The organism is Streptomyces sp. NPDC002138 (genome assembly GCF_040296485.1).
In the GTDB taxonomy this organism is placed as follows: domain Bacteria; phylum Actinomycetota; class Actinomycetes; order Streptomycetales; family Streptomycetaceae; genus Streptomyces.
Genome location: NZ_JBEOXE010000017.1, coordinates 1 through 55,663, shown reverse-complemented (window position 1 = coordinate 55,663; position 55,663 = coordinate 1). Strand labels below are relative to the sequence as shown.

52 protein-coding genes and 2 pseudogenes (1 of these 54 cut by a window edge) are annotated in these 55,663 nt (G+C 71.3%); 29 read left to right on the top strand and 25 right to left on the bottom strand.

Going from position 1 to position 55,663, the window contains the following annotated elements; translation table 11 throughout:
* On the top strand, window positions 1-583 hold the 3' portion of the coding sequence (locus ABT084_RS13910; RefSeq protein WP_502968930.1) for a phosphatase. 218 nt of this gene lie to the left of the window's left edge; the window shows 583 of its 801 coding nt (coding positions 219-801); its start codon lies beyond the left edge, outside the window; it ends in the stop codon at window positions 581-583.
* 27 nt (window positions 584-610) lie between these two features.
* Here ABT084_RS13910 and ABT084_RS13905 read toward each other — a convergent pair whose 3' ends face one another.
* Complete coding sequence (locus tag ABT084_RS13905; protein ID WP_351042356.1) at window positions 611-1,456, bottom strand: SDR family NAD(P)-dependent oxidoreductase; 846 nt, start codon at window positions 1,454-1,456, stop codon at window positions 611-613.
* A 93-nt stretch (window positions 1,457-1,549) separates the two neighbouring features.
* Between ABT084_RS13905 and ABT084_RS13900 the strand changes: the two genes are divergently transcribed.
* On the top strand, window positions 1,550-2,011 hold the full coding sequence (locus ABT084_RS13900) for a MarR family winged helix-turn-helix transcriptional regulator (protein ID WP_351042353.1): 462 nt from the start codon (window positions 1,550-1,552) through the stop codon (window positions 2,009-2,011).
* Between the two features lie 395 nt (window positions 2,012-2,406).
* Here the strand turns inward: ABT084_RS13900 and ABT084_RS13895 are convergent, their stop codons facing one another.
* The 5 genes from ABT084_RS13895 to ABT084_RS13875 form a co-directional block, all read right to left on the bottom strand.
* On the bottom strand, window positions 2,407-3,342 hold the full coding sequence (locus ABT084_RS13895) for a cation diffusion facilitator family transporter (protein ID WP_351042350.1): 936 nt from the start codon (window positions 3,340-3,342) through the stop codon (window positions 2,407-2,409).
* A gap of 27 nt (window positions 3,343-3,369) precedes the next feature.
* Window positions 3,370-4,248: an acyl-CoA thioesterase gene (locus ABT084_RS13890; RefSeq protein ID WP_351042347.1), complete on the bottom strand. Its 879-nt coding sequence runs from the start codon at window positions 4,246-4,248 to the stop codon at window positions 3,370-3,372.
* A 35-nt stretch (window positions 4,249-4,283) separates the two neighbouring features.
* On the bottom strand, window positions 4,284-5,441 hold the full coding sequence (locus ABT084_RS13885) for an acyl-CoA dehydrogenase family protein (RefSeq protein ID WP_351042344.1): 1,158 nt from the start codon (window positions 5,439-5,441) through the stop codon (window positions 4,284-4,286).
* Between the two features lie 136 nt (window positions 5,442-5,577).
* Window positions 5,578-6,066: a hypothetical protein gene (locus ABT084_RS13880; RefSeq protein WP_351042341.1), complete on the bottom strand. Its 489-nt coding sequence runs from the start codon at window positions 6,064-6,066 to the stop codon at window positions 5,578-5,580.
* A 62-nt stretch (window positions 6,067-6,128) separates the two neighbouring features.
* Complete coding sequence (locus ABT084_RS13875; RefSeq protein WP_351042339.1) at window positions 6,129-7,547, bottom strand: PucR family transcriptional regulator ligand-binding domain-containing protein; 1,419 nt, start codon at window positions 7,545-7,547, stop codon at window positions 6,129-6,131.
* A gap of 145 nt (window positions 7,548-7,692) precedes the next feature.
* On the opposite strand from ABT084_RS13875, the gene speB reads away from it, so the two are divergent.
* The 5 genes from speB (at window position 7,693) to ABT084_RS13850 (ending at window position 17,009) form a co-directional block, all read left to right on the top strand.
* Window positions 7,693-8,661 carry an agmatinase gene (gene speB, locus ABT084_RS13870; RefSeq protein ID WP_351042336.1) on the top strand — a complete coding sequence of 323 codons (969 nt, stop codon included), beginning with the start codon at window positions 7,693-7,695 and terminating at the stop codon, window positions 8,659-8,661.
* Window positions 8,662-8,707: 46 nt separating this feature from the next.
* The gene (locus tag ABT084_RS13865) at window positions 8,708-10,396 is read left to right on the top strand and encodes a thiamine pyrophosphate-binding protein (protein ID WP_351042333.1); all 1,689 of its coding nucleotides are present in this window, start codon (window positions 8,708-8,710) and stop codon (window positions 10,394-10,396) included.
* Window positions 10,397-11,081: 685 nt separating this feature from the next.
* Window positions 11,082-14,942, top strand: coding sequence for an ABC transporter ATP-binding protein (locus ABT084_RS13860; protein ID WP_351042330.1), 3,861 nt, complete (start codon window positions 11,082-11,084; stop codon window positions 14,940-14,942).
* A 109-nt stretch (window positions 14,943-15,051) separates the two neighbouring features.
* Window positions 15,052-15,489, top strand: a complete 438-nt coding sequence (locus ABT084_RS13855; RefSeq protein WP_351042327.1) for a hypothetical protein — start codon at window positions 15,052-15,054, stop codon at window positions 15,487-15,489.
* Window positions 15,490-15,575: 86 nt separating this feature from the next.
* A complete protein-coding gene (locus ABT084_RS13850) occupies window positions 15,576-17,009 on the top strand; it encodes a serine protease (protein WP_351042519.1) in 1,434 nt (477 codons plus the stop codon).
* A 72-nt stretch (window positions 17,010-17,081) separates the two neighbouring features.
* Here the strand turns inward: ABT084_RS13850 and ABT084_RS13845 are convergent, their stop codons facing one another.
* Together ABT084_RS13845 and ABT084_RS13840 are read right to left on the bottom strand one after the other, a co-directional pair.
* Window positions 17,082-18,887: a glycoside hydrolase family 3 protein gene (locus ABT084_RS13845; RefSeq protein WP_351042324.1), complete on the bottom strand. Its 1,806-nt coding sequence runs from the start codon at window positions 18,885-18,887 to the stop codon at window positions 17,082-17,084.
* A 34-nt stretch (window positions 18,888-18,921) separates the two neighbouring features.
* Window positions 18,922-19,845 (bottom strand): LysR family transcriptional regulator, encoded by a 924-nt coding sequence (locus ABT084_RS13840; RefSeq protein ID WP_351042321.1) that lies wholly within the window; start codon window positions 19,843-19,845, stop codon window positions 18,922-18,924.
* A gap of 110 nt (window positions 19,846-19,955) precedes the next feature.
* Between ABT084_RS13840 and ABT084_RS13835 the strand changes: the two genes are divergently transcribed.
* The gene (locus ABT084_RS13835; protein ID WP_351042318.1) at window positions 19,956-20,882 is read left to right on the top strand and encodes an EamA family transporter; all 927 of its coding nucleotides are present in this window, start codon (window positions 19,956-19,958) and stop codon (window positions 20,880-20,882) included.
* Here the strand turns inward: ABT084_RS13835 and ABT084_RS13830 are convergent.
* Both ABT084_RS13830 and ABT084_RS13825 read right to left on the bottom strand, forming a co-directional pair.
* Window positions 20,827-21,321: pseudogene (locus ABT084_RS13830) on the bottom strand (GNAT family N-acetyltransferase); the annotation flags it as partial. The gene ABT084_RS13835 and the pseudogene ABT084_RS13830 overlap by 56 nt on opposite strands.
* Before the next feature lie 203 nt (window positions 21,322-21,524).
* Window positions 21,525-22,031 carry a DUF937 domain-containing protein gene (locus ABT084_RS13825; RefSeq protein WP_351042315.1) on the bottom strand — a complete coding sequence of 169 codons (507 nt, stop codon included), beginning with the start codon at window positions 22,029-22,031 and terminating at the stop codon, window positions 21,525-21,527.
* A 261-nt stretch (window positions 22,032-22,292) separates the two neighbouring features.
* Between ABT084_RS13825 and recD2 the strand changes: the two genes are divergently transcribed.
* Both recD2 and ABT084_RS13815 read left to right on the top strand, forming a co-directional pair.
* Window positions 22,293-24,536 (top strand): SF1B family DNA helicase RecD2, encoded by a 2,244-nt coding sequence (recD2, locus tag ABT084_RS13820; protein ID WP_351042313.1) that lies wholly within the window; start codon window positions 22,293-22,295, stop codon window positions 24,534-24,536.
* 182 nt (window positions 24,537-24,718) lie between these two features.
* The gene (locus ABT084_RS13815) at window positions 24,719-26,008 is read left to right on the top strand and encodes a citrate synthase (protein WP_351042310.1); all 1,290 of its coding nucleotides are present in this window, start codon (window positions 24,719-24,721) and stop codon (window positions 26,006-26,008) included.
* Window positions 26,009-26,442: 434 nt separating this feature from the next.
* Here the strand turns inward: ABT084_RS13815 and ABT084_RS13810 are convergent, their stop codons facing one another.
* Both ABT084_RS13810 and ABT084_RS13805 read right to left on the bottom strand, forming a co-directional pair.
* The gene (locus ABT084_RS13810) at window positions 26,443-28,713 is read right to left on the bottom strand and encodes a heavy metal translocating P-type ATPase (RefSeq protein ID WP_351042308.1); all 2,271 of its coding nucleotides are present in this window, start codon (window positions 28,711-28,713) and stop codon (window positions 26,443-26,445) included.
* Window positions 28,714-28,869: 156 nt separating this feature from the next.
* Window positions 28,870-29,103 (bottom strand): heavy-metal-associated domain-containing protein, encoded by a 234-nt coding sequence (locus ABT084_RS13805; protein WP_351042306.1) that lies wholly within the window; start codon window positions 29,101-29,103, stop codon window positions 28,870-28,872.
* A 163-nt stretch (window positions 29,104-29,266) separates the two neighbouring features.
* Between ABT084_RS13805 and ABT084_RS13800 the strand changes: the two genes are divergently transcribed.
* The gene (locus ABT084_RS13800) at window positions 29,267-30,484 is read left to right on the top strand and encodes a cation:proton antiporter (protein ID WP_351042304.1); all 1,218 of its coding nucleotides are present in this window, start codon (window positions 29,267-29,269) and stop codon (window positions 30,482-30,484) included.
* On the opposite strand, the gene ABT084_RS13795 is transcribed toward ABT084_RS13800, so the two are convergent.
* Window positions 30,462-31,106, bottom strand: coding sequence for a TetR/AcrR family transcriptional regulator (locus tag ABT084_RS13795; RefSeq protein WP_351042302.1), 645 nt, complete (start codon window positions 31,104-31,106; stop codon window positions 30,462-30,464). The genes ABT084_RS13800 and ABT084_RS13795 overlap by 23 nt on opposite strands.
* 10 nt (window positions 31,107-31,116) lie before the next feature.
* Here ABT084_RS13795 and ABT084_RS13790 point away from each other — a divergent pair, with 10 nt between their 5' ends.
* Together ABT084_RS13790 and ABT084_RS13785 are read left to right on the top strand one after the other, a co-directional pair.
* Window positions 31,117-31,254: a hypothetical protein gene (locus ABT084_RS13790; protein ID WP_351042299.1), complete on the top strand. Its 138-nt coding sequence runs from the start codon at window positions 31,117-31,119 to the stop codon at window positions 31,252-31,254.
* A gap of 99 nt (window positions 31,255-31,353) precedes the next feature.
* Window positions 31,354-33,741, top strand: coding sequence for an MMPL family transporter (locus ABT084_RS13785; protein ID WP_351042296.1), 2,388 nt, complete (start codon window positions 31,354-31,356; stop codon window positions 33,739-33,741).
* 109 nt (window positions 33,742-33,850) lie between these two features.
* On the opposite strand, the gene ABT084_RS13780 is transcribed toward ABT084_RS13785, so the two are convergent.
* From ABT084_RS13780 to ABT084_RS13770, 3 genes are all read right to left on the bottom strand, one after another.
* Window positions 33,851-34,051 carry a helix-turn-helix transcriptional regulator gene (locus ABT084_RS13780; RefSeq protein WP_283449034.1) on the bottom strand — a complete coding sequence of 67 codons (201 nt, stop codon included), beginning with the start codon at window positions 34,049-34,051 and terminating at the stop codon, window positions 33,851-33,853.
* A gap of 254 nt (window positions 34,052-34,305) precedes the next feature.
* Complete coding sequence (locus tag ABT084_RS13775; protein ID WP_351042293.1) at window positions 34,306-35,316, bottom strand: Gfo/Idh/MocA family protein; 1,011 nt, start codon at window positions 35,314-35,316, stop codon at window positions 34,306-34,308.
* 138 nt (window positions 35,317-35,454) lie between these two features.
* Entirely contained in the window at window positions 35,455-36,369 is a 915-nt protein-coding gene (locus ABT084_RS13770; RefSeq protein ID WP_351042290.1) for a sugar phosphate isomerase/epimerase family protein, read from the bottom strand.
* A 101-nt stretch (window positions 36,370-36,470) separates the two neighbouring features.
* Between ABT084_RS13770 and iolC the strand changes: the two genes are divergently transcribed.
* From iolC to ABT084_RS13700, 14 genes are all read left to right on the top strand, one after another.
* Entirely contained in the window at window positions 36,471-37,388 is a 918-nt protein-coding gene (iolC, locus tag ABT084_RS13765; protein WP_351042516.1) for a 5-dehydro-2-deoxygluconokinase, read from the top strand.
* A complete protein-coding gene (gene iolB / locus ABT084_RS13760; RefSeq protein ID WP_351042287.1) occupies window positions 37,379-38,233 on the top strand; it encodes a 5-deoxy-glucuronate isomerase in 855 nt (284 codons plus the stop codon). Before iolC ends, iolB begins: the two co-directional genes overlap by 10 nt.
* A complete protein-coding gene (gene iolD, locus ABT084_RS13755) occupies window positions 38,119-40,110 on the top strand; it encodes a 3D-(3,5/4)-trihydroxycyclohexane-1,2-dione acylhydrolase (decyclizing) (protein ID WP_502968929.1) in 1,992 nt (663 codons plus the stop codon). Before iolB ends, iolD begins: the two co-directional genes overlap by 115 nt.
* An 11-nt stretch (window positions 40,111-40,121) precedes the next feature.
* Window positions 40,122-41,621 (top strand): CoA-acylating methylmalonate-semialdehyde dehydrogenase, encoded by a 1,500-nt coding sequence (locus ABT084_RS13750; protein WP_351042281.1) that lies wholly within the window; start codon window positions 40,122-40,124, stop codon window positions 41,619-41,621.
* Between the two features lie 214 nt (window positions 41,622-41,835).
* Window positions 41,836-42,003, top strand: coding sequence for a hypothetical protein (locus tag ABT084_RS13745; protein ID WP_351042278.1), 168 nt, complete (start codon window positions 41,836-41,838; stop codon window positions 42,001-42,003).
* Window positions 41,984-42,508, top strand: a complete 525-nt coding sequence (locus ABT084_RS13740) for a DUF6879 family protein (protein ID WP_351042275.1) — start codon at window positions 41,984-41,986, stop codon at window positions 42,506-42,508. The genes ABT084_RS13745 and ABT084_RS13740 overlap by 20 nt, the downstream gene beginning before the upstream one ends.
* A gap of 19 nt (window positions 42,509-42,527) precedes the next feature.
* Window positions 42,528-43,376, top strand: coding sequence for a helix-turn-helix domain-containing protein (locus ABT084_RS13735; RefSeq protein WP_351042271.1), 849 nt, complete (start codon window positions 42,528-42,530; stop codon window positions 43,374-43,376).
* A gap of 91 nt (window positions 43,377-43,467) precedes the next feature.
* The gene (locus ABT084_RS13730; protein WP_351042269.1) at window positions 43,468-43,668 is read left to right on the top strand and encodes a hypothetical protein; all 201 of its coding nucleotides are present in this window, start codon (window positions 43,468-43,470) and stop codon (window positions 43,666-43,668) included.
* Window positions 43,665-43,847, top strand: coding sequence for a hypothetical protein (locus tag ABT084_RS13725; protein ID WP_351042266.1), 183 nt, complete (start codon window positions 43,665-43,667; stop codon window positions 43,845-43,847). The genes ABT084_RS13730 and ABT084_RS13725 overlap by 4 nt, the downstream gene beginning before the upstream one ends.
* Window positions 43,847-44,077: a DUF7848 domain-containing protein gene (locus ABT084_RS13720; protein ID WP_502968928.1), complete on the top strand. Its 231-nt coding sequence runs from the start codon at window positions 43,847-43,849 to the stop codon at window positions 44,075-44,077. The genes ABT084_RS13725 and ABT084_RS13720 overlap by 1 nt, the downstream gene beginning before the upstream one ends.
* Window positions 44,078-44,263: 186 nt before the next feature.
* On the top strand, window positions 44,264-44,431 hold the full coding sequence (locus ABT084_RS13715; protein WP_351042261.1) for a hypothetical protein: 168 nt from the start codon (window positions 44,264-44,266) through the stop codon (window positions 44,429-44,431).
* Window positions 44,432-44,437: 6 nt separating this feature from the next.
* Window positions 44,438-45,598: a methyltransferase domain-containing protein gene (locus tag ABT084_RS13710; protein ID WP_351042258.1), complete on the top strand. Its 1,161-nt coding sequence runs from the start codon at window positions 44,438-44,440 to the stop codon at window positions 45,596-45,598.
* 434 nt (window positions 45,599-46,032) lie between these two features.
* Window positions 46,033-46,251, top strand: coding sequence for a hypothetical protein (locus ABT084_RS13705; RefSeq protein ID WP_351042255.1), 219 nt, complete (start codon window positions 46,033-46,035; stop codon window positions 46,249-46,251).
* A gap of 103 nt (window positions 46,252-46,354) precedes the next feature.
* Window positions 46,355-46,552, top strand: coding sequence for a hypothetical protein (locus ABT084_RS13700; protein WP_351042252.1), 198 nt, complete (start codon window positions 46,355-46,357; stop codon window positions 46,550-46,552).
* 541 nt (window positions 46,553-47,093) lie between these two features.
* Here ABT084_RS13700 and ABT084_RS13695 read toward each other — a convergent pair.
* The 7 genes from ABT084_RS13695 to ABT084_RS13665 all read right to left on the bottom strand — a co-directional run bounded on the left by ABT084_RS13695 (window position 47,094) and on the right by ABT084_RS13665 (window position 50,944).
* Complete coding sequence (locus ABT084_RS13695; protein WP_351042249.1) at window positions 47,094-47,366, bottom strand: hypothetical protein; 273 nt, start codon at window positions 47,364-47,366, stop codon at window positions 47,094-47,096.
* 140 nt (window positions 47,367-47,506) lie between these two features.
* Window positions 47,507-48,523: a hypothetical protein gene (locus ABT084_RS13690; RefSeq protein WP_351042247.1), complete on the bottom strand. Its 1,017-nt coding sequence runs from the start codon at window positions 48,521-48,523 to the stop codon at window positions 47,507-47,509.
* Window positions 48,524-48,525: 2 nt separating this feature from the next.
* On the bottom strand, window positions 48,526-48,984 hold the full coding sequence (locus ABT084_RS13685; RefSeq protein ID WP_351042244.1) for a hypothetical protein: 459 nt from the start codon (window positions 48,982-48,984) through the stop codon (window positions 48,526-48,528).
* 169 nt (window positions 48,985-49,153) lie between these two features.
* Complete coding sequence (locus ABT084_RS13680) at window positions 49,154-49,438, bottom strand: HNH endonuclease (RefSeq protein ID WP_351042241.1); 285 nt, start codon at window positions 49,436-49,438, stop codon at window positions 49,154-49,156.
* Complete coding sequence (locus ABT084_RS13675; RefSeq protein ID WP_351042238.1) at window positions 49,438-49,689, bottom strand: hypothetical protein; 252 nt, start codon at window positions 49,687-49,689, stop codon at window positions 49,438-49,440. Before ABT084_RS13675 ends, ABT084_RS13680 begins: the two co-directional genes overlap by 1 nt.
* Before the next feature lie 785 nt (window positions 49,690-50,474).
* Window positions 50,475-50,786: a hypothetical protein gene (locus ABT084_RS13670; protein ID WP_351042235.1), complete on the bottom strand. Its 312-nt coding sequence runs from the start codon at window positions 50,784-50,786 to the stop codon at window positions 50,475-50,477.
* The gene (locus ABT084_RS13665; protein ID WP_351042232.1) at window positions 50,783-50,944 is read right to left on the bottom strand and encodes a hypothetical protein; all 162 of its coding nucleotides are present in this window, start codon (window positions 50,942-50,944) and stop codon (window positions 50,783-50,785) included. Before ABT084_RS13665 ends, ABT084_RS13670 begins: the two co-directional genes overlap by 4 nt.
* Before the next feature lie 110 nt (window positions 50,945-51,054).
* Between ABT084_RS13665 and ABT084_RS13660 the strand changes: the two genes are divergently transcribed.
* Window positions 51,055-51,609 carry a hypothetical protein gene (locus tag ABT084_RS13660; protein ID WP_351042231.1) on the top strand — a complete coding sequence of 185 codons (555 nt, stop codon included), beginning with the start codon at window positions 51,055-51,057 and terminating at the stop codon, window positions 51,607-51,609.
* 97 nt (window positions 51,610-51,706) lie between these two features.
* Here the strand turns inward: ABT084_RS13660 and ABT084_RS13655 are convergent, their stop codons facing one another.
* A complete protein-coding gene (locus ABT084_RS13655; protein ID WP_351042228.1) occupies window positions 51,707-53,410 on the bottom strand; it encodes a recombinase family protein in 1,704 nt (567 codons plus the stop codon).
* Between the two features lie 359 nt (window positions 53,411-53,769).
* On the opposite strand from ABT084_RS13655, the pseudogene ABT084_RS13650 reads away from it, so the two are divergent.
* A pseudogene (locus tag ABT084_RS13650) lies at window positions 53,770-54,279 on the top strand (DUF5753 domain-containing protein); the annotation flags it as partial.
* 153 nt (window positions 54,280-54,432) lie between these two features.
* Here ABT084_RS13650 and ABT084_RS13645 read toward each other — a convergent pair.
* Window positions 54,433-55,485 carry a WxL protein peptidoglycan domain-containing protein gene (locus tag ABT084_RS13645; protein ID WP_351042225.1) on the bottom strand — a complete coding sequence of 351 codons (1,053 nt, stop codon included), beginning with the start codon at window positions 55,483-55,485 and terminating at the stop codon, window positions 54,433-54,435.
* Window positions 55,486-55,663: the final 178 nt, after the last annotated feature.

The window sequence follows — 55,663 nt, the reverse complement described above, 5'->3', positions numbered from 1 at the left end:
CTGCGGGGTCGACGACGACCCGGCGCTGCTCCACGGCCAGGACACCATCGACCCCGAGCTGACCCTGGACGCGCTCGACCGGATGGCGGCGCGGCTGCGCAAGGCCGCCCTCGACCAGCAGCGGGTGCTGTTCGCGACCGGGCACCCGGGCGGGCTGCTCGACGTGCACCGCGCCACGGCGGCGGCCCTGCGGGCGGCCGGCTGCGAGATCGTGGTGATCCCGGCCGGGCTGACCGCCGACGAGGGCTCGGTGTGGCAGTTCGCGGACGTGGCGGTGCTGGAGCGGGGGGCGACCCTGTGGCACACCCATTCGCCGAACCCGATGGCCGCGATCCTGGACGGGCTGGCCGCCGAGGGGCGCGCCCTGCCGGACCTGGTCGTCGCGGACCACGGATGGGCGGGGTGCGCGGCCCAGCGGGGCCTGGACGCGGTGGGGTACGCCGACTGCAACGACCCCGCGCTCTTCCTCGGCGAGGCCGAGGGGACCCTCCAGGTGGCGGTGCCGCTGGACGACCACGTGCGGGACCCGCGGTACTACGACCCGCTGGTGGCGTACCTGCTGGACGCGGCGGGGCTGGCCTGACGCGTCGGCGTCCGGCCATCCGGTGGGTCAGGCGAGCCAGGCCGAGGTGAGGCCCTGGACCGCGGAGCCGTCGAGGTCGGCCAGCTTCGTGGCGACGAAATCGCGGGCCCAGTCGGAGGTCTGGATGCGGAACGGCATCGTCTCGGCGGTCAGCGCCTCGACGATCGGGGCCGCGGCCTCGGCCGAGGTCTGGGCGCTGCCGAAGGACTGCGTCGTGCGCGTGATGTAGGCCTGGAGCGCGGGGGCGTAGGGCCCGGCGGCGGCGAGCAGGGCCGGTACGTCGAGCTGGATGCTGGCGACGAACTCGCTGGCCACCGCGCCCGGTTCGACGACGGAGACCTGGACCCCGGTCGTCGCGGCGACGGGTGCGAGCGACTCCATGAACCCCTCGACGGCGAACTTGGCCGCGCAGTACGCCTCGTTGAACGGCTGGCCGACCACGCCGCCGACGCTGGTCACGGTGATGACCCGGCCGCGGGAGGCGCGCAGGTGGGGGAGCGCGGCCTTGGTGAGCTCGACGACGCCGAAGTAGTTGACCTCCATCGCGGTGCGCACCGGCTCCATGCCGTGCTGCTCGATGGTGCCGACGTACCCGGCGCCCGCGTTGTTGACGACGGCGTCCAGCCCGCCGTGCTCGGCGACGACCTCCGCGACGCAGTCGGCGACTGACCGGGGGTCGGTCACGTCCAGCCGCTTGACCTGGACCAGATCGGCGACGCCCGCCTCGGCGGCGGCCTTGAGCAGGGCGTCGGCCTTGGCGGTGTTCCGCATGGTGGCGACCGTGTGCCAGCCCGCGCGGGCCGTGGCGACGGCGGCGGCGAGGCCGATGCCGGTGGAGGTGCCGGTGATGAGGACGGTCCTGGTGCGGGTCATGGGGGTCTCCGGGGGTAGCTGCGGGGCGTATCGGTGCGTGCACACACACATTATCGATGTGTGTGCGTGCACGCAACCCGGTACCCTGCCCCCATGGCGCACAACGAACTCAGCATGGGCGGGCTCACCCCCCGCGACCACGCCTTCTACGGCCTGGTCTGGGCCGGGACCACCCTCACCGCCCGGGTGGACCAGGCCCTCGTGCGCCGCCACGACCTGCCGTTGTCGTGGTTCGAGGTGATGCTGTGGCTGAACGCCCAGCGGGAGCCGGTCGCGCCGTCCGAGCTGGGTGCCCGCACGCTGCTCAGCCGGAGCCAGGTCTCGCGGGTCGCCGATTCCCTCCAGGCCCGCGGCCTGGTCGAGCGGGTCCCGTCCCCGACGGACGCGCGCTCGGTGCGGATCGCGCTGACCGGGGCGGGGAGGCGGGCCTTCGCGGAAGCCGATGCGACGCGGCGTGAGGCCTTGGCCGAAGCCTTCGATGACCGTCTGGACGACGCGGACATAGCCGCCCTGCAGTCGATCTGGTCCAAACTGAAATCCCCGGGCGGGTCGTAACCCCCTCCCTCGCCCCCGGCGGGCGCCTCAAACGCCGGCGGGGCTGGTGGTGCGGCGCGTGCACGCTACGCCCCTTGCCTCCGGCGGCGCCTCAAACGCCGGCGAGGCTGGAATCAGCTCCGGCGGCGACGGCCCGCCGACCGGGCCGCACCTCAGCCCCGAGCCGGGCGCCGGGCGCGGCCCAACCCGGCTCGGCACTGGCGGCCGGGTGCGGCGCAAGTCAGCCTCGCCGGCGTTTGAGGCGCCGCCGGAGGCGGGAAGCGTCGCCGCACCGGCGGACCGGGCGTGGCCCCATCCGGCCGGGTGCGGCGCAAGTCAGCCTCGCCGGCGTTTGAGGCGCCGCCGGAGGCACGCACAGGGGCGAAGTGTCGCCGCGCCGGCGTGGCGGGGGCCCGTCAGGGGGGTTCCGGTGGCGGCGACGGGGTCGGGTCCAGGTAGACCCGCCGCACCGCGGGCCACCGCTCCCGCAGCTGCGCCTCCGCGTCCTCGCACGCCGCCTCCACCTGCCGCGCCGACGCCAGATCGTGGAAGTCGACCTTCGCCGCGATCAGCACCTCGTCCGGCCCCTGCACCAGCGTGGTGAGCTCCAGAACCGCCTCGATGTGCGGCACCGACAGCAACTCCTCCCGCACCTCCGCCCGAAGGGCCGTCGGCAGCGGCCGCCCGACCAGGTACCGCGCGTTCGAGCGCCCCAGCTCCCACGCCACCCCCACCAGCAGCACCCCGATCAGCAGCGACGCGATCCCGTCGTACGCCCCGGACCCGGTCAGCTGCCCGCCCAGCAGGCCCCCGGCCGCCAGGACGAGCCCGATCAGCGCGGCGATGTTCTCCAGCAGGACCGCCTTCACCGCCGTGTCCGGGGTGTGCTTCACGTACAGCCCCAGCGGCGCCCGCATCCGCGCCGCCTCGCCCTTCATCTGCCGCCAGGCGACCAGCAGCGAGTACCCCTCCAGGACGAAGGCGACCGCGAGGATGACGTACGACAGGGCCGGATTCCCCAGGTCCTCCCCGTGCACCAGCGTGTGGATCCCGTCGTACACCGCGAACACCGCGCCGCCGACGAAGGTCGCGATGGAGGCCAGCAGCGCCCAGATGTACCGCTCCGGCCCGTACCCCAGCGGATGCGCCTCGTCCGCGGGCTTCGCGCTGCGCTTGAGCGAGGCCAGCAGCAGGACCTCGGTCACCGTATCGGCCACCGAGTGCGCGGCCTCCGACAGCATCGCGCTGGATCCGCTGACGATCCCGCCGACCGCTTTCGCCGCCGCGATCCCCAGATTGGTGACCACCGCCACGACGACCGTACCGACGCTCTCGTCACCACTGCTCGACATGAGCCGACCGTACGACGGCCGCCCCGGCTACGCGCGCGGGACGCGCACCACGCCCTCCTGGATGACGGTGACGGCGAGCCGCCCGTCCTGGGTCCAGATCCTGGCCTGGCCGAGGCCCCGCCCGGCGGCGGCCGAGGGGGACTCCTGGTCGTACAGCAGCCACTCGTCCGCGCGGAACGGCCGGTGGAACCACATCGCGTGGTCCAGCGAGGCGCCCACCACGTCGCCCACGGCCCAGCCGCCCCGCCCGTGGGCGAGCAGCACCGAGTCGAGCAGCGTCATGTCCGAGACGTAGGTGGCCAGGCAGGTGTGCAGCAGCGGGTCGTCGCTCTCCAGCTTGCCCGCGGTGCGGAACCACACCTGCGAGCGCGGCTCGACCGGCTCGCCGACGCTGCCCCACGGCGGGACCGTCGCGTACCGCAGGTCCACCGCGCCCCGCGCGTCGATCAGCCGCTCGACCGTGCCCGGGTCGCGGAAGACGTCGCGGTACAGGGGGAGGGACTCGGCGGCCGTCGGCAGGGTCTCCGGATCGGGTGCGTCCGGCATCGCGGCCTGGTGGTCGAGGCCGTCCTCGTACACCTGGAAGGACGCGGAGAGGTGGAAGATCGGCTGTCCGTGCTGGACGGCGACGACGCGGCGCGTGGTGAAGGAGCGCCCGTCGCGGATCCGGTCGACGGAGTACACGATCGGCGCGCCGGGGTCACCGGCGCGCAGGAAGTACGAGTGCAGCGAATGCGCGGTGCGGTCATCGGGCACGGTACGGCCGGCCGCGACCAGGGCCTGGGCCGCGACCTGACCGCCGAAGACCCGCGGTACCAGCGCCGAACGGCTGGTACCGCGGAAGATGTTCTCCTCGATCTGCTCCAGGTCGAGCAGATCGAGGAGCGTCGTCAGTGCCTCGTTCATGAGGGGAAGGGTAAGTCCCTCGTCCCGACGGACCCTTACAGGCCCATCGACTTGGCGATGATCGACTTCATGACCTCGCTGGTGCCGCCGTAGATGCGGTTCACGCGGTTGTCGGCGTACAGGCGGGCGATCGGGTACTCGTTCATGTAGCCGTAACCGCCGTGCAGCTGGAGGCACTTGTCGATCACGCGGTGCGCGACCTCGGTGCAGAACAGCTTCGCGGACGCGGCCTCGGCGGCGGTCAGCTCACCGGCGTCCAGGGCCTCCAGCGCGCGGTCGGCGACGGCCTCGGCGGCGTCCACCTCGGCCTGGCAGGAGGCCAGTTCGAACTTGGTGTTCTGGAAGTGCGCGACCGGCTTGCCGAAGACGGTGCGGTCCGTCACGTACTGCTGGGCGAACCGGACGGCGGCCTTGGCCTGGGCGTACGCGCCGAAGGCGATGCCCCAGCGCTCGGACGGCAGGTTGGCGCCGAGGTAGTAGAAGCCCTTGTTCTCCTCGCCCATGAGGTCCTCGACCGGGACCTTCACGTCGACGAACGCCAGCTCGGCGGTGTCGGAGGTGCGCAGGCCCAGCTTGTCGAGCTTGCGGCCGATCGAGTAGCCCTCGGACTTGGTGTCCACGGCGAAGAGGGAGATGCCGAAGCGGCGGTCGTCCTCGCGCGGGGAGGAGGTGCGGGCGCAGACGATCACGCGGTCGGCGTGGACGCCACCGGTGATGAAGGTCTTGGAGCCGTTGAGGACGTAGTGCGTGCCGTCCTCGGAGAGCTTGGCGGTGGTCTTCATGCCCGCGACGTCGGAGCCGGTGCCCGGCTCGGTCATCGCGAGGGCCCACATCTCCTCGCCGGTGACGAACTTCGGCAGGTAGCGCTTCTTCTGCTCGTCCGTGGAGAGCATCTTGATGTAGGGCAGGGCGAGCAGCACGTGCACGCCGGAGCCGCCGAAGTTCACGCCCGCGCGGGAGGTCTCCTCGTAGAGGACGGCCTCGAACTTGTGGGTGTCCAGGCCCGCGCCGCCGAACTCCTCGGGCACGTTGATGCCGAAGACGCCCAGCTCGCCGAGCTTGTAGTAGAAGTCGCGCGGCGCCTGACCGGCCGCGAACCACTCGTCGTAGACCGGGACGACCTCGGCCTCGATGAAGGCGCGGATCGTCTCGCGGAACGCCTCGTGGTCCTCGTCAAAAACGGTACGGCGCACGGGCCGGCTCCCTTCGGTCGCGGCGGTCCGCCGCCTATGGCTAAGCGCTTGCTCAGATTAAGTTACCGGTGAGTTGTCCCCGCTGTCCAGAGTGGTGCCGGGTGATGCCGGGCACGCTCCGCGGTGCGGTTCTTCCTCAGAATCCGCTGCACACCGCCGAGGCGAAGGGGCCCACGGCGCTCGCCGTGACGGGCGGACCGTCGTCCACCGTCACCGAGCAGGCGGCGGCGCCGCCCTGCGCGCCCAGCGTGACGATGAGCGAGCCGCCCTTGACGTAGCCCTTCGTGGTGATCTCCTTCGTCCACGGCAGGGTCCGGCCGTTGACCTGGCTCGTGGACACGTTCCCGTTGTGCCAGCTCGAATAGGAGATGGTCACGCCGGAGGCCCTGCCCGTCGCCGCGTACGCGATCCGGGCGGGCCGCCCGGCCTCCTGGGACACCTCGTGGACGAAGACGCCGAAGAGGGCCGCGCAGCCGCCGAGCAGCAGCAGGAGGACCCCGAGCAGCACCCACGGCCAGCGGCGGCGCTTGCGGGGGAGGGGCGGGGCCCCGCCCTGCGACGGGTCACCCTGGGGCTGGCGCTGTTCCCACCCCGGCGGCTGCGGGGCGCTGTCCGGTCGGTTCATGTGCCCAGCCTCGCCCGCGGCGCGCCGCTTGTCGCCCCCACGTGCCCCGCGGCTCCGCCGCCTCAGCCGTCCGCCCCCGCGTGCCGGAGCGCGAACCACAGCTCCATCCGGGTGTCCGGGTCGTCCAGATCGGCCGCGAGGAGGACCCCGCAGCGGGCGACGCGCTGGCGGACGGTGTTGCGGTGGACCCCGAGGGCGGCCGCGCTGCGGTCCCAGCTGCCGTGGTGGGCCAGCCAGGCGCGCAGGGTGTCCGCGTGCGCCGGGTTCAGCGGGGCGAGCAGGGCCTCGGCGTGCGCGCGGGCCTCCGCCGGGTCGAGCAGGCCGCCGATGCCGCCCGGGGTGTGCCGGGCCAGCGGGACGCGGGCCGCCTCGGCGCGCTCCAGCGCCCGCCGGGCCTGGGCTCCGGCGGTCCGCAGCCCCGTCGGCCCGGCGGGCGCCCCGACCCCGAGCCGCCAGCCGGGCTGCGGGGCCGGGTCCCGGTCGGTGAGCAGACGTACGCCGTCCTCGCGCGGGTCCAGCAGGACCGTGCCCAGGGCCGCCGCGAGCCCCTGCGGATCCCCGGCCCCGCGGGCGTGGACGGCGTACCAGGGCCCCGGCGCCAGCGCCCCGCCCGGATCCCCGTCGAGCAGCAGCCGGGTCAGGGCGGCCGCCTCCGGGCCCGGCGGCCGGTGCGCGGTCAGCAGTGTCAGCAGTACGGCCGCCACCGAGGCGATGGTGTGGTCCCCGGCGGCCCGGCCGGGCGCGGCCAGCGCGAGGACCGGTACGAGCGCGGACCCGGGCGCCGACCCCGGGCGGCCCAGGGCGTGCACCGCGAGGTGCAGCCCCTCGTGAGTGTCGGTCGCGGTGGCGGCGGCGGGCCCGGGGGCCCCGGGGCCGCTCCCCGCGACGCGGGCGGCCAGCGCGGTCAGGGCCGCGAGCACCCCCGGCGGCGCGGGGCGGCCCGCCGCCTCGCGGACCCCCTCGGCGGTCACCAGGACGGCGTGTCCGTCCAGGACGCCGGCCAGCCGGGACAGTACGGCCGCGACCGGATCGGGCCGGGCCGCGGCGGCGGCCAGCGCCTGCTGGGCCTCGGTGATCCGGCTCAGCTCGCGGGTACGGGCCCGCGCCATCAGCCGCCACACGGCGCGGGCGACCGCCGTGAACGGGGTCCCGGCGGGCACCTCCAGCAGCGGCAGCCCGTGCGCGGCGCAGGCCTCGACCAGCGCGGGCGGCACCTCCGCGTGCACCGGGGTCACGCCGAAGCCGAGGGCCGCCGTGCCGGCGCGGGCGAGCCGGGCGACGTACGCGTCGGGGTCCTCCAGCGCGGCGCCCGCGGTGAGCAGCAGCTCGCCGCCCAGCAGGTACGGGGAGGGGTCGGCCATCTCGGAGGCGTGCACCCCGTGCACCTCGGCCGCGGCGGGCCCGGCGAGGTGGCGCAGCCGCAGCTCCCGCTCCGGCAGCAGCGCGCCGAGCGGGACCGGCGGAGTGGGCGGCGCTTCCATGGATACTCCGTACACATCAGGGATGCTTGATGGATAGAACGTACACTTCGCGCGCCCCGGGTGTCCGTTTACGCTCGAAGCACCGCACTCGCACGACCCGGGACCCAGGACCCAGGACCCAGGACCTTCAGGAAGGGCACCCCCCATGAGCACGCAGCCGCGCGGCCCCGTCGACTCCTCCCGCATCCCGCGCTACGCGGGCCCCGCGACCTTCGCCCGGCTGCCCCGCCTCGACGAGGTCGGCGGCAAGGCGGACGTCGCCGTCGTCGGCGTGCCCTTCGACTCCGGTGTCTCCTACCGCCCCGGCGCCCGCTTCGGCGGCAACGCCATCCGCGAGGCCTCCCGCCTGCTGCGCCCGTACAACCCGGCGCAGGACGCCTCCCCCTTCGCCCTCGCGCAGGTCGCCGACGCCGGTGACATCGCCGCCAACCCCTTCAACATCAACGAGGCCGTCGACACGATCGAGGCCGCGGCCGACGAGCTGATCGGCAACGGCTCCCGACTGATGACCCTCGGCGGCGACCACACCATCGCGCTGCCGCTGCTGCGCTCGGTGGCGAAGAAGCACGGCCCGGTCGCCCTGCTCCACTTCGACGCGCACCTGGACACCTGGGACACGTACTTCGGCGCCGAGTACACGCACGGCACGCCGTTCCGCCGGGCCGTCGAGGAGGGCATCCTCGACACCGAGGCGCTCTCCCACGTCGGCACCCGCGGCCCGCTCTACGGCAAGCAGGACCTGGACGACGACGCCAAGATGGGCTTCGGCATCGTCACCTCGGCGGACGTCTACCGCCGCGGCGCCGACGAGGTGGCCGACCAGCTGCGCCAGCGCATCGGCGACCGCCCGCTGTACATCTCCATCGACATCGACGTCCTGGACCCGGCGCACGCGCCCGGCACCGGCACCCCCGAGGCGGGTGGCATGACCTCCCGCGAGCTGCTGGAGATCATCCGCGGCCTGTCGTCCTGCAACCTGGTTTCGGCCGACGTGGTCGAGGTGGCCCCGGCGTACGATCACGCGGAGATCACCTCGGTCGCGGCCTCGCACACCGCGTACGAGCTGACCACGATCATGAGCCGTCAGATCTCCGCCGCCAGGCAGGGTCGATAAGCACCGCGCGGCGGCGAAAACGAACCCGAAGGGTGAGTAAGCGCACGTGACGCACGACCACGACCTGGTACTCCGTCCCACCGCGGCCCAGACGGCGGCCGCCCTGGCCCCGCCGCCCGGGCGCACGGGCGGGGACCTGGTCGTGGAAACGCTGCGTTCGCTCGGCGCGACCACCGTCTTCGGGCTGCCCGGCCAGCACGCGCTCGGGATCTTCGACGCCGTCGGGCGCTCCGACCTGCGGCTGATCGGGCTCCGGGTCGAGAACAACGCCGGGTTCGCGGCGGACGCGTACGGCCGCCTCACGGGCGAGGCGGTGCCGCTGCTGCTCTCCACCGGGCCGGGAGCGCTGACCGCCCTGCCCGCCCTGGCGGAGGCGGCCGCCGCCTCCGCACCGGTCCTCGCGATCGCCTCGCAGGTGCCGAGCGCGGGCCTGGGCGGCGGGCGGCGCGGGCACCTGCACGAGCTGCGGGACCAGGCGGCCTCGTTCCGGGACGTGGTCAAGTCCGTGCACGTCGCCCGTACGCCGTCCCAGATCCCCTCCGTGATCGCGGAAGCCTGGGAGTCGGCGCTGAGCGCCCCGCACGGCCCGGTCTGGGTGGAGATCCCCGAGGACGTTCTGCGCGCGGAGACCTTTATCCCGCAGGTCACGGGCGTGGACGCGACCCCGCACGAACTCGCCCCGCGCCCTGAGCTGACGGCGCTCGCCGCCCACTGGCTGGAGCGCGCCGAGCGGCCGGTGATCATCGCGGGCGGCGGGGTGGTCCGCTCCGACGCCTCGAAGAAGCTGCGCGAGCTGGCCGAACGCCTGAACGCCCCGGTCGTCACCACCTTCGGCGGCAAGGGCGCCTTCCCCTGGACGCACCCGCTCTCGCTCCAGTCCTGGCTGGAGGACCGTCACATGACGGACTTCCTGGAGGACGCGGACGTCCTGCTGGTGGTGGGTTCGGGCCTGGGGGAACTCTCCTCGAACTACCACACGTTCTTCCCGGAGGGACGGGTCGTACAGATCGAGGCCGACCTCGGGAAGCTGGAGTCCAACCACGCGGGCCTCGGCATCCACGCGGATGCGCGCCTCGCCCTCCAGGCCCTGCTGGAGACGGTCGCCGCGCGCCCCGACCCGTCGGCGCCCGAGCGCGTCCGCTCGGTGCTGGCCGCCGTCGCGGACCGGCTGTCCACCCAGGACGTGGCCCTGGAGCGGTCCCTGCTGACCTCCATCAGGTCGGCCCTGCCGCCGCGCTCGCCGTCCTTCTGGGACATGACGATCCTGGCGTACTGGGCCTGGTCCGCCTTCGACCCGAAGCACCCGAACACCATGCACTCGGCCCAGGGCGCGGGCGGCCTCGGCTACGCGTTCCCGGCGGCCCTCGGCGCCTGCGTGGCCGAGCCGGACACCCCGGTCCTGGCCGTCTCGGGCGACGGCGGGGCGATGTACTCCCTGGCGGAGCTGGCCACGGCCCGCCAGTACGACCTGGACGTGACCTGGCTGATCGTGGACGACGGCGGCTACGGGATCCTGCGCGCGTACATGACGGACGCCTTCGACGGCCGCGCCACGGGCACCGACCTCACCCGCCCCGACTTCGTCGCCCTGGCCGAGTCCTTCGGCGTCCCGGCGGCCACGACCACCCCGGCCACCCTGCGCGAGGACCTGAAGAAGTCCCTGTCCACCCCGGGCCCCTCGGTCCTGGTCCTCCCGGCCACGTTGAAGATGTTCACCCCGACGCACCTGGCCTGACGGCGGCCACCTCGGCCCGGACGGCGAGCGCGGCGACGATGGCGAGCCCCCGGCCGCGCTCCTCGTGTACCCCGGCCGCCCGCGCGGCCAGGACGGGGGCGGGACCGGCGTCCGGACACCACCACCCGCACGAGGCCGTCGCAGCGGGCGAGCCGGACCCGCTCGGTCTGGCGGCCGGGACGCCGGTGGTCCTGATCTGCCGGAGCGGGAACGTGTCCGTGGTCCTTGCCTCCGGCGGCGCCTCAAACGCCGGCGAGGCTGCTTGTGCCGGGCTGGTCTGCCGGTGGGGGAACGTGTCCGTGGTCCTTGCCTCTGGCGGCGCCTCAAACGCCGGCGAGGCTGCTTGTGCCGGGCTGGTCTGCCGGTGGGGGAACGTGTCCGTGGTTCTTGCCTCCGGGGGCGCCTCGAACGCCGGCGAGTGCCGCCCCTGCGACGAGGGCAGCGACCACGCCGCCGCACGGGCGGACCAGCCGAGGCAGATCCAGCCTCGCCGGCGTTTGAGGCGCCGCCGGAGGCAAGGGCCCGCAGGGGCCATCGGCCACCCGCTGCCCCGGGCCCCCGGAACGGCCCAGCCGGCAGGCGCCCCGGCCCGGAAGCCGGTTCGATTGTTGCGGCGGGATGAAATCCGCCGGTCGGGGCGTTGGGGCTTGCGGCAGGGCAGGCAGGACGGACGGGGAGGCATCACGTGGCGGCGGCAGCGGAGAAACAGGGCGGCTGGGGCAGGCGGCTGACCGGATACACCTGGCGCTACAAGGCCAACGTGCTGCTCGCCCTCGGGTCCTCGCTGGGCGGGATGGCCGTCATGGCCCTCGTGCCGCTGGTCACCAAGGTGATCATCGACGACGTCATCGGGAACAAGAGCAAGCCCATGGGCCCCTGGGCCGGGATGCTCATAGGCGCCGCGGTCCTCGTGTACGCGCTGACCTACATACGCAGGTACTACGGCGGCCGGCTCGCCCTCGACGTACAGCACGACCTGCGCACCGACATGTTCGCCACCATCACCCGCCTCGACGGCCGACGCCAGGGCGAGCTGTCCACCGGCCAGGTCGTCGGCCGGGCCACCAGCGACCTGCAGCTCATCCAGGGGCTGCTGTTCATGCTCCCCATGACCATCGGGAACTTCCTGCTCTTCGGGATATCCCTCGCCATCATGCTCTGGCTGTCCCCGGTCCTGACCCTCGTCGCGGTGCTGATGGCCCCGGCCCTGTGGTTCATCGCCAAGCGCAGCCGCAAGAAGCTCTTCCCCGCCACCTGGTACGCCCAAGGCCAGGCCGCCGCCGTCGCCACCGTCGTCGACGGCGCCGTGACCGGCGTACGCGTCGTGAAGGGCTTCGGCCAGGAGGAGCAGGAGACCGGCAAGCTCCGCGAGGCCGGCGGTCGGCTCTTCGCCGGCCGGCTGCGCGCCATCCGGCTGAACTCGCGCTACACCCCCGCCCTGCAGGCCGTCCCCGCCCTCGGGCAGGTCGCGATGCTGGCCCTCGGCGGCTGGATGGCCACCAAGGGCCAGGTCACCCTCGGCACCTTCGTCGCCTTCTCCACCTACCTCGCCCAGCTCGTCGGCCCCGTCCGGATGCTCGCCATGGTGCTGACCGTCGGCCAGCAGGCCCGCGCGGGCGTCGAGCGCGTCCTGGAGCTCATCGACACCGAGCCCGTCATCGAGGAGGGCACGCACGCGCTGCCCGCCGACGCGCCCGCGACCGTCGAGTTCGACGACGTCGTCTTCGGCTACGACCCCGAGCGGCCCGTGCTCGACGGGTTCTCCCTCTCCGTCGCCGCGGGCGAGACCGTCGCCGTCGTCGGCGCCTCCGGCAGCGGCAAGTCCACCGTCTCGCTGCTCCTGCCCCGCTTCTACGACGCCGACCGCGGCGCCGTCCGCGTCGGCGGCCACGACGTCCGCGAGCTGACCTACGACTCGCTGCGCGCCGCGATCGGGCTCGTGCCCGAGGACTCGTTCCTCTTCTCCGACACCATCCGCTCCAACATCGCGTACGGGAACCCCGGCGCCACCGACGCACAGGTCGAGGCCGCCGCCCGCGCCGCCCAGGCCGAGGGGTTCATCGCGGACCTGCCCGCCGGGTACGACACCAAGGTCGGCGAGCAGGGCCTCACCCTCTCCGGCGGCCAGCGCCAGCGCATCGCGCTCGCCCGCGCCATCCTCACCGACCCCCGGCTGCTGCTCCTCGACGACGCAACCTCGGCCGTCGACGCCCGCGTCGAGCACGAGATCCACGAGGCGCTGCGCTCCGTCATGGCGGGCCGCACCACCCTGCTGATCGCCCACCGCCGCTCCACCCTCGCGCTGGCCGACCGGATCGCCGTACTCGACCAGGGGCGGCTCTCCGACGTCGGCACGCACGAGGAACTGGAGGGCAGGTCCGCGCTCTACCGGCGGCTGCTCACCGACCCCGACGCGCTCGGCGCCGGATCGCCCCGCACGTCGGAGGCGGCCACGGTCATCGCCGGCCTGGAACACGACCTCGAGCGCGACCTGGAGCGCGATCTCGAACGGGACCTGGAGCTCGAAGCGGAGATCGACTCCGAGCAGGTCGGCGCCAAGCGCCGGGTCGCCGACGGGGTCACCCCCGAGCTGTGGCGCCGCCAGGAGGAGGCCGACGGGGCGAAGGGGCCCGCCGCCGCGAGCGGCGCCCCCGGCGCGCCCGGAGCCGCTCACTCCATGGCCGGAGCCGTCGCCGGGATGCCGGCCACCCCCGAACTCCTCGCCCAGGTCGCCGCGCTGCCCCCGGCCGACGACACCCCCGACGTGGACGAGGCCCGCGCCGCCGGCGCCGAGCAGAGCTACGGCCTGCGCCACCTGCTCCGCGGCTTCTGGGCGCCGCTCGCCATCAGCCTCGGCCTGGTCGCCCTGGACGCGGGCGCCGGTCTGCTGCTGCCGATCCTGATCCGGCACGGCATCGACCAGGGCGTCGAGCGGCTCGCGCTCGGCGCCGTCTGGGTCGCCGCGGGCCTGGCCCTGGCCGTGGTCCTCACCCAGTGGGCCGCGCAGTTCGCCGAGACCCGGATGACCGGGCGCACCGGCGAGCGCGTGCTCTACGCCCTGCGCGTCAAGATCTTCGCCCAGCTCCAGCGGCTCGGCCTCGACTTCTACGAGCGCGAGCTGACCGGCAAGATCATGACCCGGATGACCACGGACGTGGACGCCCTCTCCAGCTTCCTGCAGACCGGTCTGGTCACCGCCGTCGTCTCCGTCTTCACCTTCCTCGGCATCCTCGTCGCCCTCCTGGTCCTCGACGTCGAGCTGGCCCTGATCGTGTTCGCGACCCTGCCGCTGCTGGTGATCGGGACCGTGGTCTTCCGCCGCAAGTCCGTGGCGGCGTACGAGCTGGCCCGCGACCGGGTCAGCCTGGTCAACGCCGACCTCCAGGAGTCCGTGGCGGGGCTGCGCATCGTCCAGGCGTTCCGCCGCGAGGGCGTCGGCGCCGAGCGGTTCGCCGAGCGCAGCCACTCCTACCGCGAGGCCCGGGTCCGCGGGCAGTGGCTGATATCGGTCTACTTCCCCTTCGTCCAGCTGCTGTCCTCGGTCGCCGCGGCCGCCGTGCTGATCGTCGGCGCGGGCCGGGTCGGGGCGGGCACGCTGACCACCGGCGCGCTGGTCGCGTACCTGCTCTACATCGACCTGTTCTTCGCTCCCGTCCAGCAGCTCTCCCAGGTCTTCGACGGCTACCAGCAGGCCACCGTCTCGCTCGGCCGGATCCAGGGGCTGCTGCGCGAGCCGACCACCACGCCGCTGCCCGCCGAGCCGCGCCCGGTGCCCGCCCTGCGCGGCGAGATCGCCTTCGAGGACGTCCGGTTCCAGTACGGCACGGCCGAGGAGCGCGGCGCCAAGGGCGAGGCCCTGGGCGGCATCAGCCTGCGGATACCCGCGGGCCAGACCGTCGCCTTCGTCGGCGAGACCGGGGCGGGCAAGTCCACCCTGGTCAAGCTGGTCGCCCGGTTCTACGACCCGACCTCGGGCCGGGTCACCGCCGACGGCGAGGACCTGCGCGACCTCGACCTCACGGCGTACCGCCACCGGCTCGGGGTGGTCCCCCAGGAGTCGTACCTCTTCCCGGGGACCGTGCGCGACGCCATCGCCTACGGGCGGCCCGGCGCGAGCGACGCCGAGGTGGAGGGGGCCGCCCGCGCCGTCGGGGCGCACGAGATGATCGCGACCCTGGACGGCGGCTACCTGCACACGGTCGCCGAGCGGGGCCGCAACCTCTCCGCGGGCCAGCGCCAGCTGATCGCCCTCGCCCGCGCGGAACTGGTCGACCCGGACATCCTGTTGCTCGACGAGGCCACCGCAGCCCTGGACCTGGCCACCGAGGGCCTGGTCAACCAGGCCACCGACCGGCTCGCGGGCAAGCGCACCACCCTGGTGGTGGCTCACCGGCTGACCACCGCCGCGCGCGCCGACCGGGTCGTGGTGATGGACCGCGGCCGGGTCGTGGAGGACGGCACCCACGCCGAACTCCTGGCCCGGGGCGGCCGGTACGCGAGCCTGTGGCGGACCTTCGTCGGCGAGGACGAGCACGCCGCCGCCTGACCGCCCGATCGCCCGACCGCCCGCCCCCAGCCGCCCGATCGCCCGACCACCCGGCCCCCCGGATGCCGTTGCCGCCTGCAACCATCCGGGGGGTCCGTGCGTCTGACGCATGCGCACGTTGTACGTACGACCGACGGGGGCGGACATGTTCGGGTGGCGGAGCGGGGCGGGCCGGACGGCCAGGGCCCTGGGGGTCTTTCCCGCGGGGCTGCTCCTCGCGTTCGGCGCGCTGATGGCGGCGCCGCCCGCCGAGGCGGCGACCGGCGGCTGCCCCGGCGAGCTGGCGACGACGGTGCCGCTGGCGACCGGTGAGATCCGGGTGTACAAGACCCACGCGCGGGCGTGCGTGGTGGCGGTGGCCGCGCACCCGGGGACGCGCCGGGAGATGGCGGTGAGCGTGCAGCCCCGCGGCGGCGTGCCGGTCCGCGACGCGGGTGGTTTCACCCGGTTCGCCGGGCCCGTCACCGTGCCCTCCGTCAACCGCTGCGTGTATGTAAAGGGGCAGGTGGGGTCGGGAGCGGCCGACTCCGGCTGGATCCTGTGCTGACAGGGAGGCCCAACGACCCCTGTTCGATTGCGTGTTGACCCCGCTAGGTTCACCGGTACCGCAGTGAACTCAAGGGGAGGATGAGAATGCACAAGGCGCTCAGATGGCTGTTGTCGTTCGTGGTGCTGATCGGCACCATGGGCGCGGCCGGCGTGACGGCACAGGCGGCCACCGCCGCCGGGCCGACCGCCGCCACGGACATCAAGGACCAGATCCTCGCGATTCCGGGGATGAGCCTCATCGAGGAGAAGCCGTACCCCGGCTACCGGTTCTTCGTATTGAACTACGAGCAGCCGGTCGACCACCGGCAGCCGTGGAAGGGCACCTTCAAGCAGCGGCTGACCCTCCTGCACAAGGACACGTCCCGCCCCACGGTCTTCTTCACCTCCGGGTACAACGTCAACACCAGCCCCCGCCGCAGCGAGCCGACGACCATCGTCGACGGCAACCAGGTGTCGCTGGAGTACCGTTTCTTCACCCCGTCCCGCCCCGACCCGGCCAACTGGTCGAACCTGGACATCTGGCAGGCCGCCAGTGACCAGCACCGCATCTTCACCGCCCTCAAGAAGATCTACCCCAAGAACTGGCTGGCCACGGGCGGCAGCAAGGGCGGCATGACGGCGACGTACTACGAGCGCTACTACTCCCGCGACATGGACGGGGTCGTCGCCTACGTCGCCCCGAACGACGTGGTCAACAAGGAGGACTCGGCCTACGACCGGTTCTTCACCAAGGTCGGCACCAAGGAGTGCCGCGACAAGCTGAACGCGGTCCAGCGCGAGGCCCTGGTGCGCCGCGTGCCGCTGGAGGCCAAGTACGCGACGGCCGCCGTCGAGAACGGCTGGACCTTCCGCACGGTCGGCGACATCGACAAGGCCTACGAGGCCGTCGTCCTCGACTACACCTGGGCCTTCTGGCAGTACAGCCTGCTGGCCGACTGCGCGGGCATCCCGACCGCCGCGACCGCCTCCGACCAGGAGATCTGGGACACGGTGGACACGATCTCCGGCTTCTCCGCCTACGCGGACCAGGGCCTGGAGACGTACACCCCGTACTACTACCAGGCGGGCACCCAGCTCGGTTCGCCCGACATCAAGCAGCCGCACCTGGCGGGCCTGAGCCGCTACGGCTACCAGCCGCCGCGCAACTTCGTGCCCCGCGACATCCCCATGACCTTCCAGCCCGGAGTCATGGCCGACGTCGACAACTGGGTGCGCAACAACGCCCGGCAGATGCTGTTCGTGTACGGCCAGAACGACCCGTGGGGCGCCGAACCCTTCCACCTCGGGTACGGGGTCACCGACAGCTACGTGATGATCGCCCCCGGGGCCAACCACGGCGCCAACGTGGCCAAGCTCCAGGAGGGCGAGCGCAAGCTCGCCACCGCGAAGATCCTGCAGTGGGCCGGGGTCGCCCCCGCCGCCGTGCAGGCCGACCCGAACAAGGCGGCCCCGCTCGCCCGGGCCGACGCTCAGCTCGACAAGCGCGAGATGGAGCGCGAGCCGCAGCTGCGGCCGTGATCCGGTGAGGCCGTGGGCCACGGGTCCACGGCCTACGGGTCACCGGCCGCCGGGCCGCGGGCGTGGACGTCTCTAGTACGTCAGCCCGTGGCCCAGCGGCCAGCGCCCCGGTACCGCCACCGGGAGCCGCCCCGTCGGCCGGTGCGCGCCCGCGATCACCCGCGCGGCGGCCCGCAGCTCCCCGTCCGTCCAGGAGTACGTCGCCAGCGCGGCCGCGACCGGCGGCAGCCGGGCCGGGTCGTACGGATTGCGCAGCGCCAGGGTCACCACCCGGGCCCCGGCCGCGACCAGGTCCCGGACCAGGTCGTACGGAACGCTCGCGCCCTCCGGGACGTTGTACGTGCACACCAGCACCACGTCGTGGTCCGGGGCCGCGGGCACCGCCCGCTCGCCCGGCAGCGCGGTCGTGGTGAAGCCCAGCGCCGCCAGCTCGCGCGCGAGGACGGTCGTCGGCGGTCCGTCGGTCCCCGTGGGAGAGGCCGGATCGGCGCCGGTCACCAGCAGTTTCGGGTAGCGCACCGGATCCAGCGGCAGCAGGCCCTGCGTATTGGCCAGCAGGGTCGTCGTGCCGGCCGCGATCCCGTCCGTCTCGGCCAGGTGCGCCGGGACGCCGACGGTCGCCGCCACCCGCGCGGGTACGACCAGGGGATCCTGGAACAGGCCCCGGCGGGCCTTGAGTTCCAGGATCCGCAGGACCGATTCCTCGATCCGGGCCTCGGTCAGCTCGCCCGAGCGCACCGCCGCCAGCACGCTGCGGTACGCGAGCCCCAGGTCCGGCGGGTTCAGCAGCTGGTCGCAGCCCGCCTTGAGGGCGAGCACCGGCACCCGGTCGTCCCCGTACTTCTGGCGGACCCCCGCCATCCCCAGCGAATCGGTGACCACCACCCCCTCGAAGCCGAGGCGTTCGCGCAGGATGCCCGTGACGATCGGGTGCGAGAGGGTCGCCGGGTCGCCGGAGGGGTCGAGCGCCGCGAAGACGATGTGCGCGGTCATCACCGCGTCCACGCCCGCCGCGACGGCCGCCCGGAACGGCGGCTCGTCCAGCTCCTCCCACTCGGCGCGGGTGTGCCGCATCACCGGCAGCCCGACGTGGCTGTCGGTGTCGGTGTCCCCGTGCCCGGGGAAGTGCTTGACGGTGGCCGCCACCCCGGCGCCCTGGTAGCCGCGCACCTGGGCCGCGACCAGCGCCGCGACCGCCTGCGGGGCCGCGCCGAAGGACCGTACGCCGATGACGGGATTGGCCGGGTTCACGTTCACGTCGGCCACCGGGGCGTAGTCCTGGCGGATGCCCATCGCGGCCAGCTCGGCGCCCGCGACGGCCGCGGCCCGCCGGGCGGCGTCGGCGCCCGCGGCGGGGTCCGCGGTCGCGCCCAGGGCCATCGCCCCGGGCAGCAGGGTCGCGGGCTTCCCGATCCGGGTGACCGCCCCGTGCTCCTGGTCGGTGGAGAGCAGCAGCGGGACCCCGGCGCCGTCGGCGCGGGCCGCGCGCTGGAGTTCGTTCGACAGCTCGGCGACCTGGTGCGGGGAGCGGATGTTGTTCGCCCAGCTGAAGTAGATGATCCCGCCCAGGTGGTAACGGGCGATCAGCTCGGCGGCGCTGCGCTCGCCCAGCTCGGCCTCGAAGGTGTCCGCGTCGGCCGGATCGGGCGCGGCCGCCGAGTGCCCGTAGATCCGGCTGACGAACAGCTGCCCGACCTTCTCCTCCAGGCTCATCCGGGCCATCAGCCGCCGCGCCTCGCCGGGCGCGGGCTCCGGCCCGGGGCGCCGCGGTGTCCCCTGCGCCCGGCGGGGGAGCGCGGCGGAGAGGGCTCCGGTGGCGGCGACGGCGGCCACGGCGGCGGCGGAGAGCAGGGAGCGGCGAGACGCGTGGTTCGGCACCCGGGCACGCTAGCGCCGTGCGCCTCCGGGGTGCCTAAGGACACTCGCCGGGTCCCCCGGACGTGGTGGCCCAGTGCTCCTGGAGGGTCCGGACGGCCGCCGTGATCGCGGGCCGCCGGGCGGCCCCGGTCCGCCACAGGGCGTGCACCCTGCGGAAGGGCGCGGGCCGCAGGGGGGCCACGACCACTCCCGGCGGCAGGGCTCCGGTACCCAGCCGCGGCACCACCGCGATGCCGAGGCCCGCCGCGACCAGGGCGACCAGGGTGTGGTTCTCCTCCGCGACGTGCGCGACGTCCGGTTCGCAGCCGACGGCGCGCAGGGTGCGCACCAGCCAGTCGTGACAGACCCGGCCGGGCGGCTGGCAGATCCAGCGCTCCGCGCCGAGGTCCGCGCGGCGCACGGTGCTCCGGCGGGCGAACGGATGGCCCGCGGGTACGAGCAGGTCGCAGACGTCGTCGCCGATCACCGCCTGTTCGACCCCGTCGGGGACGGGCAGCGGGGCGATGTCCCAGTCGTGTGCCACCGCCAGGTCGGTGACGCCCCGGGTCACCAGGTCCACGGAGAGGTGCGGGTCGACCTCGGTCAGGCGGACCTCCAGGGCCGGGTGGCGCTCGGCGAGCTCGGCCAGGACCCCGGGCAGCAGTCCGCGCGCCGCGGAGGCGAAGGCGGCCACCCGCAGCAGCCCGCTGGGCTGCCCGCGCCGCTCCTCCAGGGTGGTCTCGGCCCGCTCCACGATCCCCAGCAACTCCTGTGCTGTGGAGGCCAGATGGCGGGCCTCCTCGGTCAGGGCGACGCCGCGGCCGCGGCGCTCCAGAAGGGTGGTGCGGGTTTCCCGCTCCAGCTTGGCGATCTGCTGGGAGACGGCGGAGGGCGTGTAGCCGAGGGCGGCCGCGGCGCCCGCGACGGAGCCGTGGACGGAGACGGCGTGCAGGGCGCGGAGCCGGGAGAGGTCGAGCATCCCCGCATCGTAAGCCGCGGACCGCGCGCCGGGAATCGTAAGCACTGCTTCATCCAACGGGGAAGAGATCATCGCTGGTGCTACATGATCGGAGCCTCGATGCTCTTCGTATGCGTCCTGTACACACCGCACTCGCCGTCCTCGTCGCCGCCGTCTGGGGTTTCAACTTCGTCGTCATCGAGATCGGGCTCGGCCACTTCCCGCCGCTGCTCCTGTCCGCCCTGCGCTTCCTCGTCGCGGCCCTGCCCGCGGTGTTCTTCGTCGGGCGGCCCAAGGTCGCCTGGAAGTGGATCCTGGGCGTCGGAGTGGCCCTGGGCATCGCGAAGTTCGGCCTCCTGTTCACCGGCATGGCCGCCGGGATGCCGGCCGGACTGTCCTCCCTGGTGCTCCAGGTCCAGGCCGTCTTCACCGCCCTCTTCGCCGCCGTCGTACTGCGCGAGCGGCCCGGGCGGGTGCGGCTGGCCGGGATGGCGGTGGCCCTCGCGGGGATCGCCGTCGCCGCCGTGGACCGGGGGACCTCGGCGCCCGTCACCGCCTTCGCGCTGGTCATCGCGGCCGCGGCCTGCTGGGGGGTGTCCAACGTGCTGACGCGCGGGGCGGCCCCGCCCGACGCGCTCAACTTCATGGTGTGGGTGTGCGCGGTGCCCGTCCTGCCCCTGTTCGGCCTCTCGCTGCTGCTCGAGGGGCCCGAGCGGGACCTGGCCGCGCTGCGCGCCCTGGACTGGTCCGGGGCGGCCGTCATCGGCTACGTCGCCTGGGTGTCCACCGTCTTCGGCTTCGGAGCCTGGGGGTACCTGCTGCGCCGCTACCCGGCCTCGTCGGTGGCGCCGTTCTCGCTGCTGGTGCCGGTCTTCGGGATGTCCTCGGCGGCGCTGGTGCTGGGCGAGGAGATCTCACCCCTGCGCTGGCTGGCGGCGGCGCTGCTGGTCGGCGGGGTCGCGGCCACCTCGCTGGCCCCGGCGCGCGGGGCCCGTACACGGCTCATCGCGGCGAGTCCTCCTGGAGCGGCAGCCGCCAGTCCTGCCCGGTCAGTGTGACGCCGTACGAGCGGTGCTCGCGCTCGGCGATCAGGGTGAACCCGGCGCGCTGGTAGAGGGAACGCGCGGATGTCAGCACGTCGTTGGTCCACAGCACGAGCTCGCGGTAGCCGACCGAGCGGGCGAACGCGATCACCGCGTCCACCAGCAGGGCGCCGATGCCGTGCCCGCGGCCCGCCGGGTCCACCAGCAGGAGCCGCAGCCGGGCCGTGCCCGGCGCGGGATCCCGTACGCACATCACGGAGCCGACCGGGCGGCCGTCCAGGTCGGCGATCCAGACGCGTTCGAGGTAGGGGTCGTGGTCCTGGGCGAAATCCGCGACGATCCGCGCGACCAGCCCCTCGAACTCGCTGTTCCAGCCGAACTCGGCGGCGTAGAGGGCGCCGTGCCGCTGCACGATCCAGCCGAGGTCGCCGGGTTCCGGAGGGCGGAGTACTACCTGCGTGCCGGACGTGTCCATGGAGCCCGAGGATACGACGCGGTGCGGAGCCGGGGAACGGGGGTTTCCGGCTCCGCACCACGCCGGGTGATTTCAGCCTGCCCGGCGTTTGAGGGCCCGCCGGAGGCAAACCGGTCCGGCCGCGGGCGACCGCGCCCCCCGGGGGCGCCTCAAACGCCGGCGAGGCTGTATTTACCCGGCATTTACCCGGCCTTCTTGCCGCCGCCGAGGATCTGGCCCAGGAGGTCGCCGAGGCCGCCACCCGGGGCAGGGGCACCCGCACCCGCGCCCGCACCCGCGCCCGCCGCGCGCTTGGCGAAGACCGCCAGCAGGACCGGGATCAGCAGCTCGATCACCCGGGTGATGGTGGGGGCGGGGATGCCGGTCTTCTTGGAGACGGCTTCGGCGACGGGCCGGCTCACCTTGGACAGCACCCCGGCCATCAGGCCGCCGCTCAGCAGGCCGCCGCCCAGGGTGGCCACGCCCTGCAGGGGTGGTTCGGTCACCTCGGCGAAGGCCTGGCGGACCTCGACGCCGTCGTCGCCGTCGGTGTCCGCCTTCTGCTGGAGGTCGCCGGTCATCGCGCCGACGGTGGTGGCGATCGTGTCGCGCGCGCCCGTGGCGTCGGTGCCGAGCAGACCCGCGATCTCGGTCAGCCTGTCGTCGCCCAGCTCGTTGATCACGTCGTCCTGGAAGGAGGGTTCGCTCATGTCTGAAACGCTACGTCTGTCATGTTTCTCCGGCACCTCGGGTAACGGAACGATAAAGCCTCGGATCTCTGTGCAACCGTCCGGCGGGATCGCGGGTCGTACGGTGCGTCGGCACTTCCGGGAGGGGATCTGGGGGGATCGGGAAGTCCGATGTGGGAGGGGTAACCGTGAGGGGGTCCGGCCGTGAGGCCGGACCCCCTTCCGTTTCCCCGTTTTCCACAGGGGTGACGGGCTGTCGGCGCCGGGCGCTAGCGTGGCGCCATGGGGACGGACAGCGCGGTAAACACGGCAGTGCTCGAGGGGGTCCTGGAGCGCATCACCTATGCCAATGAGGAAAGCGGCTATACCGTCGCCCGCGTCGACACCGGGCGCGGCGCCGGCGACCTCCTCACCGTGGTCGGATCGCTGCTCGGGGCGCAGCCCGGCGAGTCCCTGCGGATGGAGGGCCGTTGGGGTTCGCACCCGCAGTACGGCAAGCAGTTCACCGTCGAGAACTACTCCACCGTGCTCCCCGCCACCATTCAGGGCATCCGCCGCTACCTCGGCTCCGGCCTGATCAAGGGCATCGGTCCGAAGATCGCCGACCGGATCGTCGAGCACTTCGGTGTCGCCACCCTGGAGGTGATCGAGGGTGAGCCGAAGCGGCTGATCGAGGTGCCCGGGCTGGGTCCGAAGCGGACGAAGATGATCGGCGCGGCGTGGGAGGAACAGAAGGCCATCAAGGAGGTCATGATCTTCCTCCAGGGGGTCGGGGTCTCCACCTCCATCGCGGTCCGCATCTACAAGAAGTACGCCGACGCCTCCATCTCGGTGGTGCGGAACCAGCCCTACCGGCTCGCCGCCGACGTCTGGGGCATCGGGTTCCTCACCGCCGACAAGATCGCCCAGTCGGTCGGGATCCCGCACGACAGCCCCGAGCGGGTCAAGGCCGGGCTCCAGTACGCCCTCTCCCAGTCCACCGACCAGGGCCACTGCTTCCTGCCCGAGGAGCGGCTGATCGCCGACGGGGTCAAGCTGCTCCAGGTGGACACCGGCCTGGTCATCGAGTGCCTGGCCGAACTCGCGGCGGACCCCGAGGGCGTCGTGCGCGAGAAGGTGCCCGATCCCCAGGGCGGACCCCCGCTCACCGCGGTCTACCTGGTCCCCTTCCACCGCGCCGAACTCTCCCTCGTCGGACAGCTGCGGCGGCTGCTCCAGGCCGAGGAGGACCGGATGCCGGCCTTCGGGGACGTCGACTGGGAGAAGGCGCTGGGCTGGCTGGCGACCAGGACCGGCGCCACCCTCGCGCCCGAGCAGCGGGACGCGGTCAAGCTCGCCCTCACCCGCCGGGTCGCGGTGCTGACCGGGGGGCCCGGCTGCGGCAAGTCCTTCACCGTGCGCTCGATCGTGGAGCTGGCCCGGGCCAAGAAGGCCAAGGTGGTGCTGGCCGCGCCGACCGGGCGGGCCGCCAAACGGCTCGCGGAGCTGACCGGGGCCGACGCCTCCACCGTGCACCGGCTGCTGGAGCTCAAACCGGGCGGGGACGCGGCGTACGACCGGGACCGGCCGCTGGACGCGGACCTGGTCGTGGTCGACGAGGCCTCGATGCTCGACCTGCTGCTCGCCAACAAGCTGGTCAAGGCGGTGGCGCCGGGGGCCCATCTGCTGCTGGTGGGGGACGTGGACCAGCTGCCGTCGGTCGGCGCCGGCGAGGTGCTGCGGGACCTGCTGGCCGAGGGCGGACCGGTGCCCGCCGTCCGGCTGACCCGGATCTTCCGCCAGGCCCAGCAGTCGGGCGTGGTCACCAACGCCCACCGCATCAACACCGGGCTCCCGCCCCTCACCGAAGGGCTGCCGGACTTCTTCCTCTTCGCCGAGGAGGACACGGAGGCGGCCGGAGTGCTCGCCGTGGACGTGGCGGCCCGTCGTATTCCGGCCAAGTTCGGTCTCGACCCGCGCCGCGACATCCAGGTGCTCGCGCCCATGCACCGGGGTCCGGCCGGCGCGGGGAACCTCAACGGCCTGCTCCAGCAGGCGATCACCCCGGCCCGGCCGGGACTGCCCGAAAAGCGCTTCGGAGGCCGGGTCTTCCGGGTGGGCGACAAGGTGACCCAGATCCGGAACAACTACGAGAAGGGCGCCAACGGCGTCTTCAACGGCACCGTCGGCGTGGTCACCGCCCTCGACCTGGACGAACAGCGGCTGACCGTCCGCACGGACGAGGACGAGGAGGTGGGGTACGAGTTCTCCGAGCTCGACGAGCTGGCCCACGCCTACGCCGTCACCATTCACCGTTCCCAGGGGAGTGAATATCCGGCGGTCGTGATCCCGGTCACCACCGGAGCTTGGATGATGCTCCAGCGAAATCTGCTCTACACGGCCGTGACCAGGGCGAAGAAACTGGTCGTCCTGGTCGGGTCCCGCAAGGCGCTGGGGCAGGCGGTGCGTACCGTTTCCGCAGGCAGGAGGTTCACAGCCGTCGCTCCGCGGCTGTCCGGCCGCATACCGGTGGGAAACATCACCTAGATGATCGATCATTTGGGGTATCCCCACCGGTTCGGAGGGGGCAGGATGAGCAGCTTGGCGGCACTCAGTGCCGTCAAAAACACCAAACCCCGACCCCGAGTGCACTCACCTGTGCCAAATGGGGGAAGGTAGAGGCAGTCAGGGCACCTCGAAGAAGAGGCACTACGTCGGTGAGGGATGACGTGAGCGACAACTCTGTAGTACTGCGGTACGCGGACGGTGAATACACCTACCCGGTGGTCGAAAGCACCGTTGGCGACCAGGGCTTCGACATCTCGAAGCTCCGGTCCCAGACCGGTCTGGTCACCCTGGACAGCGGCTACGGGAACACCGCCGCCTATAAGTCCGCCATTACCTACCTCGATGGCGAGCAGGGCATCCTGCGCTACCGCGGCTACCCGATCGAGCAGCTGGCCGAGCGCTCGACCTTCATCGAGGTCGCGTACCTGCTGATCAACGGTGAGCTGCCGACCGTGGACCAGCTCGCGTCGTTCCGCAACGAGATCACCCAGCACACGCTGCTGCACGAGGACGTGAAGCGCTTCTACGACGGCTTCCCCCGTGACGCGCACCCGATGGCGATGCTGTCCTCCGTGGTCAGCGCGCTGTCGACGTTCTACCAGGACAGCCACAACCCGTTCGACGAGAAGCAGCGCAACCTCTCGACGATCCGGCTGCTCGCCAAGCTTCCGACGATCGCGGCCTACGCGTACAAGAAGTCGGTCGGCCACCCGGTGGTCTACCCGCGCAACGACCTCGGCTACGTCGAGAACTTCCTGCGCATGACCTTCTCCGTGCCGGCCCAGGAGTACGACCTGGACCCGGTCGTGGTCCAGGCGCTCGACAAGCTGCTCATCCTGCACGCGGACCACGAGCAGAACTGCTCGACCTCCACCGTGCGCCTGGTCGGCTCCTCGCAGGCGAACATGTTCGCCTCGATCTCCGCCGGCATCTCGGCCCTGTGGGGCCCGCTGCACGGTGGCGCCAACCAGTCCGTCCTCGAGATGCTCGAGGGCATCAAGAACGACGGCGGCGACGTCGACGCCTTCATCCGCAAGGTGAAGAACAAGGAAGACGGCGTCCGCCTGATGGGCTTCGGGCACCGCGTCTACAAGAGCTTCGACCCCCGGGCGAAGATCATCAAGGCGGCGGCGCACGACGTCCTCTCGGCGCTCGGCAAGGACGACGAGCTGCTCGACATCGCGCTCAAGCTCGAAGAGCACGCGCTGGCCGACGAGTACTTCGTCGAGCGCAACCTCTACCCGAACGTGGACTTCTACACGGGCCTGATCTACCGGGCGATGGGCTTCCCGACCGAGATGTTCACCGTGCTCTTCGCGATCGGCCGGCTGCCCGGCTGGATCGCCCAGTGGCACGAGATGATCAAGGAGCCGGGATCCCGCATCGGCCGCCCGCGCCAGATCTACACCGGCGAGGTCCTGCGCGACTTCGTCCCGGTCGAGGCCCGCTGACCTTCACGGTCCCGCCGCCCCACCGGCCTCGCTGATCTCTCCACCGGTCCTCCGGTGGCGCGAGCGCAACGAAAAGCGCCCCGCCGTCGATCCCCCCACGGGTCGACGGTCGGGGCGCTTTCCTTTCCCCGGTGCGGATTCCCCCCACGGGACCCGGACCAGGGTGTCGGTGAGGAGCGCGCTCCGCGCTCCAACAGGGGTGTCTGCCGGGACCCGTTCGGATCGGGAAGGCCGCTGCGTGGCGGCTACCCGCGGGTACGTGTCCCGGCCGGCGAGTGCCCGCGGACGTCTCCCAAGACCTCCGCCCGAACGTCCCCCAAGACATTCCCGGCACTGCCCCATTAGACCCGCGTGACCACCCGATGGTTACGTTGCAATCACTGTGATCTGCGTCTCCCGTGAAGGAAGTGTGTGCGCGGTGGGGAGAGGGTTCTCTAGCGGAACGAGCGCAACCGGAGGCTGTTGCTCACCACGAAGACCGAGGAGAACGCCATGGCGGCTCCCGCGATCATGGGGTTGAGCAGCCCGGCGGCCGCGAGCGGGAGCGCCGCCACGTTGTAGCCGAAGGCCCAGAACAGGTTGCCCTTGATGGTGGCCAGGGTCCGCCGGGAGAGCCGGATCGCGTCCGCCGCGACCCGCAAGTCCCCCCGGACGAGGGTCAGATCGCCCGCCTCGATGGCCGCGTCCGTGCCCGTGCCCATGGCCAGCCCCAGGTCCGCCTGGGCCAGCGCCGCCGCGTCGTTGACGCCGTCGCCGACCATGGCGACCGTACGGCCCTCGGCCTGCAGGCGGCGCACGACGTCGACCTTGTCCTGCGGGAGCACCTCGGCGATCACCTCGTCGATGCCCACCGCGCGGGCCACCGTCTCCGCCACCGCCCGGTTGTCGCCGGTCAGCAGCACCGGGGTCAGGCCCAGCGCCCGCAGCCGGGACACCGCCTCGGCGCTGGTCTCCTTGACCGCGTCGGCGACGGTGAGCACCCCGCGCGCCGCGCCGTCCCAGGCCACCAGCACCGCGGTGCTGCCCGCGGCCTCGGCGGCCGCCTTGGCGCGCGCCAGGTCCTGCGGCAGGGCGATCGACCAGTCGGCCAGCAGCTGTTCGCGGCCCACCAGGACGGCGTGGCCGTCCACCACGCCCTGGACGCCGAGTCCGGCGAGGTTGCGGAAGTCCTCCGGGACCGGCAGCGAGCCCGCGAGCTCGGCGGCTCCGGTCGCGATGGCCCGGGCGATCGGGTGCTCTGAGGCGTGCTCCAGCGAGCCCGCCAGGCGCAGGAGTTCGCGTTCGTCGGTGCCCTCGGCGGGGTGGACCCCGGCCAGGGTCATCCGGCCGGTGGTGACCGTACCGGTCTTGTCCAGGACGACGGTGTCCACGCGCCGGGTGGACTCCAGCACCTCGGGGCCCTTGATCAGGATGCCGAGCTGCGCGCCGCGACCGGTGCCGACCAGCAGCGCGGTCGGCGTGGCCAGCCCGAGGGCGCAGGGGCAGGCGATGATCAGTACGGCGACGGCGGCGGTGAACGCGGCGGTCGGATCGTCGGTGATCAGCAGCCAGGTCACCCAGGTGCCGAGCGCGAGCAGCAGCACGACGGGCACGAAGACGGCCGCGATCCGGTCGGCCAGCCGCTGGACCTGGGCCTTTCCGTTCTGGGCCTGCTCGACCAGCTTGGCCATGCGGGCGAGCTGGGTGTCCGCGCCGACCCGGGTGGCCTCGATGACCAGGCGTCCGGAGGTGTTGACCGTGGCGCCGGTGACCGGGTCCCCGGCGGTGACCTCGACGGGCACCGACTCGCCGGTCAGCATCGAGGCGTCCACGGCGGAGCTGCCCTCGACGACCGTGCCGTCGGTGGCGATCTTCTCGCCGGGGCGTACGACGAAGCGCTCGCCCACGGCCAGCGCGCTCACCGGGACGCGGACCTCGGCCCCGCCGCGCAGCACCGCGACGTCCTTGGCGCCCAGGTGCAGCAGGGCCTTCAGGGCGGCCCCCGCCTTCCGCTTGGAGCGGGCCTCCAGATAGCGGCCGAGCAGGATGAAGGCGACGACCCCGGCCGCGACCTCGAGGTAGATGGACGAGGCGCCGTCGGTGCGCGAGACGGTGAACTCGAAGCCGTGCCGCATGCCGGGCATGCCGGCGTGGCCGAAGAACAGGGCCCACAGCGACCAGGCGAAGGCGGCCAGGGTGCCGACCGAGACCAGGGTGTCCATGGTCGCGGCGCCGTGCCGGGCATTGGTCCAGGCCGCCCGGTGGAAGGGGAGCGCGCCCCAGACGACGACGGGCGCGGCGAGGGTGAGCGAGAGCCACTGCCAGTTGTCGAACTGGAGGGCCGGGACCATGGCGAGCAGCACGACGGGGAGGGCCAGCGCGGCCGAGACCAGCAGTCGCTGGCGCAGCGCGGCGAGCTCCGGATCGGGGGCCGTCGCGCCGGCCGCGGACTCCGGCTCCGCTTCCGCTTCCGGCTCGGGGGCCGGGGGCGGGGGTTCTTCGGCGGTGTACCCGGTCTTGACGACGGTCGCGATCAGGTCGGCGACCATGACCTCGGGGGCGTAGGACACCCGCGCCTTCTCGGTGGCGTAGTTCACCGTGGCGCTGACGCCGTCCATCCGGTTCAGCTTCTTCTCGATGCGGGCCGCGCAGGAGGCGCAGGTCATCCCGCCGATCGTCAGCTCGACCTCGGTCACTATCGGTCCGTCGTGCACTGTGCTGGTCATGTCCGGCTCCAGGGGGAGGGCCGGGTCCGTACGGAACCAGTATGAGCTGGACGGTACGGCCCGGCGGGGTGCTGCGGAGAAGCGGGTGCTGCGGGGTGCCGCGGGGTGCCGCGGGGTGGTGCGGAGGGGGCGTGCCCGGGGGCACGCCCCTGGGGGTCAGGCCCGGCCCGCGTAGGTGTAACCGGCCTCGTCGACGGCCGCGCGCACGTCGTCCTCGGCGAGCGGCGCGGCCGAGACCACGGTGACCTCGCCGGTCGCGGCGACGGCCTTGACCGCGCTGACGCCGGGCAGGGCGGTCAGCTCGGCGGTCACGGCGCCTTCGCAGTGGCCGCAGGTCATCCCGGTCACCCGGTAGACGGTGGTGGTCTGGGTGTCCGTCTCGGCGCTCATGTCGTTCTCCTCTTCGAGGGCGTGTGCGGTCGTCGGAAAGCGGTGGATGCCTCCACCCTCCTGCCAACAGCTCCAGACTATACCCCTAGGGGGTATAGATGCGAGCCCCGGCGCCCGTGGTGACCGGTGGACAGCGCGTGTTCACTGAAGGTAAATGGCGGGTATGTCCGCTTCGGGAAGTCTGACGCTGATCCTGATCATGTCGGCCGCGGTCCTGGCTCCCCTGCTCGCGCACGGCGTCTCGCGGTGGCTGCCGGTACCCCTGGTGATCTTCGAGATCCTGCTGGGCGTGCTGATCGGGCCCGACGCGCTCGGGTGGGCGGAGCCCGGTCAGGTGATCGACGTACTCGGTCAGCTCGGCCTGGCGATGCTGATCTTCCTGGCGGGGTACGAGATCCGGTTCGACCGGATCGGCGGCGACACCCTCACGCGGTCGGCCGGGGCCTGGCTGATCGCCCTGGTGCTGGGGCTGGCGGCCGGCACCCTGCTCGCGCACGGCGGCGGATTCGACCAGGGCGTCTACGTCGGCACCGCGCTGACCAGCACGGCGCTGGGCACGGTCCTGCCGGTGCTGCGCGATTCGGGTGATCTGCGGGGCCGGTTCGGGTCCGTGGTGATGGCGATGGGGTCGGTCGGCGAGTTCGGGCCGGTCATCGCGATGGCCCTGCTGCTCAGCGGGCGGGCGCCGGGCCGCTCGGCGGGCCTGCTGGTGGCCTTCGGAGTGCTCACGGCGGCCGCGGTGTTCTGGGCGCTGCGGCCGAAGGCGTCCTGGCTGTCGCACGTCATCACCGGGACCCTGGACAGCAGCGCGCAGTTCGCGGTGCGGCTGGTGATGCTGCTGCTGGTGGCGATGCTGGGGCTGGCCACGGCGCTCGGGCTGGACGTGCTGCTCGGCGCCTTCGCCGCGGGGCTGGTCACCCGGCTGGTCCTGGACGGAGCCGCGCCCGAGAGCGGCGAGGTGGTGCTCTCCAAGGTCGAGGCGATGGGCTTCGGTTTCCTGGTGCCGCTGTTCTTCGTGCTCACCGGCATCCAGTTCGACCTGAAGGCCCTGCTCGGGGGCGGCCGGGAGCTGCTCCTGCTGCCCGTGTTCCTGCTGCTGTTCCTGGTGGTGCGCGGGCTGCCGATGTGGTGGCTGGCCCCGCGCGACCTCGGGCGGCGCGACCGCGCGGCGCTGGTGCTGCTCGGGTCGACGGCGCTGCCCCTGGTGGTCGCGATCACCACGCTGGGGGTGCAGGACGGGATGGTGCAGCCGGGGGAGGCGGCGGCGCTGGTCGGGGCCGGGATGATCTCCGTGCTGACCTTCCCGCTGCTGGCGCTGCGCCTGCGCGCGCGGGCGACCGGCGGTGAGCGGGCGCGGATCAGCGAAGGGGAGTCGTGGTGATCATCGGCTCCAGGTAGCGCAGCAGGACGGCCTTCAGCTCGGCGACGTACGCCTCCTGCTCGGCGCCTTCGGTGGCCAGCACCAGGTCCAGGGACGACTTGAAGATGCCCAGCACCATGTTGGAGACGTGGGTGAGCCGCTCCGGGGTGAACTCCGGGGCGAAGGTGCTCAGCACGCCCTCGACCCGGGACAGCAGGCCGGCGTGCAGCTCCTCGTGCTCCTGGGTGATGCCGGGGACGCCCGAGCCGTGCATCAGGGCCCAGAAGGCGGGGTTCTCGCAGTTGAAGGCGATGACCGGGTCGAGGACCGCGTCGAGCAGCTCGGGCAGCGGCTTGCTCAGGTTCTCCGGCAGGAAGGCCTGGCCGTGGGTCTCCTGGGCGCGCTTGAGGAGTTCGCCGCCCAGCTCGACCGCGATGGCCTCCTTGTTCGGGAAGAACTGGTAGAGCGTGCCCGGGGAGACCCCGGCCTCCCGCGCGATGGCGTTGGTGCTCGCGGCGGCGTAGCCGGTGCGGCAGAAGACGCCCGCGGCGGCGGCCAGGAGCTGCGCGATCCGGCGTTCCCCGCGGGCCTGGCGGCGGCGCGGGGCGGGGTCGGCCACGGGCTTCGGCGGCTTCGCGGACATCGCTGCTTTCGTGGGCCTCGCCGTCTTCGCGGACGTCGCGGACGTCGCGGACGTCGCGGACGTCGCGGACGTCGCGGACGTCGCCGTCTTCGCGGATGTTTCCGGCGTTTCGGGCACTTCTCTCCCCTTCCATCCCCAGGGTGATTGACAAACGCGAGCTGTCGCTCGCATTCTGTGGGAACGCGAGCGATGGCTCGTATTTGTCAGTCTAGGCGTCTGGCAATCAAGGTGAAGGGGACACCGAGGCATGTCCGAAGTCAAGAAACCGTCAGGCCGGGCAGAGTCGGGGTCGGGGTCGGGGTCGGCGGCGGGGGCGGAGCCGGGATCGGAGCCGGGCTCGGAGCCGGGGCCGGGGAGGCTCGGCGGCTGGACGCGGTTCGTCACCGCGCGGCCGCGGCTGTCGCTGCTGCTCGCCCTCGTCCTCACCGCCCTGGCCGTGCTCGCCGGCAGCGGTGTCGCCGACCGGATGGGCAGCGGGGGCTGGCAGGACCCGGACGCCCGGTCCACCTACGCCACCAAGGCGCTGGAGCGCGAGTTCCCCGCCTCGCAGCCCAATCTGCTGCTGCTCGTGGACGCCGGGGCGGCCGGGGTGGACGATCCCGCCGTCGCCGCCGAGGCGCAGCGGCTGACCGCACGGCTCACGGCGCAGGAGGGGATAGCCGGAGTCGGTTCGTACTGGCAGTCCAAGCTCCCCGCGCTGCGCTCCGAGGACGGCCACCAGGCGCTGATCGCCGCCCGCGTCGAGGGCGACGAGAAGACCACCACCCAGGTGCTCGACCGGATCGCCCCCGGCCTGCGCGGGGTGCACGGGCCGGTGAAGGTCTCGCTCGGCGGCCCCGTGGCCGTGCAGCGCGAGGTCACCAGCACCATCCAGGAAGACCTGCTGTGGGCCGAGATGATCGCCCTGCCGCTCACCCTGGTCCTGCTGGTGCTGGTCTTCGGCAGCGCGGTGGCCGCCGTCCTGCCGCTCGGCGTCGGGATCGTCGCGATCCTCGGGACCAACGCGGTCCTGCGCGGGCTCACCGAGATCACCGACGTCTCCGTCTTCGCCCAGAACCTCACCACGGCCCTGGGGCTCGGACTCGCCATCGACTACGCCCTGTTCATCGTGCGGCGCTTCCGAGAGGAGCTCGCGGCCGGACGGGAGCCGAGGGAGGCCGTGGGGGCCACCTTGCGCACCGCGGGGCGGACGGTGCTGTTCTCGGCGCTGACGGTCGCGGTGTCCCTCTCGGCGATGATGTTCTTCCCGATGTACTTCCTGCGCTCCTTCGCCTACGCGGGGGTCGCCGTGGTGCTCCTCGCGGCGGCGGCCGCGCTGATCCTGCTGCCCGCGGCGCTCGTGCTGCTGGGGGAGCGGGTCAACTCCCTGGACCTGAGGGCGCTGTGGCGGCGCCGCCGCGCGGCGGGCGCCGGATCCGGGGGTACGGATGCCGGATCCGCCGGTGCGGATGCCGGGGCCGGGCGGGGGTGGGCGCGCGGAGCCGCGCTGGTGATGCGGCGGGCGCCGGTCTTCGCGGTGGTCACCACCGCCGGGCTGCTGCTGCTCGGGACGCCCTTCCTCGGCGTGAAGTTCGGCACCGTGGACGACCGGCAGCTGCCGGCCACGGCCGAGTCGCATGTGGTCCAGCAGCGGATCCGGGACGGATTCCCGGGCAGCCCCGCGGCGCGGCTCATCGTGCTCGCCGAGGGACCGGCCACCGCGTCCGCGTACACCGAGTACCGGGGCAGGCTCAGCGGCCTGCCGGGAGTGGTCCGGGTGGACGGTCCGGTGGGCTCGGGGCCGGGCGGGGCGCCGGGGCGGTACGCCTACTTCTCGGTGGTCGGCGAGGGCGAGGCCGTGGGGCAGCAGGCCCAGGACCTGGTCGGCGAGGTCCGCGGGGTGGAGGCGGGCTTCAAGACCTCGGTCACCGGGCAGGCCGCGGTCCTGGTCGACGCGCAGGACGCGATCGGCGAGCGACTGCCCTGGGCGCTGGCCCTGGTCGTCCTGGCCACCCTGCTGCTCGTCTTCCTGCTCACCGGGAGCCTGTTGATACCCCTGCAGGCGGTGCTGCTCAACGCGCTCAGCCTGACCGCGATGTTCGGGGCGGTGGTGTGGGTCTTCCAGGACGGCAATCTGTCGGGGCTGCTCGGCTTCACCTCCACCGGGGACATAGAGACCACCCTGCCGGTGCTGATGTTCTCCATAGCCTTCGGACTCTCCATGGACTACGGCGTGTTCCTCATATCCCGGATCAAGGAGGAGTACGACCGCACCGGGGACCACGAGGGCGCGGTGCGGACCGGGCTGGCCCGCACGGGCGGCCTGATCACCGCGGCGGCCGTGATCCTGGCGGTGGTGATGGTGGCCATCGGCACCTCGCGGGTGACCAACACCAAGATGCTGGGGCTCGGGATCGCGCTGGCCGTCCTGATGGACGCGATGGTGGTCCGCAGCCTGCTGGTCCCGGCCGTCATGAAGCTGACGGGACGGGCCACCTGGTGGGCCCCCGGGCCGCTGCGCAGGCTGCACGACCGGTTCGGGCTCAGTGAGGGCGGCGCGGAGAGCGGCGGCGCGAGCGAGGGCGCGAGCGGTGGTGAGGGCGTGGCGCGGGTGCCGGTGTCCGAGGACTCGGGCCGGGTGCCGGTCACCACGTAACGGCGGTGTCCGGGCCGGGGTGATGACACCCCGGCCTGGGGGTCGGTGAGGGGTGGTGAGGTGTGGTGCGGGGCCGGCGCGGGGGCGCGGGCGGTGCGGGGGCCGCCGGTCAGTCGTCGCGGCGGCCCCGGTTGCCGGGGCGTCGGGCGACCCAGGCGCGGATCGTGTCGGCGTACCAATAGGGCTTGCCGACCTCGACGTGGTCGGGCGGGGGGAGCAGCCCGTGCTTGCGGTAGGAGCGCACGGTGTCCGGCTGGACCTGGATGTGGGCGGCGATCTCCTTGTACGACCACAGCTTCCGGTCGGTCATATGGGGCACCTCCTCGTCCACACCACGGGGGCGGCCGGGAGGCCGTCGGGGGAGCCTGAGTGTGGACACTGACGATCACTCAAGGTTGTGCCCGGAGAACGACGCCGGGTGAAGGCAGGGGAGGGGCTGTCGAACGTCTGTGACGGAAGACCCGCGTAATGCGGACATGCGTGACGAGACCCCGACCCCCGTGACAGAAGTGGCACGGGGGGCCGGATGGGACAAAGGTGTGTCGCGGTGCGGTCCGGCGCCGGTCAGCGGTAGAGAGGGGGCCGTTCCACCAGCTCGACCACGGTCCGCGCCCCGGTGCGGGAAGCCGTGAGGCCCGCCTCCGAAACGGCCGCCGCCGCGTAGCCGTCCCAGGCGTCGGGTCCCGCCACCCGGCCCTGCGCGGCCGCGGCCACCCACCGGCGCAGCTGGCGGTCGTAGGCGTCGGCGAAGCGCACGGTGAAGTCCTGGGAGATCGCACCGCCCCAGCGGCCCGCGGACTGCACCACCATCGCGTGGCCGTCGCCGATCCGGGCACTGCCCGTCTCGCCCACCGCCTCGCACCGCACCTGGTAGCCGAACCCGCAGTTGACGAAGATCTCCACGTCCACGATCGCGCCGCCCGAGGTCTCCAGCAGGACGAGCCGGGGATCGCGCAGCCCCTCGGGGGCCCCGCCCGACGGTGCCGGGGACAGCACGGTGACGGCCGTGATCTCCTGCCCCAGCAGCCAGCGGGCCGCGTCCACCTCGTGCACCACCGAATCGGTGATCAGCATGTCGCTGGTGAAGAAGGACGGGGAGGAGGCGTTGCGGTGTCGGCAGTGCAGGAACAGCGGCCGCCCGATCCCGCCGCTGTCCAGCAGCGCCTTGAGGCTCTCGTACTCGGCGTCGTGGCGGCGCATGAAACCGACCTGTACCAGGCGCCGCCCCAGCCGTTGCTCCGCCTCCATGATGCGCAGCGCCCCCGCCGCGTCCGGGGTCAGCGGCTTCTCGCACAGCACCGGAAGACCCCGCTCCAGGGCCCCCGTCACGGCCGCCTCGTGGGCCGGCCCGGGTGAGGCGATCAGGACCGCGTCCACCCCCGGCGCGGCTATCGCGGCCGCCGGGTCGGTGTGCGCGCTCGCCCCGTCCAGAGCGGCCGCGACCTCCTTGACCCGGTCGCCGTCGGGATCGGCCACGGCCACCACCCGGGCCCCGCCCACCGTCCGGCCGATCCGGCGCACGTGGTCGCTGCCCATCTTCCCGGTGCCGATGACGGCGATGCCGAGCGTGCTCATGCGTACCTCTTCCAGGGACGGACGGGACGACCCGTCGGCGTGACGGACGGGCGACCCGTCGGCGTGACGGACGGGACGACCCGCCGATGGGACCGCCGGGCGGCCCGTCGATGTGAGCCGGGCGGCCCGTCGATGTGACTAAAGGGCGCCGCAGGAGCGCAGGTAGGCCCGGGTGCGCCGGGCGATCGGCAGCGGCCGCTCCGGCGGGCACGGGTACATGTCCTGCTCGACGATGGCGAAGAGGTCCACCCCGAGCCGCTGGGCCGCCGCCAGCACCGGCTCCAGAGCGGGCACCCCGCCCGGCGGCTCGCACATCACCCCGCGCGCCACCGCGGGCCCGAAGGGCACCTGGTCCGCCACGACGTCGGCGAGGATCCGCGGGTCCACCTGCTTGAGGTGCAGGTAGCCGACGCGCTCGCCGAAGGTCTCGAGCAGCTCGACGCTGTCGCCGCCGCAGTACGCGTAGTGCCCGGTGTCCAGGCACAGCGAGACCGCGTCCGGATCGGTCGCGTCCAGGAACCGCGCCACGTTCCCGGGGGTGTCGATGTGGGTGTCGGCATGCGGATGGACCACGATCCGCAGCCCGTAGCGCTCGCGCACCTCACGGCCCAGCCGCTCGGTCTGCCGGGCGAGTTCGCGCCATTGTCCGGCATCCAGGTTCCGGTCCTCCAGGACCGCCCCCGTCTTGTCGTCCCGCCAGAAGGAGGGGATGACCACCAGGTGCTCCGCCCCCATCGCCCGCGTGAGGGCGGCGATCCGCGACACGTGCTCCCAGGTCTGCTCCCATACCGCGGGCCCGTGATGGAGTCCGGTGAAGACCGTGCCGGCCGACACCTTCAGCCCGCGCTTGCCGGTCTCCTCGGCGAGCCGGGCGGGATCGGTGGGCAGATAGCCGTACGGGCCGAGCTCGATCCACTCGTAACCGGCGTCCGCGACCTCGTCGAGGAAGCGTGACCAGCCGGTCTGCCGGGGATCCTCGGGGAACCACACACCCCAGGAGTCCGGAGCCGAACCGATGCGGATACGGGTCAACGCGGGCGGGGAGGACGTCATGACGCCACCTTAGGGTGCGAGGCTCGACGGCACGGGCAAGAGAGCCTGGACGAGGACAGGGAGGACCGCTTGTGACCACCGACCCCTTCGACGTGATCACGATGGGCCGGATCGGGGTGGATCTCTACCCCCTGAGAACCGGAGTACGGCTGGCCGAGGCCGACACCTTCGGCAAGTTCCTCGGCGGGTCCCCGACGAACGTCGCGGTCGCCGCCGCCCGTCTCGGGCGGCGCACCGCCGTGATCACCCGGACCGGGGCGGACCCCTTCGGCGCCTACCTGCGCGAGGAGCTGCGCGGATTCGGCGTGGACGACCGCTGGGTCACCGAGGTCGCCGCCTACCCGACGCCCGTGACCTTCTGCGAGATCTTCCCGCCCGACCACTTCCCCCTCTACTTCTACCGCCGGCCCAAGGCGCCCGACCTGGAGATCCACCCGGACGAACTCGACCTCGAAGCGGTGCGCGCCGCCCGGGTGTTCTGGGTGACGGGCACCGGTCTGAGCGCCGAGCCCAGCCGGGCCGCGACCCTGGCCGCGCTGGAGGCCCGGGCGAAGTCCGGGACCACCGTGTTCGACCTCGACTGGCGGCCGACGCTGTGGTCCTCGAAGCCGGAGGCCTGGTACGAGCGTGCCCTGGCCCACGCGACGGTCGCCGTCGGGAACGCGGAGGAGTGCGCGATCGCCACGGGCGAGAGCGAGCCCTGGGCCGCGGCCCGGGCGCTGCTGGCCGCCGGGGTGGAACTGGCCGTGGTCAAACGCGGCCCGGAGGGAGTCCTGGCCGTGCACCGCGACGGCCGCGCCGTGCAGGCCCCGCCGGTGACGGTGGAGGTGGTCAACGGGCTGGGCGCCGGGGACGCCTTCGGGGGCGCGCTGTGCCACGGGCTGCTCGGCGGCTGGGAGCTGGAGCGCGTGGTGCGGTTCGCGAACGCGGCGGGGGCCATCGTGGCGTCCCGCCTGGCGTGTTCCACGGCGATGCCGGAGGCCGACGAGGTCGAGGAGGTGCTGGCGTCATGGCGGTGACGGGTGCGTGGGGAATGGCGCGTACGGAGCTGCGCGTGCTGACCCTGGAGCCGGGGGAGACGTACCGGCTGGAGTGCGGGGACCACGAGTGGATCGTCCTCCCGCTGGCCGGGGCGTGCGCGGTGCGCAGCCGCGGCCCCTCCCCGGAGGATCCGGCGGGGCTCTTCGAACTGCGCGGCCGCGCCGGTGTGTTCACGGCCGTCACCGACTTCGCCTACCTGCCGCGCGACGCGAGCGCCGAGGTCACCTCGGCCGCCGGTGGCCGGTTCGCGCTCGCCGGGGCCCGTACCGGCCGGCGGCTGGACGCGCGCTACGGCCCCGCCGAGGACGTACCGGTCGAGCTGCGCGGCGCGGGCGGCTGTTCCCGGCAGGTCAACAACTTCGCCGCCGCCGGTGTCTTCGACTGCGACCGGCTCATCGCCGTCGAGGTGCTCACCCCCGGCGGGAACTGGTCCTCGTACCCGCCGCACAAGCACGACGAGCACCACCCCGGCGCCGAATCCGAGCTGGAGGAGATCTACTACTACGAGATCGCCCCGCACGGCGACACCCCCGGGCTCGGCTACCAGCGTGTCAGCCCCTCCCCGGCCGGGAAGACCGACATCCTCACGGAGGTGCGGACCGGTGACGCGGTGCTGATCCCCGACGGCTGGCACGGACCGTCCATCGCGGCGCCCGGCCATGACATGTACTACCTCAATGTGATGGCAGGCCCGGGGGAGACCCGGGAATGGCTGATCCGGGACCACCCCGACCACGGCTGGATCCGGGACACCTGGCCCGGCCAGGCCGTCGACCCCCGGCTGCCCTTCCCGGCGGCGCACCGATCGGAGGACGCCCGGTGAGCGACACCCGTCACCTGACCGTCGCGCAGGCCCTCGTCGCCTTCCTCGCCCGCCAGTTCACCGAACGCGACGGCCACCGCGCCCGGCTGATCGCCGCGACCTGGGGGATCTTCGGGCACGGCAACGTCGCCGGGATCGGCCAGGCGCTGCTGGAGAGCGGTCCGGAGGCGATGCCGTTCCTCCAGGGCCGCAACGAACAGGCGATGGTGCACGCCGCCGTCGGCTACGCCCGGCGCAGCGGCCGGCTCTCCGCGCACGCCGTCACCACCTCCATCGGCCCCGGCGCGACCAACCTCGTCACCGGGGCGGCCCTCGCCACCATCAACCGGATCCCGGTGCTCCTCCTCCCCGGCGACACCTTCGCGACCCGGCCCGCCGACCCCGTGCTCCAGCAGCTCGAAGTCCCCTGGGCCGGCGACGTCTCCGTCAACGACACCCTGCGCCCCGTCTCCCGCTACTTCGACCGGATCACCCGGCCCGAGGCGCTGATCCCGGCCGCGCTCCAGGCGATGCGGGTGCTGACCGACCCGGTCGCCACCGGAGCCGTCACCCTCGCGCTGCCGCAGGACGTCCAGGCGCAGGCGTGGGACTGGCCCGAGGAGTTCTTCGCCGAGCGCGTGTGGTCCGTACGCCGTCCACGGCCCGGCCGCGCCGAGCTGGCCGCGGCCGCCGAGGCGGTACGGGCCTCGGCGCGCCCCCTGATCATCGCGGGCGGCGGCATCCGCCACAGCGGGGCCGAAACCGCCCTGGCCGCCTTCGCGGAGGCCACCGGCATCCCGGTCGCGGCCACGCAGGCGGGCAAGGGCGCCCTCCCCCACGGCCACCCCGCCGAGGTCGGCGGGGTCGGCCACACCGGCACCGACACCGCCGCCGCACTGGCCCGGAGCGCCGACCTGGTCATCGCGGCCGGGACCCGGCTGACCGACTTCACCACCGCCTCCGCGACCCTCTTCCAGCACCCCGCGGTCCGCTTCGTCGGGCTGAACCTGGACCCGTACGACGCCCACAAGCTGGCCGCCCTGCCCCTGGTCGGCGATGCCCGCGAGAGCCTGGACGAGCTGCGCGAGGCGGTGGCGGGCCACCGCGTGGAGCCGGAGTACGTCGCGGACTACACCCGGGCGAAGGAGGCCTGGGAGGCGCGCGTGGACCGCGCGTACGCCGCCCCCGACGAGAGCGCCGTACCGACCCAGGCGCAGGTGCTCGGCGTCCTGGACGCCCTGCTCACCGAGGACGACGTCATCGTCAACGCGGCCGGATCCCTCCCCGGCGACCTGCACAAACTGTGGCGGGCCCGGTCGCCGCACCAGTACCACGTGGAATACGGGTACTCCTGCATGGGATACGAGATCCCGGCCGCGATCGGGGCCGCCCTCGCCGCGCCCGGGGACCGGGTGTGGGCCCTGGTCGGCGACGGTACGTACCTGATGAACCCGACCGAGATCGTCACCGCCGTGCAGGAGCGCGTCCCGCTGCGCCTGGTCATCCTCGACAACCACGGGTACGCCTCCATCGGCGGCCTCTCCGGGGCCGTGGGCGGCGAGGGCTTCGGGACCGCTTACCGCTTCCGCGAGCCCGACGGTTCGTACGGCGGCGCCCCGCTCCCGGTGGACCTCGCGGCCAACGCGGCCTCCCTCGGGATGGCCGTGATCCGCGCCCGCACCATCGGTGACCTGCGGGAAGCCCTCGCCGCGGCCCGGGCTGCGGACCGGCCCACATGTGTCTACGCGGAGACCCGAACGCCCGACACTGTGTCGGGCCCACCCCCGGCGGCCGCGTGGTGGGATGTTCCTGTGGCCGAGACCGCGACCCGTGCGTCGGCGGCCGGAGCCCGTGAAGAGTACGACCGGCAAGCCGCGCAGCGACGTCGCCATCTGTGAAGGAGCAAGGCATGAAGACCGTCAACCACTGGATCGGTGGCACGACCGTCGAGGGCGCGTCGGGCAACTACGGCCCGGTCACGGACCCGGCCACCGGCGAGGTCACCACGCAGGTCGCCCTCGCCTCGGCCGAAGAGGTCGACGCGGCGGTACAGGTCGCCAAGGAGGCCTACCTCTCCTGGGGCCAGTCCTCGCTGGCCGCCCGCACCAAGGTGCTGTTCGCCTACCGCGCCCTCCTCGACGCCAACCGCGACGCGATCGCCGAGCTGATCACCGCCGAGCACGGCAAGGTGCACTCGGACGCGCTGGGCGAGGTCGCCCGCGGCCTGGAGATCGTCGAGCTGGCCTGTGGCATCACCACGCAGCTCAAGGGCGAGCTGTCGACCTCCGTGTCGAGCCGGGTGGACGTCTCCTCGATCCGCCAGCCGATCGGCGTCGTCGCGGGCATCACCCCCTTCAACTTCCCCGCCATGGTCCCGATGTGGATGTTCCCGCTGGCCGTGGCCTGCGGCAACACCTTCATCCTCAAGCCGAGCGAGAAGGACCCCTCGGCCTCCACGCTGCTGGCGCAGCTGGCGAGCGAGGCCGGTCTGCCGGCGGGCGTGCTGAACGTCGTCCACGGTGACAAGGTCGCGGTCGACGCCCTCCTGGCCCACCCCGACATCGCCGCCGTCTCCTTCGTCGGCTCCACCCCGATCGCCCGCCACATCCACACCACCGCCTCGGCCAACGGCAAGCGGGTACAGGCCCTCGGCGGCGCCAAGAACCACATGCTGGTCCTCCCGGACGCCGACCTCGACGCGGCCGCCGACGCGGCCGTCTCGGCGGCGTACGGCTCGGCCGGCGAGCGCTGCATGGCGATCTCCGCGGTCGTCGCGGTCGGCGCCATCGCCGACGAGCTGGTCGACAAGATCCGCGAGCGCGCCGAGAAGATCAAGATCGGTCCCGGCAACGACCCGACCTCCGAGATGGGCCCGCTGATCACCGCGGCCCACCGCGACAAGGTCGCCTCGTACGTGAAGGGCGCCGCCGCCCAGGGCGCGGATGTCGTCCTGGACGGCACCGGCTACACGGTCGAGGGGAACGAGAACGGCCACTGGATCGGCCTCTCGCTGCTGGACAACGTCAAGACCGACTCCGACGCCTACCGCGACGAGATCTTCGGGCCGGTCCTGTGCGTGCTGCGCACCGAGACCTACGAGGAGGGCGTCGCCCTCATCAACGCCTCGCCGTTCGGCAACGGCACCGCGATCTTCACCCGCGACGGCGGCGCCGCCCGGCGCTTCCAGCTGGAGGTCGAGGCGGGCATGGTCGGCGTGAACGTGCCGATCCCGGTCCCGGTCGGCTACCACTCCTTCGGTGGCTGGAAGGACTCGCTCTTCGGCGACCACCACATCTACGGCAACGACGGCATCCACTTCTACACCCGCGGCAAGGTCGTCACGACCCGCTGGCCGGACCCCTCGGAAGCCCCCTCGGGCGTGGACCTGGGCTTCCCGACGTCTCGATAATGCCTGACGCCTGACAGGCGCCCCAAACCGCAGACCCCCGGCCAACCCTCACCGGCCGGGGGTTTCTGCTGTTCCCGCCCTCTTGACCAGAGCGATCCGTCAGGGTGAGGTCGTGCAACCAGGCGCAACGCGCTCGACAGGGAGGGACGCCATGGCCTTACGGTTCGTCGGTAAAGATCCTGAGTCTGGAGACCACGGATGCCCGGCCGTGTGGGTGGACGACGACCGCCGCATCCTCGTGCAGGGGAAGCAGGCGGACAGCGACGCTCACGACCAGGCAGCGGGCGACTCGCCCCGGTCCGACGACGAAGCCTTGATCATCCTTGAGCCCCGGATGATCCCACTCCTCAAGGAGGCTATTCGTGTCGCAGAGTCTGACTGACTTCTCCGACCTCATCAGGTCGGTTCAGAAGTCGGCCGTACATCTGGAGCTGCGAGACGGGTACGGCGTAGACAACGAGATCGACGGCTTCGCCGAGTGGAAGAACGGGCACCGACTCGACCCGGACGACCGCGCTTCGTGGTGGCGCCCCTGGCTCGACCTCGTCCAGGAGGTCACCGCCAAGGGTGTGCTGATCCGCAGGGCCCGCGTGATCTCGGAGCCAGTCAGCGACTACATCGCGTTCGAGCACTCCTTCACCTTCACCAACGTGGCCGCCGGTGAGCAGGTCCGTTGGCTCCCCCGTAGGCAGGCGTCAGACCTGGCATTGCCCGGCAATGACTACTGGCTCTTCGATGGGAAGCTCGTCCAGTTCAACATCTTCGACGGGGTCGGCCGATGGGTGCACACCGACCAGATCGAAGACCCTGCCGTAGCCGCCCACTGTGCGGCGGCGTTCGAAGCAGTGTGGGAGCGCGGCATCCCGCACGAGAAGTACACCGTCTGAATCACTGGCCGGTCAGCTCATGCCTTCCTCCCCACTCTCCACAGCCCAAGCAGCACGGGCCGCCGTGGCCACCCGTCTGCAAGAGCTGATGAAAGACGCCGGGCTCTCAGGGCATGACCTGGCCGTTCGGTGCGGTTGGCACAAAGCCAAGTCGTCCCGTATCGCCCGAGGCATCTCGTGGCCGTCCGACGCAGACATCCGCGCTTGGTGCGTGGCCTGCGGTGCCCCGGATCAGGCGGCTGACATCATCGCGGCCTCTCGAAACGCTGAGTCGATGTACGTCGAGTGGAAGCAGATCCACCGCGACGGCATGCGCCGCATCCACGAGAAGACGACCCCGCTCTACCAACGGACCCGCTCATTTCGCGTGTACGCCTCCAACGTCGTCCCTGGCATGCTCCAGACCGCTGGATACGCCACAGGGCTTCTCAGGGCCATCACGGCGTTCCAAGGGACCCCCGACGACGTTGCCGACGCCGTGCGGGCCCGCCAGGTACGATCGAAGGTCATCAGAGAAGGAGACCATCGCTTCGCGATCCTCCTCGAAGAGACGGTTCTCTACTACCGGGTCTCTGACGATGCGGCCATGCGCGAGCAGCTCGAACAACTGCTGACAGTCATGGGGCAACAGAACGTGTCCCTCGGGATCATCCCCGCACGGGCCCGCCGGACCGTGTGGCCGCTCGAAGCGTTCTACGCCTTCGACGACCAACAAGTAGCCGTTGAGACCCTCACCGCAGAGATCAACCTGACCACGCCGGGGGAGATCAGTACCTACCTTCGGGCCTTCGTGGACCTGTCCCAAATCGCCGTGCGCGGAACGCCGGCCCGCGACCTAATCAGCAAGGCCATCAACGCACTTGAGTGAATCCGTGCAACAGCTTGCAACAACGTGGAGCTACGCCTAGCCCCCTCCCTACGGTCATGACATCGACCTCGAAGCCTTCGGGAGGGGCGCAATGGCCAGCATTGAGACGAGGACCATAAGCCAGGCGGTGGCCCGCCTCTTCATGCCCGAGTGGCCGGAGGCGCCCGCCGACTGCGCGAAGTGCCAGAAGTGGGCCGAAGAGCGCTCGAAGGCGAAGGGCCCTCTTGCGGGGACCGTCGTCAGCGACAGGAACGTGCTGATTCGCCGCCATGCCGCCCGGGGGCACGCGTGAGTGCACCCGCCTTCATCGACAGAGCCACGTGGCCGACCTATGACCCCACGTGCGGCGTTTGTACGGCACTGGACGCGGAGCGGCACGAGGCCGCCGACGCGGGCGAGTGGCGCGAGGTAGGCAAGATCAACCAGGAGATCGGCAACCACCCGCACATGAGGCGAAGGGCTCGTTCCTGATGCGCGCGGTAATGCGGTTCGTGAATCACCGGATCATCCCGCTCCCCAGGAAGCGGCCTGTCGTGTCCGCGCAGTGCCTCCACGAAGGCTGCGGGTGGGAAGCGGACAAGGGCGACGATGTGGCAGGCGTTGACCGCCAGTGCATGAGGCACGCCAGCCTCAACGCCTATCACTCGATGTTTCGCCGCTCGTTCGAAGACGTCGCCATTGTTCAGCAGGTGCGCCAGTGACCGACGACGACAGGGAGAAGCTCCCCCGCATCCCCCGGTTGCTCACCCTCACCGCAGCTGTCGCCTGGGCTGCAACGATCGCCCTGATCGTCGCTCGGGGATGGACGGCCTAACAGACTCCCGCCCCCGCCAGGGCGGGTCAGCAAGCGAAAACCCCCACATCCTCACGAGTGAAGGAGAAACGCGATGGAAGCCATCCTGTACATGACCCCCAAGCACGGTGGCGGTACCGGAGACGGCCAGGGCGGAAGCCAGCAGGACGACGGGAGCAGCGGACGCGGGCACGGCGGCGGCGGCACGGACACCGGCAGCGGTGGCAGCTCGTCCGACGGCTCCGGCCCCGCGAAGAAGTAGGGGTAGATGACCGCGCGCAAAGAGGAGGCGGGCCCTTCGGGGCTCGCCTCCGCGCTCGTTGCATCGGGCGCATTGCAGTCGGATTGGTTGCCGACGTTCAAGGCCGTTCCCCGGGACATGTTCGTACCCGCGCGCATCTGGCCGGGCATCCCGGCCGGCACTCGGCAGAACGCGTTGGTGGACCGCGACCAGGACCCTGACGCCTGGCTCACCGCCGTCTACTCCGACATCCCCCTGACGACTCAGTGGGACGACGGGAAGCACACCGGCGACGAGGTAGGACGGACCCCTACAAGCTCGAACTCTCAGCCCCGAATGGTCTTCGGCATGCTGGGGGACCTTGACGCCCAGGAGGGCCACAAGGCGCTTGAGATCGGCGCCGGAACGGCGTGGAACGCGGCGCTCATGGCTCACCGCCTCGGCTCCAAGAACGTCGTCTCGATCGAGTACGACCCCGAGGTAGCCAAGGGGGCAATCAGGAACCTTCGCGATGCGGGACTATCCCCCACGATCATCGTGGGAGACGGACGGCTCGGCTATCCCGAGGGCGGACCTTACGACAGGGTCATTGCGACATGCTCGATCGGCGAGGTCCCGCACGCGTGGGTTGAGCAGACCGTTCCCGGCGGGATCATCGTCGCCCCGTGGGGAACCGGCTACGGGGGCGAAGCCATCGCACGACTCGTGGTTGATGAGGACGGTAAGGCGTCGGGTCACTTCACCCGCTCCTCTGCCTTCATGCGGCTCCGGCAGCAGCGTCCCAACCGCGCCGACCACGCGACCTACCTCAAGGGCCAGGAGTGGCCCGGGGACGGCGTCAAGTCCAGCTCGACGCTTTCCCCGGAAGACGTTGACGGGTGGGTGGTGCAGTTCGCCATCAGCCTGCGCGTCCCCGGGACCTTCTGGACAGTCGAGAGGGACGAGGACGGCTCCTACGTCGTCTGGTACTACGGCGACGACGAACAGTCGTGGGCATCCATCGACTATGTACCGGGGGCTACCGAGTTCCTCGTAGTCCAGTCGGGTCCCCGGCAGCTGTGGGACGAGATCGAAGCCGCCTACCGGTGGTGGGAGGATCAAGGGCGCCCGGACTTCACCCGGTTCGGGCTCACCGTGGGGCCTGACGGCCAGACTCCGTGGCTCGACCTACCGAACAATCCGGTCTGACATCGACCCCCGGCGCAACGTGTAGCTAGCCCGAGTTGAGAACGCATCTCTCAGAACATCGCAGGTCAACCCCTCCGGCGGCTCGGCCGCGGAAGGCCCAACTCGACACAGCTAGAGGCCCCGACCTCCCTCTCAGGGGAAGCCGGGGCTTCGTTCGTCACCGGATCACCCGCCCTTCACTGACGCAGGCTGCACAGGCGGCTCGGAAGGTGGGGCCGCTATGCATGTGGAAGCTGCACCAGCGCTCAGGGAACGTCCGGGCTGGCGGCCAAATACGGATGGCGGCCAGGGTGCCGCCAGGCCGCATGTAGCGGGACTTCGGGTGATGGCCGAGAAGCTCGTCGGATCGCTTCGGAACTGGTCCTCGCTTGGCCATGGGGTACCTCCTTCAAGGTCGGGATGCGGGTGTGACGGCCCTGCCGGAGGCTGGGGCCATGGAAAGACGCGTAGTCGTGTATCCGCCGGACGAACGCGGGTGGCGCAAGGTCCGGTATGACGGGCAGATCCTCGGGACCGCCTATCAGGCGAGTGACGTGGTCGAGTTCCTACGGGAGGCCGGTCACCCGGACCCCGACGCCGTCAACCTCGCGGACGAAGCGCTCTTCGAGTGGCGCGGGGGAGGCCCTGAGACCTGGGCGGACTCGCCCCCGTGACGGGATCACCCGCGTGGGTGACTTGGCGCCGCGACTGCTGTGGGTCGGGCTGTGGCCCTGCAAGCATGCTCGGGAAGATCCACTTTCACCGAGAGGACTTGCCATGGCAGATCAGAAGCCGGACGAGAAGCAGGCCGCCGAGGCCGAGGCGGCCTTCCAGGACAAGCTCAAGGCCAACGCCGACAAGCTTGAGAAGGACCCCATGAAGGTCGGGGTGGTGCAGCGGGAGAACAAGCCGCTGAGCATGGAAGAGGCGATGGAGCACCTCAAGAAGACCCAATCCGAGGGCACCACGGGCTGACCTCGGATTGATCTACGGGACGCCCCTCTTCGGAGGGGCTTCTTCGTGATCCAGGTCACTAACCCTGTGTAACCCCGGGGCTACCCCCATGTTGGGAACCCCGGGTCGATGCCGCTGCCTATCACGTCCCGGTCAAAATCCTTGATCAATCGGAGGTCACCCCCCACCCTGACCATGACCCTTTAGTCAAGCTGAAAGCAGCCGACTCGTGTTTAGTCAGGCTTTTCTTTGCGTCTAATCAACAAGCTTTCAAGCTTTATGCTTTAACTCAATGCGTTAATCACTCACGCTTATGAATTCACGTGTGTACGTGCATGTGGTGGTGCAGTGTGGTGCACACATAGAGCGGGTGTGTGTGGCTCCCGCATGCAGGCGTATTGAGTGAGTGGCTAATGAGAGTGCTGCCTAGTTGGCGAACGTTTTCTTGAGTTTCAGTGAGGCAATGAGGCGCATAGCCGCGAGGGCCTGCGGTGTAGCCGGGGGCCGTGTCCGCGTGTAGTGGACGCGAACGCTCGCCCCGTACGCCTGCGTGACGGTGCGGTCAGCCATCGGTGCCGCTACCCGTCCGGGCCGCGAGGGAGGCCCGTTCGAGGGCCTTGGCGATGCCCTTCGGGAGGTAGCTCGGCATCAGGTCTCGTCCGTCAAGCGCGGGGATGTACGTCATGAGCTGCCGAGCGGTCTCGGCGTCGCCGCTGCGCGCGGCATGCTTGGCGGCCTTGTGCCACTGACAGCAGGACCCAGAGCAGTAGGGGCCGGTCTTCTTCGGGGTCTGGGTGAAGCGGCAGCCCGGACGGGCGCAGGTAGGGCGTGTCATCTCAACTCTTCCTGTGGGACTAGGTTGTTGGGCCCCGCGGTGGGACTTTGGTCCTGCGGCCGGCGAGGGCGTTGGTCCCGGGTAGTGCGGGCACGGGAAGGGGCCCCAGCGTCATCGCCAGGGCCCCGAACTGCTTTGGATCAGAGGCTGTGCCCGAAGGGGGCAAGGTCAGCCTTCCCGTCCACAAGGGCGGCCGCCTGCTCGCGCGTCATCGCCTGCTGACCGAACACCTTGTAGTGCTGCCGGAAGGCTTCGATCGCTGCCTCACGGCTCTCATACGCCTTCCGGTCGAACGGGGCCTCGTGGGCCGTCGCGTACTGCGCAGCGGTCATGGACAGGACCGGGTCGGCGGCCATGTTGTCCCACAGGATGGGAGCAGCCTCAAAGGCTCCCAGCGTGCGCGAGACTGCCGCAATGTCGGTCAGGGTCTCAGGGGCCACACCTTCGACTCCGAGGCCCTTACGGGCCGCCTCAACGTGGCCGGTCAGAGCGAGTGCCTCGCGCATGATCGGAGCAAGGGTCCTGGAGGACTCCGCCAGGACCGGGGCGGCCTTGGCGGCCAGTTCCTTGGCGGCCTTATTCATGGAGTCATGCCACTTCGGGAGCCCCTTCCGGGTCTCGGCCGAGACCAAGCGGTAGACGTTGCCCAGAGCTTCAAGGAACGCGTCCCGCTTAAGGACGGCGTCCTTGTACTTCGTCGCCGTCGCAATGCGCTTGGACTCGATCGCCTTGGCCTTCTCGCCCGGGTCCTTGCCATCCTCGGCGGCCTTGACCATGGCGGCCTTAACGTCGGCTCCCTGAGCGTGGTACTCCTCGCACAGAGCCTCGGCAACCTCGTCAATGGCGGTCAGCTTGCCGTACAGCTCCTCCATCCGCATCCGGGCATCCTGGACAACGGAAGGGGCGTACTGGAGCGGGAGATTGCTGCCGAGGTAGTCGCTCGACTCCAGGTTGTCGAACCACTCAGGGCGATGTCGGGACACCGCGTCGGTGACCCCAGCCTCCAGGTGGTTCGACGGCACGTCGTGAGGGCCGGTCGGGGCGTACTCGGCTCGGGTCTTGTCCGCCGTCTCTCGGGCCTCACGCGAAAGCGTGTCCCTTCGAAGGGCGGCCTCGGCGTCAGAGATGGGAGAGCCGTTCAGGTAGTTGTTGTTCATTGTCAGTCTCCGTAGATCAGTGCGTCAGCGTCCGCGAGAATGGCGGACTTCTTGTTTCGAACGGCCTGAGCTTCGCGCTCGGCCTTTTCGGTGGCCTCTCGGACATCCTTGTCTTCGGCCGCCTTTGCGACAGCCTCAGCCCGCTTCTGTTCCGTGATGGCAGCTATACGAATGGTCTCTTCCCGGCGATGCCGACCGCGTGCCGAATCCTCGATCCGTTCCGCTTCTTTGCTGCTGAAAGAAGCACCGAGAAAGTCCCGCGCTGTGAGGTAAGGCTTAAGGGTGCCGTCCTGTTCAATCAGGATCGGAAAGCCTTCGCCAGTCGCCACTAGGCCGCCACTGCCCGGCTGTATCTTCATCGCCCAACCGTGAACGCGCAGCGCGTAGCAGCGTCGGGGGTTAGCCGGATCGTAGAACCAATAGCGAATGTCGGCGGTTTCGCGCATAAAGTTCTTCATCACGCCCCACCCTCCCCAGCTTCGTCCGGAATGCCGGGGGCCGGCTGAGGGCCGTTGGCGAACTGATGGAGGCGAGTGGAGCCCCTTCGGACTGCCCAGCTCTCGCGGGTGCTAGCGCGCCACGGAAAGTAGAGGTCGCGGAAAGTGTCAAGGTCCTCGAAGTCGTACATGCCTACCCCTTGGCCACGGCCGTAGTGCGGCCGATCGTGTGTTGGTTGCGAGTCCGGCCCCGACTGGACCGGTCCTTCATGTTCTGCCGGTGAGTACCGATCTCCAGATGGAGGACATTCACGCAGCGCGGTTTGTCGCAGCGGTGACGGACAACCTGCTTGTTGTTGATGGGCCCGTAAGCGACCTGGTAGTAATACCGGTGCGCTAGCTGAGTCTTTCCGCCTCGGGAGACGAGCCCGTACCCACTGCTGTTCAAACTCTTCGGCCACTCAATACAGTCGGACATCAGATAAGCCCCCGCTCGGCCAGCCAGTCGATGTCTTGCTCGATGACTGACTCCGGGACGTCAAGAGACCGAGCCACCCTTTCGAGCGCCATACCCTGAGAGACGCAACGAATGCGTACCTGATTTCGGCGGCTGGCAATGTGCTCAAGGATGAACGGCGACTTTGGGTCGGCTGTGATACCCAAGGCATCTTCGACGGTCAGATAGCCATCCGGTATTCGAGGTGCGACTCCCGGCTTACGCATCAGCATCGCGTTACTTCCTCTCCAGAAAACAAGAAGACCCCCGCCGTACTCAATGGCGGGGGCCCTGATCTATTTCTCAGCAAGTGCATAGATAGCCGGAACACACGTGCAGGTGAGAGCGCTACAAGTCGCTTAGTCCCTTCCCTTGCTTCTTCGCTGCGAGCCAGCGTGCGTAGGCGGGTGAACGGTTAGCCGCAGCGATCTCCTGATTCCTTTCACGCTGGGGGCGCCGCTCCTTGCGGACTCTTGCCACACGGAACCGCGCATTGGCGCTGTGCCGCTGCTCAGCGGCCTCGGCGCACTCCCGGCACCTCATGGGCCAGGTGCCGCCTCGACCGCGCCTACGAGCGCTCCAGGCCAGTCCAGGGCAGTCGGAGCAAGGGGCCCGGTAGAAGGTGTGGGTGCGCGTCACGAGCACGCTCCCGCCCGTCTTGGCTATGTAGCTGTCCACGTGGCCGTAAGGGCCACGATCCGGGCTCTTCCGAACGGCCTTGGTGTCGTGGTGGTTCATGTCCGTGGTCCTCAGGTTGAGCCGGCCGTGACGTGGCGTCAGGCCAAGGGAACGGACTCTGTCCGTCCCTGCGCGGTGGTTATCAAGTCGGGGTTGGTGGTGAGCTGCCGAGCGAGGAGCGAGGTAGCTGGTGGTTGCTGATCTCGTAGGGCCATCCCGGAGAGATCAGGGGGCTCCTTTGGTCCCGCCCCCTTCCCAGGGGAGGACAAGCTCCCTCCTCGGTCGCCTGTCCCGTAGCTCTTCCTTCTGGCCATAAGTTCTCGCGGCCTCACTCGGCCACTCAGAGGAGGTAGAACGTCGTCACCGCGCCCCGCTTCTCGCCGGTCGTCTCCACTCGAAGCCATCCGGTTTCGGTGAGCGCCTGCGCGCCGCGTTCGGCGAAGGCGCGGGTGCGGCCTGCTTCGTCTTTCCGGCCTACCGCGTCCGCGAGGGACCGCCACGGCACGGACACCTTGCTGTCATCGCCGCACAGGCGGGCTATCTGCCTGGCAACGAGCATTCCCGACAGCGGAACGTCTTGGACTACGTCCCGGTACCACGCGTACGCCTGCCCTTTCGGCGGCCGCATCTCGGCTGAGTTCGAAATCCTCACTGCGCGGTCTCTGCGGTGATCACGTACCAAGTGCCGTCTTCGGTGTGCAGGTTCGGGCCGTGCCAGACGGCCTCGGCCGTCCGGCCAAGCTGCTCGGCTTCCTGCCGCGTCAGGCGGTCGTGCATCCGGTGGCCAGTGCCGGTTATCTCGTAGGTCACGCATCCCTCTCGTGAGCCGGGCCGATCCCGGCAGCATCCCCAGGTTTCCACTCATCCACCACCCTCGTCAACCTGGGTATGTCCACCATGGTGGGTGTAGCATGGTGTCCATGAGTGAACCTGTCAGCATCTCCATCCCTCAGCAGGTGGGCCCATGGGCGGTACTGATGACCTGGGATGCCGGGGCAGACCCGGCTAGCGGACCGAGCAGCATCGTCATCAGTCCCGACCCGGACGCCGAGCCGGAAGACACTCAGGGCGGATTGGCCTCGACGGTTCTTCGGAGCATCGACTTCCAGGAGGCGCAAGCGGCCTTCCGGGCCGTCCGACCCAAGGGCACGGAGCACGATGTAGGGGCCGAGGAGGAGGCGCGGGCACTTCGGTGGCTCTTCGACTCCGAAGGCATCTCAGACGGCTATCTCGCCTTCCTCGCGGAGGCGTACGTACGCACGGTTTCCATCGGCGTGAAGAACGTGGCGGGTCACTTGGCGGAGCTGATCGGGAAGAGGCCCGAGACGCTGAGAGCACATCTCAAGGAAGCAAGGAAGCGGGGTCTTCTGACGACGATCCCGGGCAAGGCCGGTGGGCGACTGACCGACGAAGCGTGTGAGATCACCAGCGGCGAGTACCTCGACAAGGTGACTGAGTACCTGATGAATGGCTAGTCCGGAACAGTGGCTAAGCCAAGGAAACAGGGGAGGCCCCTAGCGGAGTCCGCTAGGGGCCCTTTGCTGTGCCGCTAAGCGGCTACTCCAGGTTTCGTTATCGCTGTTCCTGTGCCCACCTCAGAGCGTTCTCCCGGAACCCCGGCGGGAACACAGTCACGATGACAGGGGAACCTGGGGCGGGCATGTTGTCCGTCTGCCGGGTCACCAGGGATCGCATCCCGATCGACCTCAGCCAGTGGCCCCGGTCCGCGTAGTCGAGCGATGCCCAGTACTCGCGGATCGTCATGCCCGATGGCTCCTCGCGGACCTCCGCCTTGCGGGACGGCAGACCCTCCAGGGCAGTCTTCCGCTCCTCCAGCCGGCCCATCATCCGCCTGTACCTCTCGGCCCCGTCCGGGCCCTTGTAGAGCCCGTGCTCGTACCGGTCTTCCTCAAGGTCACCGATGGACTCGAGCACCTCAGCCAGCTCCGCCGCGTGGTCCTCGCCCGGGATCACTACCCGATGGGTGTGGGGAAGGTCCCCGACCACGTCCATGAACGTGGCCTCGAAACCGGCCTCGATCTCGTCTGCCCGGAAGTTCTTCCCGTCGATGCAGTCGAGATAGGTCTTGCATCGGTAGTAGCGGGTGGTCTTCCCTCGCTTAGTTGATGCCTGCCCGTAGATGGGGTGCGAGAACGGGTCTGCACCGTCCTCGATCGACGCCTCGGCGAGCACTCGCGCAAGCCTCGCGTGAATCTCCTCGAAGGTCTGGCCTGCCTCAACGCCAGCCACGTGGTAACCACAGAACCCCACCTGCCGGAGCATGTAGCTCGTGTACTTCGAGCGCGACATACCCGGCTTGGCGCGCTGAGCCGTCAGCATCTCTTGCAGCCGCCGGAAGTCGGCAGGGGCCACGATCGGAATGGCCACCTGCAACGGCTTGCCATCCTCACCCCGGACGATCTCGACCTTGAGGGCCTTGCCGTTCTGGTCCCTCTCCGTGGCGTGTGTGGTCTGACCGATCAGTGCAACGTTCGTCAGGATGCGACGCAGGCCCGACACGTCCCAGGGGGCGCCCTTCGGCTCCTTGGGTGTGCGTCGCTTCGTGAGGGCGTAGTCCCAAGGGGACAGGACCTTCCGGGCGGTAAGGTCCCGGCACACGTTCGTCAGGGAGTCCCCACCGAGCATCCGGGCAACGATCTCCACCACAGTCGAAGCCGATACCGGATCGGGTTCAAGGTGGTAGCCCTTGCCCTCAGGGTTGGGCTCCAGCCACACCCCGCAGTCAGCGCACTTGCTCGCCTCCGCCCGAGGGACGTTCTTGACCTTCTGGTAGCCGTACGGCGGAGTTCCCCCGGCCCACCGGCCGTGCTTGCGCAGGAACCGGCGGGATCGGGTGACGCGCTTCTTGATCTTGTCCAGCTCCGTGGCGGCCTGTACGGCCTTGCCCTGAGCTATCCACCGCCCCATGGGGGTGCTGATGTCGAACGAAGGGTCATCAAGGACGATCAGGCCCTTGCCCCAGTCGAGCACGTTGCCGACGAACGCGTTGAAGTGGCGGTCATCGCGAGACAGGCGGTCCTGAGTCGAGACAACAAGGGTGTCCCACGCCTGACGGCCGACCTCGGTCAGATGCTTGCCCAGCTTCGGCCGGTCGGGGAGATCGACCGAACCGGATACCGTCCGGTCTTCCACCTCGTCCACGACCGTGTGACCGCTTGCGAGAGCCCACGCTCGCTGCTCCTCCAGCTGAGCTTGGATGCTGTTTGAATGATCTTTGTCGTCTGAGATTCGGGCGGTGAGTAGTACGCGCGCCATGATCAGCACTCTCCGCCGGGACGGCAGGCTCCGCATCCTGTGATGCGGTATTCCGGTGACCTCCGGTTCCCCCGCAACCACTGACCCACCCCGCCCGGCCCCCGGCCGAGCCGCAGCCCAGCCCCCGGCCAACCCTCACCGGCCGGGGGTTCCTGCTGTCCCGGGCCGGTTTCCCGTTCTCTCCATCGTGATCGCTTGCCCCCGGGGTCACTGGCCCGGGAGCATCGAACGCGGCACTACGCCGAACGGGAGAGGGGAACCGGAAGCCATGGAGGTGACCAAGCTGATCAGCGCCTGTGACCTCAAGGACTGCCCGACGATCTACGCCACCGACCGAGGTACGTTCCTTGTGCAGGGCGAAAGCGGCCCGCGCGGCGACCACGGAGGCCACCGCGTGGCGTCTCCTCAAGCGGGCCGGCATCCACAAGGGCCAGCAGGCGGCGAAGGCACTAGAAGCTCAGATGGCCGTCCTGCGGCTGTTCCAACCTGCCTTGGTGCCCGGGTTGCTCCAGACACCCGAGTACATCCGCGCCATCCTCCAGCGCCATGACCTGAGCGAAGATGCCCTCACGCGGACGATCAGCGGCCGGCTTGAGCGTCAGTCGGTGCTGTTCGACAGCGCGAAGAAGCTCCGCTTCGTCATCACCGAACCCGTCCTTCGCCGGCGGATCGTCCCGCCCCCGATGATGGCCGCGCAGCTCGACCGCATCGTCTCTGTGTCCCGCCTTGCGCACGTAGACATCAGGGTCGTGCCGCTGTCCGCCCCTCAGACGGACATCGCCAACCACGCCTTCGTCGTCCGCGACGACCGCATGGTGACCGTTGAAACGGTGCACGCCGAGGGCGACGTGACGGGGGTGCGCTCGATCAGGGTCAGCAGGGCCGGGCCCGCGACGGCCGCGGCGCCGCTGGCGGCCCCGGGGGTCGGGGGCGTCGGGTCCTCGGGCCGCTGTCGGTCCATGAAAGTGCCTCCCCCTGGGCGGTGGCGGCCGAGCGCCGCCACCTGGGGACACCCTTCATGATCAGCGCGTTTCGGCCAAGTCCCGGACGGGCCGCGTCAGTTCCCGGTCCCGGCGGCGCCTGCGGCGCAGCACCCAGGCCGCGGTGCCAGCCCCCACCAGCACCAGCAGCGCGCCCGCCGCGGGCCACGGCACGGCGACGAACTCCGCCTCACCGCTCGGATCGAGGTCCGGGTACATCACCGCGCCCGCCTTCACCTTCACCGTGACCCAGTCCAACTGCGGCGCGTCCGCCCACTGTTCGGTCATCTCGATGCGCTGGCCCGGCAGCAGGGTCAGCCTCAGGTCGCGCCCGGGGCGGCTCAGCAGGTGCCGCCCGAAGATCCCCTCGGCGCTCACCGACACCTTCGGCTCGACCACCACGTTGCCCCGGTTGACCAGCGCGTAGGTGACGGTGGCGGGCGCGTCGTGCACCCACGGCAGCAGCGGCGCGTCCCGGTGGACCCGGACGTCCTCGACGCTGAGGCCGGGGCTGAGCGGCCCCGGCACCCGGAAGTAGAGGCGGGCGCCGACCGAACGCTTCACCCCGACCTGGATCTTGCCCTCCTGCTGTATGCCCTCCACCTCGGTATTGAGGGCGACGATCCCGCCGACGTGGTCGCCCGGCGTCGCGTCCTCGGGCACCTTCACCGTGAACGGGATGTCCTTGCGGCCCTTGGCGGGGACGGTGACGGTCGCGGTGTCCGCGGGCAGTTTCAGCCAGGTGCCGACGTCCTTGGGCTTCGTCTCGGCCGGCAGCAGGGCGAAGGCGCCGCCCGCCGGGGTGTTCATGGCGTCGGTGGCGAAGACCTGGAAGGTCAGGTCCTTGGCGGAGGAGTTGAGGATCGTCACGCTGTCGGTGACCGTGCTCCCGGCCGCGCCCTGGTGGAAGAAGTACGCCCGGTCGGTCATCGCCGCGCCCGCGGGGGGCGTCGGGAAGACGCCCCACGTGCCGTTCTCGGCGGCGTGCGCGGTCCCGGCCGGCAGGAGCAGCCCCGCGAGCGGCAGGAGGAGGCCGAGGAGCAGGCGGAGCGGCAGGCCGGGGGGGAGGCCGTACGGGGAGGTGCGGGTGCGCATGGGCGGGTCTCCAGACATGACGGAAACGGCGGCGGGGCGGGAACGGGAAAGGGTGGTGGGGGGGGGGGGGGGGGCCCCCCCCCCCGGGGGGCCCGGGGCGGGGGGGGGGGGGGGGGGGCGGCGGGGGCGCCGGGGGGGGGGGGGCGCCGGGGGGGGGGGGGCGGGGGCCCCGGGCCGG

Excerpts from the sequence above, each read along its gene's own strand:
- ABT084_RS13905 (WP_351042356.1), bottom strand. The coding sequence starts at position 1,456 with ATGACCCGCACCAGGACCGTCCTCATCACCGGCACCTCCACCGGCATC.
- ABT084_RS13900 (WP_351042353.1), top strand. The coding sequence starts at position 1,550 with ATGGCGCACAACGAACTCAGCATGGGCGGGCTCACCCCCCGCGACCAC.
- ABT084_RS13895 (WP_351042350.1), bottom strand. The coding sequence starts at position 3,342 with ATGTCGAGCAGTGGTGACGAGAGCGTCGGTACGGTCGTCGTGGCGGTG.
- ABT084_RS13890 (WP_351042347.1), bottom strand. The coding sequence starts at position 4,248 with ATGAACGAGGCACTGACGACGCTCCTCGATCTGCTCGACCTGGAGCAG.
- ABT084_RS13880 (WP_351042341.1), bottom strand. The coding sequence starts at position 6,066 with ATGAACCGACCGGACAGCGCCCCGCAGCCGCCGGGGTGGGAACAGCGC.
- ABT084_RS13875 (WP_351042339.1), bottom strand. The coding sequence starts at position 7,547 with ATGGAAGCGCCGCCCACTCCGCCGGTCCCGCTCGGCGCGCTGCTGCCG.
- speB (WP_351042336.1), top strand. The coding sequence starts at position 7,693 with ATGAGCACGCAGCCGCGCGGCCCCGTCGACTCCTCCCGCATCCCGCGC.
- ABT084_RS13855 (WP_351042327.1), top strand. The coding sequence starts at position 15,052 with ATGCGCACGTTGTACGTACGACCGACGGGGGCGGACATGTTCGGGTGG.
- ABT084_RS13850 (WP_351042519.1), top strand. The coding sequence starts at position 15,576 with ATGCACAAGGCGCTCAGATGGCTGTTGTCGTTCGTGGTGCTGATCGGC.
- ABT084_RS13840 (WP_351042321.1), bottom strand. The coding sequence starts at position 19,845 with ATGCTCGACCTCTCCCGGCTCCGCGCCCTGCACGCCGTCTCCGTCCAC.
- ABT084_RS13835 (WP_351042318.1), top strand. The coding sequence starts at position 19,956 with ATGCGTCCTGTACACACCGCACTCGCCGTCCTCGTCGCCGCCGTCTGG.
- ABT084_RS13825 (WP_351042315.1), bottom strand. The coding sequence starts at position 22,031 with ATGAGCGAACCCTCCTTCCAGGACGACGTGATCAACGAGCTGGGCGAC.
- recD2 (WP_351042313.1), top strand. The coding sequence starts at position 22,293 with ATGGGGACGGACAGCGCGGTAAACACGGCAGTGCTCGAGGGGGTCCTG.
- ABT084_RS13810 (WP_351042308.1), bottom strand. The coding sequence starts at position 28,713 with ATGACCAGCACAGTGCACGACGGACCGATAGTGACCGAGGTCGAGCTG.
- ABT084_RS13805 (WP_351042306.1), bottom strand. The coding sequence starts at position 29,103 with ATGAGCGCCGAGACGGACACCCAGACCACCACCGTCTACCGGGTGACC.
- ABT084_RS13800 (WP_351042304.1), top strand. The coding sequence starts at position 29,267 with ATGTCCGCTTCGGGAAGTCTGACGCTGATCCTGATCATGTCGGCCGCG.
- ABT084_RS13795 (WP_351042302.1), bottom strand. The coding sequence starts at position 31,106 with ATGTCCGCGAAGCCGCCGAAGCCCGTGGCCGACCCCGCCCCGCGCCGC.
- ABT084_RS13785 (WP_351042296.1), top strand. The coding sequence starts at position 31,354 with ATGTCCGAAGTCAAGAAACCGTCAGGCCGGGCAGAGTCGGGGTCGGGG.
- ABT084_RS13780 (WP_283449034.1), bottom strand. The coding sequence starts at position 34,051 with ATGACCGACCGGAAGCTGTGGTCGTACAAGGAGATCGCCGCCCACATC.
- ABT084_RS13775 (WP_351042293.1), bottom strand. The coding sequence starts at position 35,316 with ATGAGCACGCTCGGCATCGCCGTCATCGGCACCGGGAAGATGGGCAGC.
- ABT084_RS13770 (WP_351042290.1), bottom strand. The coding sequence starts at position 36,369 with ATGACGTCCTCCCCGCCCGCGTTGACCCGTATCCGCATCGGTTCGGCT.
- iolC (WP_351042516.1), top strand. The coding sequence starts at position 36,471 with ATGGGCCGGATCGGGGTGGATCTCTACCCCCTGAGAACCGGAGTACGG.
- iolB (WP_351042287.1), top strand. The coding sequence starts at position 37,379 with ATGGCGGTGACGGGTGCGTGGGGAATGGCGCGTACGGAGCTGCGCGTG.
- iolD (WP_502968929.1), top strand. The coding sequence starts at position 38,119 with ATGGCTGATCCGGGACCACCCCGACCACGGCTGGATCCGGGACACCTG.
- ABT084_RS13750 (WP_351042281.1), top strand. The coding sequence starts at position 40,122 with ATGAAGACCGTCAACCACTGGATCGGTGGCACGACCGTCGAGGGCGCG.
- ABT084_RS13735 (WP_351042271.1), top strand. The coding sequence starts at position 42,528 with ATGCCTTCCTCCCCACTCTCCACAGCCCAAGCAGCACGGGCCGCCGTG.
- ABT084_RS13730 (WP_351042269.1), top strand. The coding sequence starts at position 43,468 with ATGGCCAGCATTGAGACGAGGACCATAAGCCAGGCGGTGGCCCGCCTC.
- ABT084_RS13720 (WP_502968928.1), top strand. The coding sequence starts at position 43,847 with ATGCGCGCGGTAATGCGGTTCGTGAATCACCGGATCATCCCGCTCCCC.
- ABT084_RS13715 (WP_351042261.1), top strand. The coding sequence starts at position 44,264 with ATGGAAGCCATCCTGTACATGACCCCCAAGCACGGTGGCGGTACCGGA.
- ABT084_RS13710 (WP_351042258.1), top strand. The coding sequence starts at position 44,438 with ATGACCGCGCGCAAAGAGGAGGCGGGCCCTTCGGGGCTCGCCTCCGCG.
- ABT084_RS13705 (WP_351042255.1), top strand. The coding sequence starts at position 46,033 with ATGGAAAGACGCGTAGTCGTGTATCCGCCGGACGAACGCGGGTGGCGC.
- ABT084_RS13700 (WP_351042252.1), top strand. The coding sequence starts at position 46,355 with ATGGCAGATCAGAAGCCGGACGAGAAGCAGGCCGCCGAGGCCGAGGCG.
- ABT084_RS13695 (WP_351042249.1), bottom strand. The coding sequence starts at position 47,366 with ATGACACGCCCTACCTGCGCCCGTCCGGGCTGCCGCTTCACCCAGACC.
- ABT084_RS13690 (WP_351042247.1), bottom strand. The coding sequence starts at position 48,523 with ATGAACAACAACTACCTGAACGGCTCTCCCATCTCTGACGCCGAGGCC.
- ABT084_RS13680 (WP_351042241.1), bottom strand. The coding sequence starts at position 49,438 with ATGTCCGACTGTATTGAGTGGCCGAAGAGTTTGAACAGCAGTGGGTAC.
- ABT084_RS13675 (WP_351042238.1), bottom strand. The coding sequence starts at position 49,689 with ATGCTGATGCGTAAGCCGGGAGTCGCACCTCGAATACCGGATGGCTAT.
- ABT084_RS13660 (WP_351042231.1), top strand. The coding sequence starts at position 51,055 with ATGAGTGAACCTGTCAGCATCTCCATCCCTCAGCAGGTGGGCCCATGG.
- ABT084_RS13655 (WP_351042228.1), bottom strand. The coding sequence starts at position 53,410 with ATGGCGCGCGTACTACTCACCGCCCGAATCTCAGACGACAAAGATCAT.
- ABT084_RS13645 (WP_351042225.1), bottom strand. The coding sequence starts at position 55,485 with ATGCGCACCCGCACCTCCCCGTACGGCCTCCCCCCCGGCCTGCCGCTC.